This is a genomic window from Streptomyces bathyalis (genome assembly GCF_015910445.1).
GTDB lineage: Bacteria > Actinomycetota > Actinomycetes > Streptomycetales > Streptomycetaceae > Streptomyces > Streptomyces bathyalis.
Genome location: NZ_CP048882.1, coordinates 6,904,033 through 6,959,533, shown reverse-complemented (window position 1 = coordinate 6,959,533; position 55,501 = coordinate 6,904,033). Strand labels below are relative to the sequence as shown.

Here is a 55,501-nt window from a genome sequence, read left to right as displayed (position 1 = left end):
CGCCCTCAAGGCGCAGACGGGCGCCTCCCCCGGCGCGCTCGGGCTGGCGCTGCTGGGCGTCTCCGCCGGCGGCGTGATCACGATGATGCTCACCGGACGACTGTGCCACCGCTTCGGCAACCACGCCGTCACCGTCGTGTCGGGAGCGCTGTTCTCGCTCAGTGCCGCACTGCCGCCGCTGACCCACTCCGCCCTGTCCCTCGGTCTCGTCCTGCTGGTGTTCGGTGCAGCCTACGGCGGTCTGAACGTCGCGATGAACGCCGCGGCCGTCGATCTGATCGCCGCGCTGGAACGCCCCGTCATGCCCGGATTCCACGCCGCGTTCAGCCTCGGGGGCATGGCCGGTGCGGGCGTGGGCGGGCTGGTGGCGGGGCAGCTGACGCCGACCCTTCACCTGCTGATCCTCTCCGCGGTCGGGCTGCTGGTCACCTCCGTGGCAGGGCGGGTGCTGCTCACCCGCGGCGCCGCCCTCGGCACCGAGGAAGCACCGGCGTCCGCCGGCCCGGAGGACGGACACGGCAGGGACTCCCGCCGGATGACCGGCCGTACGCGGCGGCTCGTCGTCGTCCTCGGGCTGATCGCGCTGTGCACCGCCTACGGGGAAGGCGCGCTCGCAGACTGGAGCGCCCTGCACCTCACCGAGGACTTGGACGCGGGTCCGGGCACGGCCGCCGCCGGCTACTCGGTCTTCGCGCTCGCCATGACCGCGGGCCGCCTCACCGGGACGTGGATGCTCGAACGCCTCGGCCGGACCCGCCTGTTGACGGCCGGCGGGACCACCGCGGGCGCCGGCATGCTGCTGGGGGCGCTGGCGCCGGAGGTCTGGCTGGTACTCACCGGCTTCGTGATCACCGGGCTGGGACTGGCCAACCTCTTCCCCGTGGCGGTCGCCCGTGCGGGGGCTCTCGCAGGACCCGGTGGTGTGGCCGCGGCCTCCACCCTCGGCTACGGCGGCATGCTGATCGGACCCGTCGCCATCGGGTTCCTGGCCGAGTGGTTCTCGCTGACGGCAGCCCTCACCACCGTGGCGATGCTCGCTGTGGTCGCCGCCGTCGTGGCCCGGTACGCGGACACCGCGCCCGATGCCGGAGGGGAATGACGCGAGAGGCGGCTGCCCCTCCGGCGCGGTGACGGACACCCTCAGGTGAGCGTGAGCGTGGTGTTCAGCTCCGCCTCCGAACTGCCGCCCGCGTAGATCCCGAACTCGCCGGGTTCGACGAGGAGTTCACCCTTCGGGTCGTTGGTGTGGAACCCGAGGTCGTCGGCGCCGAGTTCGAAGGAGACCGTACGGCTCTCGCCGGCGTCGAGCGTGACTCTCTCGAAGCCGCGCAGCCTCCGCACGGGCTGGGCCAGGCTGGCGACCTTGTCGTGGATGTAGAGCTGCACGACCTCGTCCCCGGCGCGGCGGCCGGTGTTCTCGACCTTCACCGTCACGCGGACCTTTGCCCCGCCGTCCCGTACGGCCTGTGCACTGACGCTCTTCTCGCTCAGCCGCAGCTGTGAGCAGGCGAACGTGGTGTAGCTGAGTCCGTGCCCGAAGGGGAAGAGCGGACCGTGCTCCAGGTCGAGGTACTTGGAGGTGTACTTGTTGTCCGCGTCGTAGGGACGGCCGGTGTTCTCGTGCGCGCAGTACTCCGCGATCGCTCCCACGGCGCGGGGGAAGGTGGCCGGCAGCTTGCCGCCGGGGTTGACCTTGCCGAAGAGCACGTCCGCGACGGCGTTGCCGCCCTCCAGGCCGGGATGCCAGCCCTCGAGGATCGCCGGTGCGTGCTCTGCGACGCCGGACAGCACGAGCGGCCGCCCCGCGAGTACCACGACGGCGAACGGCTTGCCGGCGGCGGCCACCCGGCGGATCAGCTCCTCCTGGACGCCGGGGAGCGTGATGTCGCTGCGGGACGCGGCCTCTCCGCTGTGGCCGGCTTTCTCACCGACGACCACGACGGCGGCGTCCGCGGCCCGGGCCGCCGCCTCGGCCTCCTTGAAGCCACCGGTGTCCGAGCCGGTGATGTCGCAGCCGCGGGCGAAGGTGACCTTGGCGTCCGGTGCGGCCTTCTTCACGCCCTCCAGTACGGAGACCGCGGGGAACTTCCGGGCACCCGGCCCGGCCCAAGTGCCGTGCAGTTCCTGCGTGTCGTCGCCGAGGGGACCGATCACGGCGATCGACGAGGTGTCCTTGCTCAGGGGGAGCGTGCGGTCGTCGTTCTTCAGCAGCACAGCGCAGCGGGCCGCGGTCTCGCGGGCGTGCTTGCGCGTCGCCCTGGTCGGCTCGGCGATCTCCCCGTCCTCGTCGGTGTAGGGGTTCTCGAAGAGGCCGAGTCGCACCTTGATGCGGAGGATGCGTGTGACGGCGTCGTCCAGCCGCTGCTGCTCGATGCGCCCGGACTTCAGCAGTTCCTCGCCGTTGTCGGCGTAGGTCGTGCTGACCATCTCCATGTCGACTCCCGCGCCCAGGGCGAGAGCCGCGGCGTCCGCGTCGTCGGCGGCGACCCCGTGCGGGATCAGCTCCTGCACGCCGTTGTAGTCGCCGACCACGAAGCCGTCGAAGCCGAACTCCTCGTGGAGGATGCCGGTCAGGGTGTGCCGATTTGCGTGTGCCGGCACTCCGTTGACGGTGTTGAAGGAGGCCATCAGCGTGGCCACGCCCGCGTCGACGGCCGCCTTGAACGGCGGCAGAGCGATGTCGCGCAGCCGCCTCTCGGAGATGTCCACCGTGTTGTAGTCCCGGCCGCCCTCGGGGAAGCCGTAACCCACGAAGTGCTTGGCGCAGGCGGCGATCCGGCCCTCTTCCGAGTAGTCCTCGCCCTGGTAGCCGCGCACCTTCGCCGCGGTCAACTCGGCCGTGAGATAGGGGTCTTCACCGCTGCCCTCGGCGACGCGGCCCCAGCGCGGCTCACGGCTGACGTCCGCCATCGGCGCGAACGTCCAGTGCACGCCCCACGACGCGGCCTCGCGTGCGCTCACCTCGGCGTCGGTGGTGACCACGCCGGGGTCGAACGAGGCGCCCTGTGCCAGGGGGACGGGAAAGGTCGTCAGGAAGCCGTGGATGACGTCGAGTCCGAAGACCAGCGGAATGCCGAGCCGTGACTCCTCCACGGCGAAGCGCTGGAGTTCGTTGCACTCCTTGGCGCCGGTGATGTTGAGGACGGAGCCCAGCCGGCCCTCGGCGGCGGCCTCGCGGGCCTTCTCGTTCTGGCCCTCCCCCGGGCCGGTGTCCGGATTCCAGGTCAGCTGCTGCAGCTGCCCGAACTTCTCCTCGACCGTCATGCGTTCCAGCAGCTTCCGCACGCGCCGCTCGGTCTTGGCGTCGACGCGCTTGCGCTTGGCGGCAGTTGCGCGGCGCGCGGCTCGGGTCGCGGTGCCGTGTGCTGCTGACCGGGATGCCGGAGCGGCAGCGGCCGGGGTGGCCGACAGTGCCGGAAGGGACGACGCCGAGGCGAGGACCGCGGCCCCCGCTGAAGCCCTGAACACGCTGCGACGGCTGAAGATTCCGGCCACTCGGGTCTCCTTCGACGTGCCTGACGACTGCCCACATGGATCTTGACGGAGGGAAGTCAATCCGCCGGACCATGGGCGGTCAAGGGACGAAAAGGATGCAGGCCCGAATTGTTGGAAGCGCATACATCCCCGGTTCGCGCTCGTCCCGGAACCACCCGCGGACCGGGGTGCGTGTGCTTGTGCACGGACCGGGAAGGGAACCCCGTCAGGGGTGTCACACCCCGGGCCCGGCGGAAGACCGACCGCCGGGGAGCGAGACGGGCAACAGGGGGAAAGCGATGAGGGGTCCACGGACACAGGCCGAACGGGACGCCCAGACAGTGGAGATCGGCTTCGCGCTGCTGACGGCGCTCGTGATGGCCGCGCTGTGCCTGCTCGCGTTCATCGGGCTCATGGCGTTGGTCAATGGCGTCAGGCCGCTCTCCTCATCGGCAGGGCACACCTTGCTGATGCTCGCCGGGAGCACCTCCGCGACCGTCTTCGTCGGACGCGTGCTGTACGTACTGGTGCGCGCCCCGTCGGGTCAGCCGGCCACGGACACGGAGGAGGACGGCACCGAACTCCCCGAGCACGTGGACGAGTACGTGGAAGAGGCAGCCGGCCCGGACGGCCGGGAAGGAGCCGCTGCCGCCGGCCCTCAGCCGAGCCAGCCGGGGCGCACCAGCCCCGACTCATAGGCCAGCACGACCAGTTGGGCCCGGTCGCGAACGCCGAGTTTGACCATCGCGCGGCTCACATGCGTCTTGGCCGTCAGCGGTGAGACGACGAGGCGTCCGGCGATCTCCTCGTTGGACAGGCCGATGCCGACGAGCGCCATCACCTCCCGCTCGCGCTCGGTGAGTTCGGCGAGCGCTGCGGCCTCGGCCGGCTCCTTGGAACGCGCCGCGAATTCGGCGATCAGCCGCCGCGTGACTCCGGGTGAGAGCAGCGCGTCGCCGTCGACGACGGCGCGTGCGGCACGCACCAGTTCCTCGGGTTCCGTGTCCTTGACGAGGAAGCCGGAGGCCCCGGAGCGGATCGCCTCGAAGACGTACTCGTCCAGCTCGAAGGTGGTCAGCATGACGACCTTCACGTCGGTCAGTTCGGGATCCCCGGTGATGATCCGCGTGGCGGCGAGACCGTCGAGCACCGGCATCCGGATGTCCATCAGGACGAGATCCGGGCGGAGTTGGCGCACCAGGCGCAGAGCGTCCTCGCCGTCTGCCGCCTCTCCTGCCACCTCGATGCCGGGCTGGGCGTCCAGAAGGGCGCGGAAGCCCGCGCGCACCAGTGACTGGTCGTCGGCGAGCAGGACGCGGATCACGGTGACTCCTTCGCTGGTGGCGGCGTCACGTTACCGCCGGCTGTCAGTGGCAGTCGGGCGGTGACACGGAATCCGCCGTCATCGCGTGGGCCCGCCTCCGCGCTGCCACCGAGCGCCGCGGCCCGCTCGCGCATCCCGACCAGGCCGTTGCCGCCCGTGGTGGGCCCGGTGCCGCCCTCGGACGCGGGGCCGTCGTCATCGACGTCGACGCGGAGTTCGGCGGATCGGTAGCGCAGCCGCACCCGTGCGGTGCGGGATCCGGAGTGCCGTATGACGTTGGTGAGGGCCTCCTGGACGATGCGGAAGGCCGCGAGGTCGGCGCCCGGCGGCAGGGATCGCGCCTCGCCGTCCGTCTCGACGGTCACGCGGAGCCCGGCATCCGCGGCCTGTGCCGTCAGATCCGGGAGACGGGCGAGGCCGGGCGCGGGGGCGCGCGGTGCGTCGCCCGGGGCGCGCAGGGTGTCCAGCACCTGACGCACCTCTCCCAGAGCCTCCTTGCTCGCGGTCTTGATGGTGGTCAGGGCGGTGCGGGCCTGCGCGGGGTCGGAGTCGAGCAGCGCGAGGCCCATGCCCGCCTGGACGTTGATGACGGAGATGCTGTGCGCGAGCACGTCGTGCAGTTCCCGTGCGATGCGCAGCCGCTCCTCGTTCACGCGTCGGCGCTCGGCCTCCTCCTCCTCGGCGCGGCGGCGCGCCCACTCCTGCCGCCGCGTGCGGGCGAGTTCGGCCGCGGCGAGAACCGCCGCGATCCAGGCGGCGATGAGGAGTTCGGACTGCCAGCCCGGCGGCTGGTCGTTCGCGGGCGGCAGCCACTCCCGCAGGGCGTAGCCCGTGAGCAGATGCCCCGCCCACACCAGGCCCAGTGCGGCCGCGGCCGCGTACCGCTGCCCCGCGACGACCGCGGCGAAGGCGGCGACGGCCACGGAGACGAACACCGGCCCGTAGGGGTATCCGGCGCCCAGGTAGATGATCGTGGCCGCCGCGGTGCCGAACACGGCGGTGCGGGGGTGGCGGTGGCGCACGAGCAGCAGCAGCGGGCCCACCGTCAGCAGCAGCCGGGCGTAGACGTCGAGCGGGGTCCGCAGACCTTCCTGGTTGGCTGCGGCCCCCTGCGAACCGGCCTGCTGGATGACGAGCACTGCCAGCGACGTCAGCCATGGCAGGTGACGCGAGGCGGAACCCTGCCATGGGCCGCGCCACCATGGCGGGCCCCAGGGTGGTGGGGTGGCAGTGGCGGGGCGGTGCGGATACGGTGCCGTGCCGCCCGCGACGGCGTCGGACGTTCCGCCGATGCGCCGGCGCAGACGGCCCGGCAGCTCCCGAAACGGACCGGTGAGCGGCCGGCGGGATCCGGAGGTCCGGCGCTGCGGGTGCGGGCGGGGGTCCATGTCCGCAACGCTAGCCGCGCGGGGCGGGCCGCGGAGTCAGCCCGCGGCGGGCATCGCGGCTACTCCCCTGGGAGTAGCCGCATCTCTGGCCGCCCCGGACCGGTGCGGTCAGAGATCCTGGGCAAGGGGCCGGCGCGCCTGAGCCGAGGACCGGGCCGGAGCAGGCTCCGGGGTACGGCCTCAGGCGAGCCCCACGTTGCGGGCCAGGGAGACGACGGCGTGATCGAAGAACTTCTCCCGGGCCGCGACGACGTTTTCGAACTGCCCGAAGAGCTCGAAGCTCACCAGCCCGGCCAACTGCGCCCAGGCCGCCACGAGTTCGGCAAGGACCTGCGGCGGCAGGTCGACATCGAGGCGCTCCGCCAGCTCGCGGGCGTCCTCCAGGACGGGCTGTGGTGTGGCGGAGACACCGGGTGCGGCAGGGTCCGGACCCTGCCGCCCGGTCCCGGCGGTGCCGGGCACACGCAGTGCTCGGGCGGCGTACGCCTCGGCGGCGACGGTGACCAGGGGGCGGGCCACGCGTGTTGCGGCGACGGTCGTGGAGGCGGGGGCCGCGTAGCCCGGTACGGGCGACCCGTAGATGAGCGCGTACTCGTGCGGACGTGAGAGGGCCCATGCCCGGTGGGCGCGGCAGACGGCCTGCCAGCGCGCGAGGTGCGAGTCGGCCTGCGCGGCGGACTCCTTGAGCGCGGTTTCGGCGGCGTCGCCGAGTGAGTCGTAGGAATCGGTGATCAGAGCGGTGAGCAGGTCATCGCGCTTCGGGAAGTAGCGATAGAGGGCGGACGAGACCATGCCGAGGCTCCGCGCGACCGCGCGCAGGGAGAGCTTGGCCGCACCTTCTGCGGCGAGCTGCCGGCGTGCTTCGTCCTTGATGGCGGCGATGATCTCGCCGCGTGCCCGCTCCCGGACGCCCTCGATCCTGGTCATGGGGTGCAGTCTGCCAGCTTTCCGGAGCACTGACCAACATCGAGAGCAGTGCTCTGGATTTAGCGCGACGATCGTGTAACACTGCTCTTGTTAGAGAGCAGTGCTCTCACGAGAGAGAACCGCTCACTCCGCCGGGAAGGAACACAGGCCATGACTGCCACGCACGTCATCAGACCCGACTGGCTCACCCGCCGCGTCCTCAACCCCGCCGTCTCCTGGCTGGCCCGGCACGGCGTCACGATCGCCGGGGCGCGCGTCCTCGCCGTACGGGGCCGCAAGAGCGGCGAGTGGCGCCGCACTCCCGTCAACCCGCTCCCGTACGGGGGCGAGCGCTACCTCGTCGCTCCCCGCGGCCATGTCCAGTGGACGCACAACATGCGGGCCGCCGGCGGAGGCGAACTGCACAAGCGCAGCCACGTCGAGCACTTCCGCGCGACCGAACTGGCCGACGCGGACAAGCCGGAGATCCTGCGCGCCTATCTGAAGAAGTGGAGCTGGGAGGTCGGCGCGTTCTTCAAGGGACTCGACGCGAAGTCCAGCGACGCCGAACTGCTGGCCGCCGCGCACAAATACCCCGTCTTCCGGATCACCACCTCGGCTCCGCCGTCCACGGCGAGCGACAACGTCCAGGACTCGAAGGGTGGCGGAGACGCCTAGGGGGACAGGGCTGCCGCCGGCGGCAGTCGAAGGCCCTGAGGACCCCGGGCAGCGTTGGCAGACTGCCAGTACTGGACGGCACCGCCGGCGCTGAACGCCACCGCGGCAGCGGACGGCACCGGCGGACTGCCGCTCGCCGGCCCCGCCCGCGCGCCGAACGGGACGCCGGGCGGCGCGCTCACGTGCGGGCCAGGCCCGCCCGCGCTACCGCCGGTCGAGCGCGTTCAGGGCCCGCCGCGCCATCGGCCTCTGCACGACCAGGGCCAACGAGGTCGCTCCCCGCGTGAACTGTGCGAAGACGTTCCAAGCCGGACGGAAGCTGCTGAGGGCCGCATGCAGCAGGCCCGGACGGCGGGAGAAGACGTTGAGCATGCGCCGTCCGACGCCCATCTCCAGTCCCATGCCCGCCTTGACGGCGAAGGCGTAGTTGAGCGCCTGCTGCCGGGCGTCCACCGCGTCGTGGGCCTCGGCCACGCGCACTGCCCACTCCCCCGCCAGCCGGCCGGAGCGCAGTGCGAAGGAGATGCCCTCCCGCGTCCAGGGCTCCAGCAGCCCGGCCGCGTCGCCGCAGACCAGCACCCTGCCCCGGGAGAGCGGTGAGTCCTCGGCGCGGCAGCGGGTCAAGTGGCCCGAGGAGATGCTCGGTTCGAAGCCGGCCAGACCGAGCCGGCCGATGAAGTCCTCCAAGTAGCGCTTGGTGGCGGCTCCTTCGCCGCGTGCCGAGATGACGCCGACCGTGAGCGTGTCGCCCTTGGGGAAGACCCAGCCGTAACTGCCGGGCAGCGGGCCCCAGTCGACGAGCACGCGCCCCGACCAGTCCTCGGCGACGCTCCGCGGCACCGGGATCTCCACTTCCAGCCCGAGGTCGACCTGGTCCATCTTGACGCCGACATGGGCCCCTATGCGGCTCGCGCTGCCGTCGGCGCCGACGACCGCGCGGGCGAGCACGGGGCGTTCGTCCCCGGAGAGCACCACGGCGACGGAGCGACGGTCCGGCACGGAGGGACCGTGCTGTTCGACCCTGGTCACGGTCACGCCCGTGCGCACCCGGGCGCCGGCCTTGACCGCGTGCTCGACGAGCAACTCGTCCAGTTCGGAGCGGTTCACCAGCCCGAAGAGCATGTGCCGGGATCGCCTGGTACGCGAGAGCTTGCCGTTGAGCGAGAAGGTCACCGCGTGCACACGGTCGCGGAAGGGCAGGTCGAAGCCGGGCGGCAGAGCATCGCGCGACGGACCGATGATTCCGCCGCCGCAGGTCTTGTAGCGCGGCAGTTCGGCCTTTTCGAGCAGCAGCACCCGTCGTCCGGCGACGGCGGCCGCGTACGCCGCCGAGGCACCGGCCGGTCCCGCGCCGACGACCACCACGTCCCAGACCTCGTCGTCCTCGAACTCGTCACCGAGCAGGTCGTCCGCACCCGGGGCAGGCACGGGAGCTCCGCCAGCGGTGAAGTCCCCGGCGACGCCGTCATGTTCGGCTCCACGGCCTTCGCCGGCTCCACGACCTTGGTCGGCTCCAGGGCCTTGTTCGCGGCCGTGTTCGGCTCCGCCGACGTCCTCGGAGCCATCGGCACCGCTCGCATCAAGGGCGCCGTCGGCATCACGAGCGTCCTCGTCGCGGTGGGACGCGTGCGAACTGGCCCCGCTCGGGGGCCCCGTGAGTTCCCCTGTCCGGAGCTCCGCCGCGCTCCCGGCGTCGCTCCGGCCCTCTGCCCCGGTTGCGTCCTCGCTGCTCACGATGTGCTTCCGCTCCGCTCGCCCTCGGCTTGGTGTGGCCGCTGGCATCCTACGGCGCCCGTCCGCCGGTCCCCGCTGTGGGAGGATCACCGGCGACCCATACGGCACGTTCCCTGCACGTGTGCCCCACAGGGACCACGCATCGGGACGCCGCGACCACGCGACCACAAGGAGCGTTCCATGACCGTCGACCCGGCCCTCGGAGACACCAGCTCCGGCTCCGCCGCCATCGCTTCGGCCGTCTCGTCCCTCATGCCGCGGGCACGGACCGAGCTCGCGGAGCTCGTCGCCTTCCGCTCGGTTGCCGATGCCGAGCAGTTCCCGAGGAGCGAGTGCGAGGGTGCGGCGCGCTGGGTCGCGGACACGCTGCGCGCCGAAGGTTTCCAGGACGTCGAGGTGTTCGGCACTCCGGACGGCACCGAGTCCGTCTACGGTCTGCTGCCCGGCCCTGTGGGCGCACCGACGGTGCTGCTCTACGCCCACTACGACGTGCAGCCGCCGCTCGACGAAACTGCCTGGCGCACACCGCCGTTCACGCTGACGGAACGGGACGGGCGCTGGTACGGGCGGGGCGCCGCCGACTGCAAGGGCGGAATCCTCATGCACCTTCTGGCACTTCGCGCGCTGCGTGCCGAGGGCGAGCTGCCTGTGACGGTGAAGTTCATCGCGGAGGGATCGGAGGAGCAGGGCACCGGCGGGCTCCAGCAGTACGCCGAAATCAACCCGCGGCTGCTGGCCGCCGACGCGATCGTCATCGGCGACACCGGCAATTTCCGTGCCGGCCTCCCGACGGTGACGGCGACGCTGCGCGGCATGTGCGCGTTCCAGGTCACGGTGGAGACACTGGAAGGCAATCTGCACTCAGGACAGTTCGGCGGCGCCGCCCCTGACGCGCTGGCCGCACTCATCCGCCTGCTGGACTCGCTGCGCGACGCCGACGGCGGCACCGTCATCGACGGAGTGGAGCCGTGCGCGCCGTGGGACGGGCTGGAGTACCCGGAGCAGGACTTCCGTGCGGACGCGCGCGTGCTCGACGGTGTGCAGCTGAGCGGCACGGGCAGCGTCGCGGACCGCATCTGGGCGCAGCCCTCGGTGACCGTCCTGGGCATCGACTGCCCGCCCGTCGTCGGTGCGACGCCGTCGGTGCAGGCGAAGGCACGGGCGTCGGTCAGCCTTCGCGTCCCGCCGGGTGCGGACATGGATGAGATGGCCCAACTCCTCGTCCGTCACCTGGAGTCGCACACTCCGTGGGGTGCGCGGGCAACCGTCGAGAGGACCGGTCAGGGCCGGCCCTTCCGCGCCGACACCACGAGCCCCGCCTACAAGGCCATGGCCGACGCCCTCAGCGTGGCGTACGACGGGCAGGAGATGCAGATCGCCGGCCAGGGCGGCTCGATCCCGCTGTGCGACACCCTCGCCACGCTCTATCCGCAGGCGGAGATCCTTCTCATCGGGCTGAGCGAGCCGGCCGCGCAGATCCACGCGGTCGACGAGAGCGTCTCGCCCGAGGAACTGGAGCGGATGTCCGTGGCGGAGGCGCTCTTCCTCCGCGAGTACGCGCAGCGGGCCTGACCGCGTGCGGGCGGGTGCCCCGAGGGTCCCCGCCCGCACGGTGCCGGACGTCGCCGCGCCGCGTATCCGGTGCCTACGCGGCGTCCCGCCCGCCCTGGTCGCCGACCGGGACGCCGCCTTCGAGGTAGAGGGGGCGTCCCGTCTCGCGTGCGCGCAACGCGCCACGCAGCCTCTCCAGCCGTACGGGGGGCAGCAGTTCGGCGGCCTCCGTCTCGGTGACGAAGCGCCAGCCACGCAGTTCGGCCCCGGGCAGCAGCACACGGCCGGCCTCGGCCGCCGCGAGGCAGCCTCCGTCGAAGAGGAGGCGGATCCCGCCGTAGCCCGGGGGCCGCGGCGGCTCCCAGTCCGTGACCAGCAGCCGCGGGTCCGTCTTCAGCTCCAGGCCCAACTCCTCGGCGACTTCCCGGACTCCGGCACGTGCCGGCGCCTCGCCGGGTTCGACGACGCCGCCGGGGAACTCCCAGCCCGGCTTGTAGGTCGGGTCGACGAGCAGCACCCGGTCCTGCTCGTCGAAGAGCAGCACGCCCGCCGCGACGGTCTCCGCCGTTGGTTCGGGCGTCTGCACGATCTCGAGGCTCCCGGCCCCCTCGCGCAGTGCGCCTGCCACCTCTTCCGCGGTCTGCCGCGGGGTCAGACCGGACGTCTCCACGGTGTGCGCGTCGGCGGTGAGCCAGTCCAGCGCGGCGCGGTAGGCGGGCAGCTGTCCTCGGCACCAGCCGCGGTCGGGTCGGCCCTCGGCGTCCTCGGACTGGTCGATGCGCATCCGAAGGATCGTTTCATCCGCGTGCAGCAGGACGTGGCGTACGGGAATCCGGCGGGCGGCGAGCGCGCCGAATATCTCGTCCCTGTACTCCTGCCGCAGCAGCGTCATGGGGACGATCAGCGGTCCTGGCACCTCCGTGAGCAGCGCGGCGGCCGTGTCGGCCACCAGCCGCCGCCAGGAAGGGAGTTGCTGGTAGTCGTCGACCTGGGCGAGGCGTTCCTTGGGGAGCATGCATTTGAGCCCCGTGCCGATCAGTGCCGGATTCCACAGGGTGCTGCCCGGGATCAGTTCCAGAAGTTCGTTCGCCGCGGTGGTCTTGCCCGCGCCGAAGGCGCCGTTGAGCCACACGATCACGGTGGTTCCCCCTCTGCCGTCGCCCCCCGTTTCACGCTGCCCGCTCAACCCTGCCACGGAAACGCGCGGGGGCGGCGCCGTCGCAAAACCCTGGCGCGCGCGGCGGATTTCACCACTGTGCGACGGCGCGGTCCCTCCGGGCGGTCTCGCGGGAGCGTCCCGGGCGGACGGAGAGCGAGGGGTCAGGCCGCCACAGGAGGACGCCAGCCCGGGTCGCGACCGCTGAGCGCGACCAGTTCATCGAAGGGAGACGCACTCTCGGGGACGGGGAAGGGTTCGCCGAACACGTTCATCTTCCGCCCCATGGGCGCCAGTTCCCTCCAGCCCTCGAGCAGCACCGGGAGGCTCGGCTCGTACGGGCTGAAGTCCTGGCCCGTGGCGCGGGCGAGGTCCCAAGCGTGCACGGTCAGGTCGCCGAGCACCATTCCGCCGACGGTGCGCTGCGGCAGTCCCATCCCCTGCGAGGTGCCTTCGAGCGCGCCGGGGGCCGACCATGCCTCCACCAGGCGTGCGGTCTCCTCGTCGAAGCGCGTGCGCCAGTCGGCCTTCCCGCCGTCGAGGTAGTCGGGGGTGGTGGTGAAGTCAGCCGTACCCCTCGCGGCGAGGGCCTGGAAGCCGACGACCACGTGGATGAGGTGGTTGAGCAGGGCGCTCACGTCGTACTCGCTGCACGGTGTCGGGACGCCCAGCTGCTCGTCCCGCACGCCGTGCACGACCGGGCGGGCCTGTTGCACGGCCCCTTCGAGCAATGCGGAGAATTCGTTCGTCATGGCCGGAACGGTACGGCGGCCGGGCGGACCGCGGCTTGAAGAAACGCGACAGCAGGACAGGCATAGGATCGGCGGCATGGCAGGTGAGCACCGCGAGGACGGCCCCGCCTCCCCGGACGCGGCCGCCGGGTACGGAGGGAACACTCCGCGCAGCGACACCAGGGGCATCGTGGACGCGGGTGAGCTCTTCTCACGGGTGCGCTTCAGGCGGCGCATGGCCGCGGCGCCGCTGCGGCCCTACGTGGAGCACTACTGGCTGATCGACTGGCAGCTGGAGCAGCCCTACCTGTCGCAGGTCGTCCCGCACCCTTCCGTGAACATCGTCTTCCAGCGGCACGGTGAGATCTCCTCGGAGGCCGAGGTGGCGGGGGTGGGTCTGGGCCTGTTCTCGATCACGCTGGAGGGCACGGGCCGGGTGTGCGGTGTCCAGTTCCGTCCGGGCGGCTTCCGGCCCTTCCTCGCCCGCCGGGGCCGCGGGACCGTGGCGGGGCTGACGGGCCGGAGGGACCCGCTCAGCGAGGTCTTCCCCGACCTCCCGCGGACCCTCCCCGACGTGGTGCTCTCACCCGGCGAGGAGGACGCCAGGGTCGAGGCGCTGGACACCTTTCTGCTGGACCTGGGCCCCGAGGACGATCCGGCCGCCGAGCGCGCCATGGAGCTGGCGCATCTGGTGCGCACGGACCGCGGCATCACGCGGGTCGAGCAACTCGCCCGCCGGGAGGGCGTGTCGGTGCGGTCGCTGCAGCGGCTCTTCGCGGCCTGCGTGGGCGTGAGCCCCAAGTGGGTCATCCTGCGCTACCGCATCCACGAGGCGCTGGAGCAGGCGGCGGGGCACCGGGACATCGACTGGGCACGTCTGGCCGGTGAGCTCGGATACAGCGATCAGGCCCACCTCGTACGGGACTTCACGGGCACGGTCGGCCTTCCGCCGACGGAGTACGTACGCGCCGCCCTGCGCGCGCAACCCTCGCGTGCCTGACGTCCCCGCAGGCCGCCGCCGCTCCGATGAGACCGGCGTCGGTGCCCATCTGGGCGGGCACGACCTCCAGGCCCTGCACGAACGACAAGGTCGCGTACTCGCGCAACGATCGCCGGAGCGGCGCGAAGAGAACCTCGCCCGCCTTGGCCACTCCCCCGCCGAGCACCGCTATCTCTATCTCGACGAGCGTGGCCGTGGCGGCGATGCCGGCGGCGAGCGCCCGGGCCGCACGCTCGAACGACGCGATGGCCACGGAGTCGCCCGCCCTCGCCGAGGCCGCCACCGCGGCGGCCGACACGTCCTTGTCGGCGCCGGGCCGCCATCCCCGGTCCAGCGCCCGGCGGGCGATGTTGGGGCCGCTCGCGATCCGTTCGACGCAGCCGCGCCCGCCGCACGGACAGCTGTCGCCGTCCAGGTCGACGCTGATGTGACCGATGTGGCCGGCGTTGCCGCTGGGGCCCGGCTGGAGCTCGCCGCCGAGGACGAGGCCCCCGCCGACGCCCGTGGAGACCACCATGCACAGCGCGTTCGCACGGCCCCGTGCCGCGCCCTGCCAATGCTCGGCCGCAGCCATCGCGACGCCGTCCCCGACGAGCGTCACCGGCAGGCCGCCCGCATGCTCGCGGACCCCCTGGACCAGGGGGTACTCGCGCCAGCCGGGAATGTTGACGGGAGAGACGGTGCCGGCCTTGGCGTCCACCGGGCCCGCGCTGCCGATGCCCACGGCGCGGGCGGCCGCCCACAGCGGGGACGCGGCGAGCTCGACCAGCACCTCGCCCACGGCGGCCATGACCTGCTCGCCCGTACCGCCCGGCGGAGTGGGGCGCTGTGCCCGTACGAGCAGCTCCCCGCCGCCGTCCACCAGCGCCCCCGCGATCTTCGTACCGCCGATGTCGAGAGCCGCGACGAGGTCCTTGTGCATGGGGTGATGTTCTCCAGGGGGAGGGGGCCGTAGACCCGCCCCCTGCCGGGAACGGTCGAGAGATCAGTCTGGCGCTTTGTGACAACGTTGTCCAGACTGCTGTGCGGGGCAGCTATGCTGCTCGCTGCTGCTCCGCGCCTCACAAGGGGGATCCGAAAGCCGTGCCCGAGAGCGTACGTTCCGCCGCCGCCCGCCCGTCCGCCGGGCGATACGGCAACCGGCCGACCATGAAGGACGTCGCCGCCCGCGCCGGCGTCGGCCTCAAGACCGTTTCGAGAGTGGTCAACGGGGAGGCGGGCGTCTCGCCCGACACCGAGCGGCGCGTGCAGGAATCGATCACCGCCCTGGGCTTCCGCCGCAACGACAGCGCGCGGATCCTGCGCAAGGGCCGCACGGCCAGCATCGGGCTCGTGCTGGAGGATCTCGCCGACCCGTTCTACGCGCCGCTGAGCCGCGCCGTGGAGGAAGTCGCCCGCGCGCACGGTGCGCTGCTGATCAACGGCTCCAGCGCCGAGGATCCCGGGCGCGAGCAGGAGTTGGTCCTCGCCCTGTGCGCCCGGCGCGTGGACGGCCTCGTCATCGTCCCGGCCAGCGACGACCACCGCTATCTGGAACCGGAGATAGCCGCCGGCGTCGCCACCGTCTTCGTCGACCGTCCCCCGGGCATGATCGAGGCGGACCAGGTGCTGGTCGACAGCTTCGCCGGTGCGCGCGAGGGCGTGGCACATCTGATCGCGCACGGACACCGGCGCATCGGCTTCATCGGCGACCTGCCCCGCATCCACACGGCGCACGAACGCATACGGGGGTACGAGGCGGCGATGTCCGAAGCCGGCCTCCCCGTCCACCCGAGCTGGGTGGCTCCGGGTTCCACGGATCCCGCGCGGGTGCGTGCGGACGCCGAGCGCATGCTGGGCGGACCCGAACCGGTCACGGCCTTCTTCGCGGGCAACAACCGGGTGACGGTCACGCTGGTGCGGGTGCTGGCAGAGCTGGAGCGGCCCGTGGCACTCGTCGGCTTCGACGACTTCGAGCTCGCCGACATGCTCTCGCCCCCGGTCACCGTCGTCGCGCAGGACCCGGCCCAACTGGGGCGCACCGCGGCCGATCTGCTCTTCCGGCGGCTCGACGGTGCCCACGACCCGCCGTGTCTGAAGACGCATCCGACGACGCTCATCGCGCGCGGTTCGGGCGAACTGCCGCCCGCCTGAGGCCGTTCGGGGCCTTCCGCCCTTCCGGCTCCGCGGATGCGGACTGCAGCCCGGTGCATGGCAGTTGCTCGCCATGCACCCGGGGCCGCCGGCTCAGCCCGGCAGTACGGATTCGAAGAGAGCCTCCGCTTCGCGAAGGGCCGCGGCGAGGCCGTCCGGCCGGGTGCTCGCCGCGGCCAGCACCTCGTCGATGCCACGCAGCCCGGCCCGCTCCAGCAGAGTCTTCTCGTTCGTCACCCACACGCCCCGGTCGGCGAGCACGGCGTGGGCATGCTGCATCGCGGCGACCGAGATCGCTCCGGCGACCTCGGTGAGGCGCCCGCGCGGTGCGTAGTTGGTCCTGGCGTAGGAGAGCGTGGCCAGGGCCGTCTCACGCCACCGGGCGGACGCCGACGAGCGCAGAGCGGGCGGGTAGGACGGGCTGGGCAGCTCACCGCGGAGCGTCCTGTTGAGGGCGAGTTCACCGACCACGAGATAGCTGGGGATCCCGGCCAGGTGGAACATGAGCTGTTCCCGGTGGAATCTGCCCGCCTCCGCCTCGGCGATCTCGTGCTCCACGACGTCCAGGTCGCGGTAGTGGACGTCGGTGCGGCGGCCGTCGACGGTCAGCCAGGCGCCGCCGTTGAACACGCCTCCGCCCCACTCCCCGATCCCGCTGACCTCACCGGGCCAGCCCAGGGCGCGCAGCTGACCGGGGTCGAAGGCGCCCCGGTAGTAGAGGGCGAAGTCCCAGTCGCTGCCGGGCCGTTGCGTGCCCTGGGCGCGGGAGCCGCCGAGCGCCACGGCCCGCACCCCGGGCAGCGATGCGAGCCCGTCGGCGACGTGGTCGAGGAAGGCCTGATCGTCCATGTCAGCCGTTGTACACGGCTGCGGGAGACTCAGCAGACCGGAAGGCCGGGCACGGGCTGGTTGTTGTCCCCGCCCTTGATGTAGACATCGCTGACGAACACACCTGCGTTGCCGCTGTCGTCGTCGGTCTTGGCCCACCACACGTTCGTCCAGCGCCCCGACGTCTCGCGGTGGGGAAGCTTCTTCTGGCAGAAGAAGTAGTTCGTACCGGCGTTGAGCTGACCGACCGGCTTGTGCGCCCCGTTGTAGGACGTGGCCGTCTTCCACACCGTGCAGTCGAACTTCCCCCCGCCCCGCGGGTGGCAGGCCGGCGCCGGACCCGGTGCGCCTCCTCCGCCTCCGCCGCCGCTCCCGCCGCCGTCCCCCGTACCGGACGAGCCGCCCGCACCGCCGGGCTTCGAGCCGCCCGTCCTGTCATCGTTCGGCCCGCTGTTGCCGGCCTTGTCTCCCGTGCCCTTGCCGTCGCCGGGGCCGCCTGCCGACGCCCCCGCCTTGTCTCCCTGCTTCTTGCGGTCGCCCGATGAGGGCTCGTTCTTCTCGGGGACGCTGTCCGCTCCCTTGCCCGCTTCCTGCTTCCCGGCGCCCGCGGTCCGGCCCTCGCCGGACCCTCCGCCCGCGCGGTCGGCGCCGTCGCCGCCCGTTCCCGACATCACGGCGTAGGTGCCACCCGCGCCGGTCAGGACGACGGCGGCCACGGCGGCGGCGATCAGGGACCGCCGGCGCCCGCCGGGCCGTTCGGCGCGGGTGTGGACGGTGTGCCGGTCGGTGTCGCCTCCGTGGCCGTACGCCGGAGGCACCGCCCCCGCTGCCGCGGACTCCGTTGCGGAAGCCGCTCCGGACGCACTCTGCGGAGCATCGACCCGAGGGGGCCAGGCGCCGGCCGCGGCGGATCCCGCCGGCTGCCGCTGTCCCGACTGCCCCTGAGCGTCGGCGACTTCGGCCGCCGCCGCCCCAGGAACCTGTCCCGGCCCGTGTCCCTTGGGCCGCTCGGCCGCACCGAGCTGCATCGTCTCGGAAGGGCCCGCCGGAGGCTCCGTACCCTTCGCCACGGCCTCGAGCAGCGCCTTCGCGCGTTCCGCGTCGGCCCGCTTCGCCGGGTCCTTGTCCATCAGTTCGGCCAGTACGGGCCCGAGCGCTCCCGCGCGCTGCGGTTCGGGGAGCGGTTCCACGACGATGGCGTTGAGCGTGGACCAGGTCGAGGTGCGGCGGAAGGGGGCGGCGCCCTCGACGGCGGCGTACAGCGTCGCACCCAGGGCCCACACGTCGCAGGCCTCGCGCGGTGCCTCGCCGCGCGCACGCTCCGGGGCCAAGTAGTCGAGGGAGCCGACCAGTTCCCCGCTGCCGGTGAGCTGCGTGCCGGCGCCGTCGTCCGGGTCCTCCACGGAGGCGATGCCGAAGTCGGTGAGGACGACGCGCCCGGTGCCGTTCTCCAGGAGCACGTTGCCCGGCTTGACGTCCCGGTGGAGCACTCCCGCGCGGTGTGCCGCGGCCAGCGCGTCCATCACCTCGGCGCCGATGGCGGCGGCCTCCCGCGGCTCCAGGGGGCCGCGTTCGCGGAGCACGTCGTCGAGCGAGGGCCCCTCGATCAGTTCCATCACGATGACGGGACGGCCGTCGTGCTGTGCGACGTCGTGGACGGAGATCACTCCCGCGTGCCGCACGCGTGCCGCGGCCCGCGCCTCGCGCTGCATCCGCGTGCGCAGTCCCTCCAGTTCACCGGAGCCCGCGTCGGTGAAGGTCCGCAGTTCCTTGACCGCGACCTCCCGGCCGAGCACGTCGTCGACGGCGCGCCAGACCACGCCCATGCCGCCCCTCCCGAGGCGGCCCGTCACGCGGTAGCGCCCCGCGAGGACCCTGCCCGTCTCCGGCGGTCCCGTGCCCTCGTCCGCAGCGCCCGTGTTGCCGCTTCCGCCGTCCTCCGGCGACCGATCCCCCGGTGTCCGCACTGCCCGTCCCCTTTGCCCGCGTTATTGCCGCGTACCGAAGGGCCAGACTACGGGCCGGAATTGACTTGCGCCTCAGTGGCCCGCCCCGCGAGGGCGTCGAGGTCCGCCCGTGTCAGTCCGGAGTGCCTCGCGACCTCGCCGGACGAGAGTGCGCCGCAATCCAGGCCGCGCAGCAGGTAGTTGCTCAGCGCACGGGCCGTGGCGGGCTCGTCCATCACGGCGGCGTCTCCGCCGGCGTTTCCGGTGTAGGCGGCGAGGCGGGCCGCGGCGCGCTCCATGCCCTCGCGGTAGAAGGCGTAGACGGCGGCGTAGCGCGTGGGCAGGTGGCCCGGGTGCATGTCCCAGCCCTGGTAGTAGGCGCGGGCCAACGACCGCCGCACGAGGGCGTGATGGTGCCTCCAGGCGTCGTGCACCTGCTCCCTCCGGCCGCTGGGGACGATGTTCGTCGACCCGTCGGACAGGCGCACCCCCGTTCCGGCCGCGGCGGCCTGCATGACGGCCTTGGCGTGGTCGGCCACGGGATGGTCCATCGCCTGGTACTCGGCGCTCACCCCGCATGCGGCGCTGTAGTCGAAGGTGCCGTAGTGGAGGGAGGTCGCGCGCCCGCCGGCGGCGTCGATCATGAGGGCCACGGTGGCTCGTCCGTCGGGGCCGAGGATCGACTGCGTGGTCTCGATCTGGATCTCGAATCCGATGCGGCCCTCGGGCAGCCCGCGTGCCGTTTCGAACTCCCCGCACAGCCGCGCCATCGCCGCGACCTGCTCGGGGTGGCTGACCTTGGGGAGGGTGAGGACCAGTCCGCCGGGCAGGCCGCCCGCGTCCACCAGGCCCGTGAGGAAGATGTCGAGGGTGCGGATGCCGCGGTCGCGCACGTCGGCCTCCATGCACTTCATGCGGATGCCCATGCACGGGGGCGCGCTGCCGTCTTCGAAGGCGTCGGCGACGAGCCGGGCCGCACGGGCCGCCGCCGCGTCCTCCTCGCTGTCGGGACGCCGGCCGTAGCCGTCCTCGAAGTCGATGCGCAGGTCCTCCACGGGCTCGCGCTCCAACTTCGCCCGCACGCGGTCGTGGACAGGGCCCGCGAGGTGTGACGGCAGGCCCAGCACCGACGCGAAGGAGACGGCGTCCGGGGCGTGTTCGTCGAGCATTTCCCGCGCCTGCTCGCCCCAGGCGCTCACGGTCCCGGACGAGACGGCGTCGGCCGGCACGTAGACGGTGTGCACGGGCTGGCGCGTGGGCGGCTCGCCGGGGTACCGGCGGGCCAGTTCCGCGTCGACGGGGGCGAGGCGGTCCGCGATCTCTTCGCTCACGCTGTCCGCCAGGCTCGTGGCCACGTCCGCGTCCTCACCCACGCCAGGCTCCTCTGCCGGTCTGCTTCCGGCCTCCCGGCCAGCTGCTTCAACAATTCGTTTAAGACGCTAGCCGCGGTCTTCCGCACGGGTCAACCGTCACTCCGGCATCGCCAGAAGCCTGGCCTCGGTCTCCTCGTCCATGCCCTTCTTCGGACGGTCCGGTCTCTGCGGGGCTCTACCGCCGATCCGCCGGAGCCACGCCCAGGTGTCCGCCACCGTCTCCTCCACCGGACGGCAGCGCAGTCCCGCGGCCAGCGCCTTGGACACGTCGCTCCGGTGCATGTGCTCGTAGTCGGCACTGCCGGGCGGCAGCCAGACGGGGAGGCCGGTCCACGGCTCGGCCCCCGAAGCGAGCACGGACTCCGGTGTGCGCCAGCGCAGTTGGGCGTGGCCCCCGGTGACGTCCACGCAGGTGCGCAGCAGTTCGCCCATGGTTGTGTGCCCCGGAAGCGAGACGACGTTGTACACGCCGCCGAGCCCGCGGGCGGCGGCCACCACCCACCCGGCCAGATCCCGGACGTCGATGTACTGGAGCGCCAGCTCGGGCGGCCCGGGCGCCGGTACGTCGCCTCCGCGGGCGATGCGCGTCAGCCACCACGGCAGGCGGCCGACGTTCTCGCCGGGACCGACGATCAGGCCCGCCCGCACGAGCAGCGCCCGGTCGCCGAAGGCATCGGAGGCGGCGAGCTCTCCTCCGCGCTTTGCCCGCGCGTAGTCGGTCTCCGCGTCGTCCGGTGAGGCGTCCACGACCGGAAAGGTCTCGTCGGCACCCGCCGCGACCGGCTCGGCGTACACCGACCGGCTGGAGATGTAGACGTAGCGCCCGGCGCGGCCGGACAGCAGCCGCGCCGTGTCGCGTACGGCGCGGGGCGCGCCCGACCAGGTGTCCACGACGGCGTCCCACTCCCCCTGCGCCAGGGCCGCGAGACCGTCCTCGGACGAGCGGTCGCCCAGCAGGACCCGCACTCCCGGCGGCGGCGCGTGCCGCCCGCGGTGGAAAACGGTCACCTCCCAGCCGTGCGCCGCCGCCGCCTCGGCGATGGCTCTGCCCACGAACTCCGTACCGCCCAGCATCAGGAGTCGCATGCCGCGAGTCTCTCCGCGCCGGGGAGGACACAGACCTCGTCCCGCTCTCGGCTGAACAAGCGGAACGCACAACGCGCCGCCCCCGCATGCCGGTGGCGTGCGGGGGCGGCGGAGCGGACCGGGCGGACGGAGGCCCGGCGGGGAGGGTCAGCCCTTGCGGGTCTTGATCTCTTCCGTCAGCTTCGGCACGACCTCGAAGAGGTCGCCGACGATGCCGTAGTCGACGAGATCGAAGATCGGCGCCTCGCTGTCCTTGTTGATGGCCACGATGGTCTTGGACGTCTGCATGCCCGCCCGGTGCTGGATCGCGCCGGAGATGCCGGTGGCGATGTAGAGCTGGGGGGAGACGGTCTTGCCGGTCTGGCCGACCTGGTTGGAGTGCGGGTACCAGCCGGCGTCGACGGCGGCACGGGAGGCGCCGACGGCGGCCCCGAGCGAGTCGGCCAGCTCTTCGATGATGTGGAAGTTCTCGGCACCGTTCACACCGCGGCCGCCGGAGACGACGATCGCGGCCTCGGTCAGGTCCGGACGTCCGGTGGACTCACGCGGCGTGCGGGAGACGATCCTGGTTCCGGTCGCCTTCTCGCTGAAGGACACCGACAGCTGCTCGACCGTACCGGCGGCCGGCGCGGCCTCCGGGGCGGTGGAGTTGGGCTTGACGGTGATGACCGGAGTGCCCTTGCTGACGCGGGACTTGGTGGTGAACGCCGCGGCGAAGACGGACTGGGAGGCCACGGGCCCCTCGTCCCCGGCCTCCAGGTCGACGGCGTCCGTGATGATCCCGGAGCCGATGCGCACTGCGAGGCGGGCGGCGATCTCCTTGCCCTCCGAGGAGGACGGGACGAGGACAGCGGACGGGGAGACGGCGTCGTAGGCCGCCTGCAGCGCGTCGACCTTCGGCACGACGAGGTAGTCGGCGAACTCGCTGCTGTCGGCGGCCAGCACCTTCACGGCGCCGTACTCGCCCAGCGTCTTGGCGGCCTCGTCGGCGCCGGGGCCGAGGTGCACGGCGACGGGGTCGCCGATGCGGCGGGCCAGAGTGAGCAGTTCGAGTGTCGGCTTGCGGACGGCACCGTCCACGTGGTCGACGTAGACAAGGACTTCAGCCATGGGGTTGCTCCTGCGGAAGAGTGGGGCGGTTTGTGCGGGCGGGCTCTCGCGTCACCTTGGCGTCGCTCGGACGGGCCTCAGATGAACTTCTGGCCCGCGAGGTACTCGGCGAGCTGCTTGCCGCCCTCGCCCTCGTCGTTGACGACGGTGCCGGCGGTGCGCGGCGGGCGCGGCGTGGCGTCGTCGACCTTGGTCCAGGCGCCCTCGAGTCCGACCTCGTCCGCCTCGATGTCCAGATCGTCCAGGTCCAGGGACTCCACCGGCTTCTTCTTCGCCGCCATGATCCCCTTGAACGACGGGTAACGCGCCTCGCCGGACTGGTCGGTGACCGAGACGACGGCCGGCAGGGATGCCTCGAGGTGCTCCGTCGCGGTGTCACCGTCGCGCCGCCCGTTGACCTTGCCGTCGGTGACGGAGACCTCGGACAGCAGCGTCACCTGCGGCACGCCGAGACGCTCGGCGAGGACGGCCGGGAGCACGCCCATGGTGCCGTCGGTGGACGCCATGCCGCACATGACCAGGTCGTACCCGGTCTTCTCGATGGCCTTGGCCAGGACGGCCGAGGTGCCGAGCGCGTCGGTGCCGTGGAGGTCGTCGTCCTCGACGTGCACGGCCTTGTCGGCACCCATGGAAAGCGCCTTGCGCAGCGCGTCCTTGGCGTCCTCGGGACCGACGGTCAGCACGGTGATCTCCGCGTCGTCGGCCTCCTCGGAGATCTGCAGGGCCTGCTCGACCGCGTACTCGTCCAGCTCCGAGAGCAGGCCGTCCACGGACTCGCGGTCGGTGGTCAGGTCCTCGGCGAAGTGCCGGTCGCCGGTGGCGTCGGGCACGTACTTCACACAGACAACGATCCTCAGGCTCACGCCGGCTCTCCTACTGCTTGTCCTACGGTTCCGGTCCGTCGCTGAACCGGCACCCCGTTCTCGATATTACTCGCCAGTACACATAGCGCGTACCCGGTTCTCAAGGCCGGGAACTGTGACCTTGCCAACCCGGGCCCGCGGGAGCGCGAGCCCAACTCAATCACGACGGCCGCCCGGCGACGCCGCCGGTGACCGCGCTGTCACCGTGCCGAGGCTGCACCCGGGGGTCAAGCAAGGGACCGCCCGGTGCGACATCAATCACGGGTCCGCGCGGCCCGCCCGTTCACGTGGACTTCTCCCGCCGGGCGCTCTCCCCGGTGTCTCCCGCGGGGCGCTCCCCCGCCGCACCGCCCGTATCCGCAGAGCCCGTGTCCCCAGAGCCCGCCTCGACCGCCGGGGCCAGCGCCGCGATGACGTCGGCCTTGCGCGGCTGCCCGTAGGCGCGGCTCACCTCACGGCCGCCGGCGTCCAGCACGAGAACCGCCGGGGTGCGCACGATCCCCAACTCCCTTACGAGCGCGAGGCGTTCCTCCGCGTCGATCTCCGCGTGGGCCACGCCGGGCACCATGCCGCTGACCTCTCGCAGGATGCGCCTCGTCGCGCGGCACGGCTGGCAGAAGGCACTGGAGAATTGCACCAGCGTCGCCCGCCGCCCCAGGGCTCCGGCGCCGAGCGTCTCTTCGCCCAGCCGCGTGCCTCCGTCGCCGGTCTGCTGCCGCACCGCGCTCTCCTGCCGTCTCACTCGTGTCCTGCTCGCCGCCCCTACGTCCCGCAGTGTGCAGCACATGCGGCATGTACGGGCATTCCCACCAGGCCCCGGCCACAGGGCGGACCGCGGTGTAGCCATCGCCCGGGCCGATGGGGAACCATCGGCGGCGGACCGAAGTTACGCATCCGTAGGAATTTGGCTGCGCACCTGGCGGGAGCCGCTCCCTCCCAGGACGGACAGGAAGGGCTGCGCTCATGGCAGAACTCGTCTACCCACCCGTGATCGCCACGGCACGCGCCTGGTTCAAGGCCCTGGACCTGCGCTTCGACATCCAAGGCACCGAGCACGTGCCACGACGGGGCGGCGCTCTGCTGGTGAGCAATCACATCAGCTATCTGGACTTCATCTTCACCGGTCTCGCGGCGCTGCCGGCGAAGCGGCTGGTGCGCTTCATGGCGAAGGACTCGGTCTTCCGGCACAAGGTCTCCGGACCGCTGATGCGGGCGATGAAGCACATACCCGTGGACCGTTCACAGGGCGAGGACGCCTACAAGCACGCGCTGAAGGCGCTTGATTCGGGCGAGGTAGTGGGCGTCTTCCCCGAGGCGACCATCTCCCGCTCCTTCACGCTCAAGGACTTCAAGTCCGGTGCCGCCAGGCTGGCGCAGGAGGCGCGCGTACCGCTGGTGCCGGTCGCGCTGTGGGGAACGCAACGCCTGTGGACCAAGGGCCACAAGCGGGACTTCGGACGCAACCACTTCCCCGTCGGCATACGCGTCGGCGAGGCGCTGCACGCCGCCCCGGACGAATCGGCGGCGGGGCTGACCTCGCGGGTGCGCGAGCGCATCCAGGATCTGCTGGAGTCGGCGCAGCGCGCCTACCCGGGCACCCCGAACGGGCCGAACGACAAGTGGTGGCTGCCGGCTCACATGGGCGGAACCGCGCCGACACCCGCCGAGGCGAGGGCGATGTAGCGCCCGGCACGACGGCCGGGGACGGCGGCAGCCGACGGGAGGCCGGCGCCGCGGCGCCGGTCCGTCAGCGGCCCATTTCCTCGCGCAGCGCCGCGATGAACCCGTCGACGTCCTCCTCGCTGGTGTCGAAGGAGCACATCCAGCGCACGTCGCCCGCGGCCTCGTTCCAGAAGTAGAAGCGGTAGCGCTTCTGCAGGCGCTCGCTGACCTCGTTGGGGAGGCGCGCGAACACCGCGTTCGCATCGACGGGGTAGAGGATCTCGACCCCGTCGACGTCCTTGACGCCTTCCGCGAGGCGGCGCGCCATCGCGTTGGAATGGCGGGCGTTGCGCAGCCACAGGTCGCCCGAGAGCAGGGCGTCCCACTGCGCGGATATGAAGCGCATCTTGGAGGCGAGCTGCATGGACAGCTTGCGCAGGTGCTTCATCGCGCGGACGGCGTCCGGGTCGAGGACGACGACGGCCTCGCCGAAGAGCATCCCGTTCTTGGTGCCGCCGAGGGAGAGGACGTCGACGCCGGCGGCGTTGGTGAAGGCCCGCATGGGCCTGTCGAGCGCCGCTGCGGCGTTCGCGATGCGGGCACCGTCCAGGTGCACCTTCATGCCGCGCTCGTGGGCGTGGTCGCAGATCGCGCGGATCTCCTCCACGGAGTAGACGGTGCCGAGTTCGGTGCTCTGTGTGAGGGAGACGACCTGCGGCATCGCCCGGTGCTCGTCGTCCCAGCCGTGCGCCTCGCGGTCGATGAGCTCGGGCGTGAGCTTGCCGTCCTCGGTGGGCACCGTCAGCAGCTTCAGCCCGCCGACACGTTCCGGGGCGCCGCACTCGTCCACGTTGATGTGCGCGCTCTCGGCGCAGATCACCGCGCCCCAGCGGTCGGTGAGCGCCTGCAGCGAAATCACGTTGGCGCCGGTGCCGTTGAAGACCGGGTAGGCCTCGGCCCGTGGGCCGAAGTGGCTGCGGACCGTCCGCTGGAGGTGCGCGGTGTACTCGTCGTCGCCGTACGCGGACTGGTGCCCGCCGTTGGCCAGGGCGAGCGCCGCCAGGACCTCGGGGTGGGCGCCGGCGTAGTTGTCGCTGGCGAATCCGCGGATCCCGGGGTCGTGGCGGCGCTTCGCGTCGGTGTTCAGGGCTTCGGGGTCAGCCACAGGCGTTGTCCGTTCACTTCCTCGGTGGGCGTGCTCCACGTGCCGGCGATGGTGTCGGCCAGGTCCTTGACGTCGGTGAAGCCGGCGAACTTGGCCTTGGGACGTTCGGCCCGCATCTGGTCGCTCACCAGTGCCTTGACCACCAGGATGGCAGCAGCCGCGGACGGTCCGGCCTCGCCCCCTGCCTTGCGGAAGGAGTCCCCGAGCGCCAGTGTCCACGCCTCAGCCGCGGCCTTGGATGCGGAGTAGGCGGCGTTGCCCGCCGTGGGATTGCTCGCACCGGCGGCGCTGACCAGCAGGAAACGGCCGTTGCCGCTGCGCGCCAGCGGGGCCTCGAAGGCGAGCGAGGTGTGCTGCACGGTGCGGATCAGCAGATCGTGCAGCGTGTCCCAGTGCGCGAGGTCGGTCTCGGCGAACGACGCCGAGCCCCGCCAGCCGCCGACAAGGTGCACGAGCCCGTGCACCTTGCCGAACTCCTTCTCGGTCCGTGCGGCCCACTCGCGCGTCGCCGCGAGGTCCAGCAGGTCGACGGTCTCCCCGGTCACGCGCGCACCGCCGTGCGCGAAGCGGGCGGCGTCGACGGCCTGGGCGAGGCGCTCGACGTCGGAGTCGGCCCCGACGACCGTGGCCCCCTCCTCGGCGAGCCGCAGCAGCGCCGCCGCTCCGGCAGGCCCTGCCGCTCCCGCGACGGCGATGACGGACCCTTCGAGGCTCCCCTTGCCGTTGCCCTGGTATCCGCGTGCCGTCGTGTTGGTCATGCCTGTCGCCTCCTGGTCCCTCGACGCCCCTGTCCGTTCCGCCCGCCCGTGTGCTCAGGCGGCGGCCCGTACGGCGGCCTCCGCTGTGATGCCCTTCGTCGATGCGATCACGGAACGGAGCTTCTTCGCGAGGGCCTCATAGAACATGCTCAGCGGAAACTCATCCGGAAGCACGTCGTCCACGAGCTTTCGCGGCGGCAGGCTCAGGTCGAGCGCGTCGGGCCCCTTGGCCCAGGTGGAGCCCGGGTGCGGCGCGAGGTAGGCGGCGACCAGCTCGTACGCCTTGAACCAGTGGACGAGCTTGGGACGGTCGATGCCCGCGCGGTAGAGCATCTCGATCTCCTCGCGCAGCCGCACCGTCACCTCGCGCGCGAGGTTCCAGTCGATGGCCAGCTTGTTGTTCGTCCAGCGCAGCGCCCCGTGCTGGTGGAGGTAGGCGAAGAGGAGCTGGCCGCCCAGCCCGTCGTAGTTGCGGTTGCGCTCGCCCGTGACCGGGAAGCGGAAGAGCCGGTCGAGCAGCACGGTGAACTGCACGTCGCGACCCTGCGGATAGCCGTCGGCCTCCAGGCGCACGGCCTCGTGGAAGGCCGTCAGGTCGCAGCGCAGCTCCTCCAGCCCGTACATCCAGAACGGCTGCCTCTGCTTGATCATGAACGGGTCGAAGGGCAGGTCACCGTGGCTGTGGGTGCGGTCGTGCACCATGTCCCAGAGCACGAATGCCTGCTGGCAGCGCGCCTGGTCGGAGACCAGTTCCCGGGCGGTCTCGGGGAGTTCGAGGCTGGTGACGTCGCAGGCGGCGTCGACGACGCGGCGGAAGCGCGCCGCCTCGCGGTCGCAGAAGATGCCGCCCCAGGAGAAGCGGGGCGGCGCCTCACGCACGGCGACGGTCTCCGGGAAGAGCACCGCCGAGTTCGTGTCGTAGCCGGAGGTGAAGTCCTCGAAGGTGATGCCGCAGAAGAGCGGGTTGTCGTAGCGGGTGCGCTCCAGCTCGGCCAGCCAGTCCGGCCAGACCATGCGCACCACGACCGCCTCGAGGTTGCGGTCGGGGTTGCCGTTCTGGGTGTACATCGGGAAGACGACGAGGTGCTGGAGGCCGTCCTGGCGGTTCTGTGCGGGCTGGAAGGCGAGCAGGGAGTCGAGGAAGTCCGGGACGCCGAAGCCGCCCGCGGCCCAGCGGCGCAGGTCGGCGACGAGCGCCTCGTGGTAGGCGGCGTCGTGGGGCAGCAGCGACGAGAGGTCCCGCACGGCGACGCAGACCTGCTCCACCTCGGATTCCACGGCGTCACGCGACGGAGCGTCCTCCGCCTCGAAGTCGATCGAGCCGTCCTTCGACTGTGCGGGGCGGATGGCTTCGACGGCGTCCTTCAGCACTGCCCATGCCGGGTGTTCGACCACGCGCTCGTCGGACATTCCCCGGGTGTCCGCGACCTTGGACGAAAGCATTTCCGTCATGACTACCCCTCCACAGAAGAACCTGGCGTCATGAAAACGGTAGCCGGGTCCGGGGGCCCTCTCAAGTGGAGGGGTCAGGAAATTATCCTTCCGGACCCCCGTCTTCGCCGTGGATCTTCCTGTCCGACGCGGTCGACGCAATGACTTTGCCCAGTCCGGCCATGGCTTCGGAGGAGTCCGGGAGCAGGTCGCCCACCGCGAGGAAGCCGTGGAACATGCCCGGGAAGTGCGCCTCGCTCACGGGCACCCCGGCGTCGCGCAGCTTCGCCGCGTAGGCACGCCCCTCGTCGCACAGCGGGTCGCAGCCCGCGGTGACCACATGGGCGGGCGGCAGACCCGACAGATCGGCCCTCAGCGGCGCCGCGTAGTGGTGCGTCAGGTCGCTGCCGGGGGCGAAGTACTGGGCTCCGAACCAGTTCATCGCGGCCTCTGTGAGGAAGTAGCCCTCCGCGTTGAGGCGCCGGGACTCCGTCTCGGCGAGGGGATCGGTCGAGGGGTATATGAGCAGCTGGTGAGCGATCCGCGGACCGCCGCGCTCACGGACCATGAGGGTGCACACCGCGGCGAGGTTGCCGCCCGCGCTGTCGCCCGCGACCAGCAGCGCCTCCGGGTCGCCTCCCAGCTCCGCGATGTTCTCCGCGGCCCAGCGGACGGCCGCGTAGGCGTCCTCCGCCGGCTCGGGGAAGCGGGTCTCCGGCGCGAGCCGGTAGTCGACGGAGACGACCACGGCTCCGGACGCGCGGCACATGGCGCGCGCCGTCGCGTCGTGCGTCTCGAGACTTCCCAGGACCCAGCCGCCTCCGTGGAAGAAGACCACAGTGGGCGCGGCGCCGCCGGCCAGCTCCTCCTCGTACGGGCGGTAGATCCGCACCGGCAGCTCGGGCGCGCCCTCGGGCCCGCGGATCAGACGGTCGGACACCTCGCCGACAGGGGGCTCGCGCGGCGGTTCCGGCATCGACAGGGCGAAGATACGGCGGGCCTCGGCCGCGTCGTGGACGCTCACGCCGACGTCCGGGAAGACGGCCGCCATGGCCTCCATCATTTCGCGGGCTCCGGGGGCGAGGCGTTCGGGACCTCGGGGCGCGCTGCTGCCGCTCACGTTGCTGCTCCTTCGTCGCGTGTGTGTTCCGTGCGTTCCACCGGGCGTCTGTTCGCCTTCGGTGCGTCCCTCAGGCACCGGCCCGTCTCGCGGGGCACCGCTGGGCGTGCTGCGCTCTCCACCGGAGCCGGACGGGTCGGAACCGCTGCCGGCCTGACGGTTAGTCTGTCCGCCGCGCACGTCACGTTGTGCGCCGTCACGTGAGGAAAGAGAGAGGGAGCCGTGTCACTGCTCATCGTCGGCCACCGCGGAGTGATGGGCGTCGAGCCCGAGAACACTCTGCGCTCCTTCGTCCGCGCCGAGCACGAGGGTGTCGACGTCATCGAACTGGACCTGCACCTGAGCAAGGACGGCGAGCTGGTCGTGATGCACGACGCCGACGTCTCGCGGACCACGGACGGTTCTGGCGCCATCAGCGACTTCACCCTGGCGCAGCTGCGCGAGCTCGACGCCGGACAGGGCGAGCGCATCCCGACCTTCCATGAGGTCGTGGAGGCCGTCGGGTCCCCGTTGCAGGCCGAGATCAAGGACCGGGCGGCGGCCCGGGTGCTGACCGGAGTGATCGACGAACTCGGCCTGCACGAGCGCGTCACGGTCATCTCGTTCCACGACGAGGCGCTGCGCGAGGTACGGGAGCACCTGCCGGAGATGCCGCTGGTGCTGGTGACGGGCCGCTCGACTCCGACCGCGCCCGAACGCGCCCGCGAGCTGGGCGCGTTCATGGTCTCGTGCGAGCTGCAGTGGCTGGAGTCGGAGACCGTGGAGCGCTGCCACGCCGACGGGATCAAGGTCATCACCTGGACCGTGAACACCGGCGAGGAACTGGACCGGGTCCGCGAGTTGGGGCTCGACGGCCTGGTGACGGATATGCCGGAGATCAAGACGGCGGCACGTCGAGCGTCTTGACGAGCAGTTCGAAGGCCAGGTCACCGCGCTGTGGAATGCCGAACCGCTCGTCGCCGTAGGGGAACGGCGTGAGCTTGCCGGTGCGTGTGTAGCCGCGGCGCTCGTACCAGGCGATCAGGTCCTCGCGCTGCCGGATCACCGTCATCTGCATCTCACGCGAACCCCATTCGGCAACGACCGTGCGTTCGGCCTCCTGAAGCACCACCTTGCCCAGCCCCGCACCCTGCAGTTCGGGACGGACGGCGAACATCCCGAAGTAGGCGACGTCGCCGCGCCGCTCCAGCTGGCAGCAGCCCACCAGCTCCCCCGCCCGCTCGACGGCGAGCATGATGCTTCCGGCATCCGTGACGACAGCTCCGACACCCTCGGGGTCGGTGCGCTGGCCCTCCAGCAGGTCGGCCTCGGTGGTCCAGCCCGCGCGGCTGGAGTCGCCCCGGTAGGCCGACTCCAGGAGTGCGACGAGAGCGTGGATGTCGTCCGGTGCCGCGACGCGGAAGGTCGGTTCGCCGGTCTCCTTGACGTTCTCCATGGTGAGCGACCTTAATACCGCGCCGCCGGGAATAGAGTCGGTCGGTATGGTGCACGTACTCAGCAGCCGCGTACTGCTGCGGCCGACCGACCCCGAGCGCACGCGGACCTTCTACGGGCAGACGCTGGGGCTGGCGGTCCAGCGGGAGTTCGGGACGGGCCCGGAGCGCGGCACGGTCTACTTCCTGGGCGGCGGTTCCCTCGAGGTCTCCGGTCGCTCCGAGCACCCGCCCACGCCCGGCCTCCAGCTGTGGCTCCAGGTCGAGGACGCCGCGGCGGCGCACCGCGAGCTGCTCGATGCCGGGGCCGAGGTGCTGCGGGGGCCCGTGCAGGAGCCGTGGGGGCTCATCGAGATGTGGATCGCCGATCCGGACGGCGTGCGCATCTGCATCGTCGAGGTTCCCCACACCCACCCGATGCGCTACCGGCCGGGGATCTGACCCACGACCACCGGGCGCGGTTGCCCGCCGGCCGTCCGGCCCCGCGCTCTGCCCCGCCCTCCGGCTCCTGAGCGCTCCCCCGTTGCGCCTGTGCGCTCCCGTGTGAAGGCGCCCGACGGGAAGCCTCCCGAAGGGCGAGCGGGGAGGTCGGCGATGCACGGCTCAGCGACGGTCGGCTGGCTGCTGACGGCGCTGTGCGCGTTCGTCGCCTGTGTGTGCCTGCTGCGCGCACGGGGGGCCGGGGGGATGCGGCGGCGTACTGCCACGAGCGAGGCCCTGATGGGGCTGGGAATGGCGGCCATGGCGCTGCCCGGCAGCGCGTCCGCGGTACTGCCCCCGCTCGTCCTGCTGGTGCTCTTCGGCGTGGTCGCCGTGCGGGAACTTGCGCTGCTGCTGGAGGCACGGCGGGCACCCCTGTCGTCGGGACCGGGCCACGGGCGGGCGGAGCACGTCCACCATCTCCATCACCTCGTCGGTGCCCTGGCGATGATCTACATGGCGCTGGCGATGCCGGGGACGCACGGTGCCGCGCCCGGGAATCACACGGCCGCAGCCGCTTCGGGGCTGCCGCTGCTGACCGGTGCGCTGCTGATCTACTACGCGGTCTACGTACTGCGCACGGGCGCCCTTCTGCTTCCGGCACCGGCCGGTGGCGCCCTGGCGGCCGGAGCGCCCGGGGATGCCTGTGCGGCGCGGGAGCGCCCGGAACTGGCGACGGCGTGCCGAGTCGCCATGGGCACCGGCATGTTGGCGATGCTGCTCATGCTGTGAGGGATCGGTCACTTCTGTGCGGGTGGCCGTACCGCCCCGCGGCCGGCGGCTCATACTCTGACAATCATGATGGTCCCGCTGGCGCTGCTCGTCCTCGGCGCCTTGGCCGCCGCCGTCGCCCCTCGTGTGCTGGCCCGTTCTTCCTGGCCGGAACGGGAGCCGGTGCTCGGGCTGTGGATGTGGCAGTGCGTCGTCGCCGCCGTGCTGCTGTGCTGCCTGCTGGCCATGGCGTTCTCGGCAGCCGCCGCCTGGCAGGTCGTCCGGGGCCATGTGTTCGCACCGGCGCCCAGCGGCGTCGAGGAGGCCTACGGGCTCGGCCTTGGCTCGTACGGCCCCTGGGCCGGAGCCCTCGCGGTGCTGCTGGCCTGCGGCGGCGCGTGGACGGGCGCGATGCTGCTGCGGGAGGTGCACGAGGCAAGGATGCGGCGCCGCAGGAGCCGTGCGGAGCTTCGTGAGCGGGCGCCGCGGCTGCCCGGCGAGGAACGGTCCGACGGCGACCGTCTGGTGGTCCTGGAGGGGGACAAGCCGGAAGCCCGGTGGCTGCCCGGCAGCACGCCGCAGCTCGTCGTCACCACCGCCGCGCTGCGCCGCCTGAAGGGACGTCAGCTGGACGCGGTCCTGGAACACGAGCAGGGTCACGCGCGTGCCCGTCACGACTGGCTGATGCACTGCTCCTCCGCGCTCGCGGCCGGTTTTCCCCGGGTGCCCGTCTTCGCCGCGTTCCGCGATCAGGTGCACACCCTGGTCGAGATGGCCGCGGACGACACTGCCTCGAAGCGCTACGGCCGGCTCACCGTGGCCCTGGCCCTGGTCGAACTCAACGAGGACAGCGGGGTGTTCGGACCCGCACCGACTCCCCTCGCCCAAGTCCCCCACCGCGTGCACCGCCTGCTGTCCGCCGCTCCCCGGCTGCCGGTCTCGCGCCGGGTACGGATGACGGCGGCCGCGGTGCTCGTCCCGGCCGTGCCCCTCGTCGTGGCATTCGTACCGGGACTCTCCGCGCTTCGATAGCCGCAGAAGTGACTGCCGGGTGAAGATCGAACCATGCACGGACCGACGCATGCCCCGACCACGGACCCGCCCTCTCCCGTGAGCCTCTCCGTACCCGCGGCGCGATGGCTGTGGGCCGCACTAGCCCTGGGCGCCCTCGCCTGCGCCGTCATCGGGCTCATCGCGGTCGGCTGGCCGCCCCTGCTGAGCGCGGACAAGGACGTCGCGGACTGGTTCCACGCCCGCGCGCTGCAACATCCGGCCTGGACCCACGCCAACCGCGTGTTCAGCGACTGGGTTTGGGACCCGGTGACCATGAGACTCCTCGTCGCTGCGGCAGCGCTGTGGGTGTGGCTGCGAGGGGAAGCGGTGCTCGCACTGTGGTGCCTGGCAACCGCCGCCGCCGGCGCGGGTGTTCAGCAAGGACTCAAGGCGCTCCTGGACCGCAACCGCCCGAAGTGGCAGCAGCCTGTGGACTCCGCCCACTTCTCCGCCATGCCGTCGGGCCACGCCATGACGGCCGCGATCGCCTGCGTGCTGGTGGTGTGGCTGGTTCACCGTTCCGGAGCGGGACGTCAGCAGCGCGCACTCGTACTCGCCCTGGCCTGCCTGTCGGTCGCCGGTGTGTGCCTGACCCGGATCGTGCTGGGGGTGCACTGGCTCACGGACACCGTGGTCGGTGCGGCGCTGGGCTGCGCACTGGCTGCGGCGTCCATCGGACTGTGGTACTTGCTGGTCGACCGGGGCGTGTTCGGGGCTGCCAGGAACGGCGCCTGACGTTCCCCGCCCACGCGGCGCCCGGGGTCAGGGCGTCATCACGTCCGTGTTGATGGAGAGCTTGAACTGGGCGTGCACCAGGGGCACGGCGATCTTCTTGTCGTCCTTGCCCCGGGCGGAGACCTTCAGCCCGAGCGGCACGTCAGGGTGCACGAACATCTGCCACATGTACGACTTGTACTGGCCGCCGCCCGTCTCCGCGGCGTCCGTGGTCGCCGTCGAGTCGTAGTCGTCCCCGAGCGGGTCGCGCACGAAGCGCGCGCGGTACTCGTGCGGATCGCCGTCCTTCTTCCAGTGGACCATCGCCGAGACGATGCCCCAGCCTTCGTGACTGGGGTGGATCAGACCCGATGCTGCGTCGGGGAACTGCGAGGTGTCACCGCCGCGACGGGCGGCGTGCATGTTCCAGGGGTCGTACGACTCCTGCCTCCCGTAAGGGAAGCGGACCAGGTAGTAGCCGTCGTCGTCGTACTTCACGGACTGCGAACCGGACGAGTGCTCTGCATCCCAGATGAGCGAGACCACCGCTAACGGCATGGACTCTCCTAGTAAGCCGCGAAAACCGGAAAGCCGCAGATCAGGCAGAAGAGGAACGTGGCGCAAGTGCCCGTCTCAGCGCGTACGTTGATTCATTCTATTGCTCGTCCGGCATTCAACAACGGTCTGCGCAAGGGTAATTGTGCGCTTGTGCGGCCGCGCCTGGGGTGCACGCGTGGGGCACCTGCGACCGGGAAGGCGGACGACGGCCGCCCGGATGTCACGACCAGCCCACCTCCGTGTAGCGGCGCCCCACTCCGATGCCGGCGACGGCTGCCCGGGCGTAGGGCACGGTCCTGGACGGGAGCGCGTCGGGCTCCCACCACTGCCAGGCAGTGCACTTGTCGGGCTCGAGGATCTCGGGCTCGCCGCGCCACTTCCGCGCACGGAAGACCATCTGCATGCGCGGCTGTCCGCCATGCGTGTCGACGAGGTGGACGGTGTGCACGAGGTCCACGTCCTCAGGCCGGATCAGCAGGCCGGCTTCCTCTTTCGCCTCCCGAATCAGGCAGGCCACGGCGCTCTCCTGCTCGCAGTGCCCGGCGAGGAAGTGCCAAGTGCTCCCCGCATAGGCGGAGTCGGGGTGCCGCAGACCCAGCAGGATCCTGCCGTCATCGCGCTCCAGGTAGAGGTGCACACCGACGACGTTGAGCACGGCTCCCCCGCCCGGGGATGACGCCGGCAGCAGCGGGGCGGCCGGAGGCCGGCTCTCGGGTGCGGACGTCCGGCCGGAGAGCGTCCCGGAGTCTTCCGGCCGGTTCGCGTCGGCTGCGCACGTTTCGGCGTGGCGGAGGACGACGTCGAGGGTCGACGGGCTCATTCGCAGGCACGGCATGATCCCGGGACGGAACCAGTGCAGCATCACGCCTTCTGTCAGCTCCAGGCCGGCGGGGTCACCGCTCCAGTGGCCTGCGAAGATCTGGATCGGGACAGTGGCACCGTCGCTGCTCTTGGCGTACTCCACGCCGAAGGGCATGAGGACGGGGATGTGGAGCCCCGCCTCTTCCAGCAGTTCGCGCCTGACCGTCTCCTCCAGGGACCGGTCGGCCGGTTCACGTCCGCCGCCGAGGAGCGACCACATACCCGGCTCCCAGATGCCGGGTATGTGGTCACGAAGATGCAGAAGGTACTCGCCCGCATCGTTGCGGATCAGCGCCGAACCATTCGCCGGCTCGCGCCCCTGCGGAGCGGACGGTCCAAGCGCGTGCGATCCCCCTCCTCACGGGAATCGATCGCCGGCCGGTCGTCGATCATCGGGCGCCTCCGCTGCTCGAGGTTCGGACCCTTACTTGCTGCCCAGGATCCGGGCGTTGGCGAGCAGGGCACGGACGCCGTTGATGTCGTAGCCGACGAGCTTTCCGCGGTTGGCCGTCGTCCGGTAGCCGCCGTTGGGCGAGCACATCAGGGGCTTGTTGCCGAAGCTGGTCGCCACGCACTCGTACGCCTCGACGGTCCCGTCCCGGTCCTTGTCGTGGTTCGGGTGGTCCAGGCCCAACGCGTGAAGCAACTCGTGCGGCGGGAGGTTGTGGCTCAGGGCCGCGCCCAGCTTCCACGTGCCCGAGCGGTACTCGGAGTTCATCCACACGATGCCGCTGTACTGGACTCCCTGGGAGTCGACGCAGCTTCCGGCCCTGGAATAGCCGGGCTTGCCGCTCAGAGGCCGGTACGCCTCGGTGAAATAGATCGTGCCGCGAGGCGGGCACATCGCCGTGGACATCGCCTTCACGCCGCCGACGGCCATCTTGAGACCCTCGGCACGGAGTTGGGTCAGCGCACGAGACAGGTACGGCGCGTACCAGCTCTTGATGGCGGTCGACGAGAAGACGATCGTGTTGGCCTGGCTCGGCGAGAGAGCCTTGACCTTCTCACCGGTGTTGATCTTCCAGCCGGTGCCGGAGGTAGTGATCTCCGCAGCCTGGGCCTGGGTCACGGTGAGCGCGAGTGCCGCGGCAATGGCCGCTGCTGCCGTGAGGGTCCTCTTCAGCATGGATGTACTCCTTATGAAGTTGTGGGGGCTCTGCCGCGACGACGGCGCCTTCACATGTTGTTCACCTTTCAGACGCGACAGACACACATGTCGTTGCGCCCTCAACTACACGGGCGTGTAACAGATTTGGGGTCGGCAGCGACCTGGCCTGCCTGTCGCCCGGATCGGCTCGCCGGGGGTACACCGGGGAGATCGACGTCGCGCTCGTGGCGGACGAGAGTCACGCCGCCTCAGCAGCAGGGGGCTACTACGTGGCTGATGACCTCGGCGTCCTACAGCCGTCTGCTGACGATGCCGCACTGACCTGCCGCGCACATGGCCAAGGCCCCGCGCGTCACAGGGGTCCTTGGTCATGTGGTCCATTTCCTGACGGCGATGCCGTCCCTCCGGGCAAGGTCGGCGGTGTGGTGGGCGCCGTGGGACTCGTGAGGCTTGGGTCGACGGCACAGTGCGGACGCGCAGTTGTCGATGAAGACGAGGCACAGGTCTGCCCCGAGTCCGACCATGTGCTGGTTGCGGACGGATCCGGCGTTGGGGCCGTGGGTGCCGTAGTCGGCGGGGTTCGGCTCCTGGGCGACGTCGTTGTGTTCGGCCCAGTCGGCTGCGATCTTGTCGACCCCGGTGGGGCACGCGCCGTGAACGACGACGATCCCTTCGGCGCCGTCTTGGATGGCCGCGCGCCTGGCCTCCAGCAGGGCCTCAGCGATGGTCTGCTGGTCGGCCCACGTACTGGAGCCGGTCACCAGGACCCGCCGGACATCGGCCACCTGGTCTCCCGTCCCTCTCGTGCACGTTGCGCGAGAGCCGGCGGCACCGGCATTCGCACGTGCTCTTCCTCGACGCGGGCGTGACATTTGCCCCGAGCAGCCTATCGACGCGGGCCTCGCCACCCATCAGGAATCAGGAATGGCGCTGACGAGCACCTACGCGGCCTGCGCAACGGTCAGTTGGCCCGGGCTGAGGCGCGAGCACTCGCACTGCGATGAGAGCCGGCTGCATTCGAGGCACCTGCCTGCACACACACGATGCCGATGACGCTGGACATCGCCACGTATCAACAGCGCCTGCGGGAAGAGTCGAATCGCGTGGCGGATCACCAGCGGGAGCGGGAGAAGCAGCGAGCCCACCACGGTACTTCGTGGATCGTCTCCCGCCTGTCTCCCAAGAACAGCCTGGAGTGGCCGATGCGGCAGTCGGGCAGGGTTGCAGTGAACGTGCGTTCAGCGGCGGCAGTATGGAACTACCGCCGCTCCTGTGCAGGTGTGAGCGGCGAGTCCGGGCACAGAACAGCCGGTATTGGGCGATCCCCCGCGTCGCCCAATACCGGCGGTCGCGCCGGAAGCAGCCTGGTCGGGGGCGTGCGTCCGAAGTCGCCACGAGTATATTGGCTCGGAGCCAGTCAACATAGGAGTTAACAGAATGTCCCCTCGGAGCGCCTCGGTCAACGAAGAGTTGCGCCGACGCTCGCGCGAGCGGTTGCTGCAGGCGACGGTCGATCTCGTCGGCGAGCGCGGCTTCGAGGCGACGACCCTGGGCGACATCGCGGACCGGGCCGGCTCCGCGCGGGGACTCATCTCCTACTACTTCCCGGGGAAGCGGCAGCTGTTCCAGTCCGCCGTTCACCGCCTGATGCACCTCACGCTCCAAGAAGCCCTGGAGCGTGAGCCTCTGCCGGAGGGTCCGGACGCGGGGAACGAGTCCCTGGCGCGGGCGATCGACGCCATCCTCGGGCTGGCGCAGGACCGCCCCGTCCTGATGCGTGCCCACATGGCCGGAATCCTCCAGCAGGAAGGATTCGTCCAGTGTCCCGAGCAGCAGCGGCTGGCGGCTCTGCTGAGAGGGGCCGTGGAACGGTACGGATCGCCCGACCCGGACGCCGACTATCCGCTGCTGCGCGCCCTGTTGATGGGCGCCGTGGTCGCCGTGCTGATTCCCGGTGTGCCGATGCCCGTGGCGCGCCTGCGGGCCGAACTCTTCGCACGCTACGAGCTGGACTGGGAGCTGGGCCTGCCTCCCGCGGAGAGCGCGGCAGGCAGCGAGTACAGGGCGCAGGCGAGGCGGCTGCCCGCCGCACGGCCTCCGGCCGCCCCGGAACCCCTGGCTGAGCCGGAGCCGCCACCGTACGAGTTGCTGCGCCAGCCGAAGCCCACCGTGGCCCCGCCGCCTCACCGGCCCTCGGCGAACTGAGGTCCGGGCGGCCGGGACAGCCAGGACGGCCGGAGACCTGCCGCACGCGCCGCTCTCACCTGCGGTGACATCCGCAGCGGCGCCATTGTCAGTGGACGGGTGCAGACTGTGCCCACCTCAAAAAGCCCTGACAAAGACGTCATGGAGGCAGGATCAGACATGTCAGACGTACTTCTCGCAGTGGGCACCAGGAAAGGGCTCTTCCTCGCGCGACGGCCTGTGGACGGGCGGCAAGGGTCGGGCTGGGAGTTCGACGGTCCGCACTTCAACGCGCAGGCGGTCTACTCGGTCGGCTTCGACACGCGCCGCGCTTCCGGCCCCAGGATCCTCGTCGGCGGCGACAGTGCCCACTGGGGGCCGTCGGTGTTCCACTCCGACGACCTGGGTTCGACGTGGACGGAGCCCTCGGCGCCGGCAGTGAAGTTCCCCCAGGACACGGGGGTTTCGCTGGAGCGCGTCTGGCAGATCCAGCCCGGCGGGGCGGACGAGCCGGACGTGATCTGGGCGGGCACCGAACCGGGCGCCCTGTTCCGCTCGGAGGACGGCGGCAGCAGCTTCGAGCTGGTGCGCGGCCTGTGGGAGCACCCCACACGCAAGGACTGGGTTCCGGGAGGTGGCGGCCTCGGCCTGCACACCATCCTCGTCGACCCCAGGGACCCGCGCAGGGTGACCATCGCCGTCTCGACGGGCGGCGCCTACCGCACGGCTGACGCCGGCAAGAGCTGGGAGCCGTGCAACCGCGGCGTGGAGGCGGTGTTCCTCCCGGAGAACATGCGCTTCCCGGAGTACGGGCAGTGCGTGCACAAGGTCGCGCGGGATGCCGAGGACCCGGACAGGCTGTATCTCCAGAACCACTGGGGCGTCTACCGCAGCGACGACGACGGGACGAACTGGACCTCCATCGGCGGGAGTCTGCCGTCCGACTTCGGCTTCCCCGTGGTGAGCCACCCGAGGCGCGGCGGCGTCGCGTACGTCTTCCCGCTCAACGCCGACTCCGACCGGGTCCCCGCGGGGCGCCACTGCCGCGTCCACCGCACCGAGGACGCGGGAGCCACGTGGCAGGAACTCGGCGCCGGGCTGCCGGATGCGGCGCACTACGGTCCGGTGCTGCGCGACGCGATGTGCACGGACGGGGCGGATCCCGCCGGGATCTACTTCGGCAACCGCAACGGCGAGGTCTTCGCCAGCGCCGACGAAGGGGAGAACTGGCAGCAGCTCACGGAACATCTGCCGGACGTGCTGTGCGTGCGGGCGGCGGTGATCGACTGATGTGACCGAGAGGTCGGGAGCGGCCGTCCGGAGCCAGTAGAGTAACCGGCCGTGGCTGCACGACCGTTGAACGAGATCGTCGAACCGGGCTGGGCGAAGGCGCTCGAACCCGTCGCTGAACGGATCGCCTCCATGGGCGAGTTCCTCCGCGCGGAGATCGCGGCGGGGAGAACCTATCTCCCGGCGGGAGAGAACGTCCTGCGCGCCTTTCAGCAGCCCTTCGACGACGTACGGGTCCTCATCGTCGGCCAGGACCCGTATCCGACCCCCGGTCACGCCGTGGGGCTGTCGTTCTCGGTCGCGCCGGATGTGAGCCCCCTGCCGGGCAGCCTCGAGAACATCTACCGCGAGCTGGGCAGCGACCTCGGCCTTCCACGGCCGTCGAACGGTGACCTGACGCCCTGGACACGGCAAGGCGTGCTGCTGCTCAACAGGGCGCTGACGACCGCACCGCGGCGTCCCGGCGCCCACCGCGGCAAGGGCTGGGAAGAGGTGACGGAGCAGGCGATCAAGGCACTCGTCGCGCGTGAGCGGCCGATGGTCTCGGTGCTGTGGGGCCGCGATGCGCGCAACCTCCGTCCGCTACTGGAGAGCCGTCCCGTCGTGGAGTCCTCGCACCCCTCGCCCATGTCGGCGGACCGGGGCTTCTTCGGCTCACGTCCCTTCAGCCGCGTCAACGACCTGCTCGCACAGCAGGGATCCGGCCCGGTGGACTGGCAGCTGCCGTGACCGGTCGGGGGCCTGGCCCGGGCCTGTCTCCCGTGCCGGCGGACGGCGCGGCACGGGAGTCGGTGTGGGTGCTCGGCGCGGACTCGGGCGGCTCGGGGCTGCGCGTCGCGCTGGCGGACGCCTCCCGGCCGGGCGCGGCCCCGCGGACGGTGGGTACGGCCACCTCCTCCGAGCCGGTCCGTACCGGCCCGGAAGGCATCGACGCCGAACACATGCTGGCCCAGCTCCTGCCGGCCGCACGGAGCCTGCTCGCCGAAGCGGGCGAGGAGGGTGGCGGCCTCGACGCCGTGTGTGTGGGTGCGGCGGGAATGGCCACCCTGGGCGCGGGCCTGCGCGCGCAGCTGCCCGGCGCCCTCACCCGGGAGTTCGGCACCCGGCACGTCGCGCTGGCCGCCGACGCGGTGACCGCCTACGCGGGCGCACTGGGTGAACAGCCCGGCGCGGTGGTCGCCGGCGGCACCGGGCTGATCGCCATGGGCACCGATCTGCGGGGCTGGCAGCGCGCCGACGGCTGGGGGCATCTGCTGGGGGACTGCGGTGGCGGGGCGTGGATCGGGCAGGCCGGTCTGCAGGCCGCGATGCGCGCGTTCGACGGCCGGGAAGGCGGCTCCCGAGCGCTCAAGGAGCTCGCCGAAGCACGCTTCGGCTCGCCCCTGAGCGGACTGCCCTCGCAGCTGTACCCGCGCAGCGACAGGCCCGCCGTGCTGGCCTCCTTCGCCCCCGACGTCGCCGGCTGCGCCACGGACGGCGACCTGGTCGCCGGTGCCGTGATGGACGCGGCGGCGCGCGAGATCGCCGCTGCCGCGACGGCCGTGTGCCCCTCGGCGAAGGGTGCCGCCGTGGCGCTCACCGGCGGCCTGTTCCGCCTCGGCGCCCCGCTCTCCGGGCCTCTCCGGCGGGAACTGGACCGGCGGTTGCCGGGTGCGCGGGTCCTGACGCCCGAGGGCGGACCTCTCGACGGCGCGCTGCTGATCGCCGCCCGGCTCACCGATCGTGCGCTGCGACTTCCACCCGATCCGGTCTTGCTGGCCTTGAGCTGAGAAATCCGGCAAAGCAGAACAACCTCCGCAGGATCAAAAGGGCATTTCCAGCCACTCTCCCCCGCCTGAACTGCGGGCTCCCACAAGGCGTTAACATGCGGGCGCATGAGCTCCCCCACTGACCCGGACAACGGCCTGCCAGTACGAATGCCGCGTCCACGCAGGCCCGGAAGGCACCGCAAGCCGGAGCCTGTTGTTGCACCAGAGAACGCACCTGCACTGGTCCTCGCCGTACCCGGCACCCCCTCCGGCGCCGTCCGCAGCATCGCCGAGGAGATCCTCAGCATCGCCCGCTCGGAGTTGCCGGGGATGGACGCACGGATCGGTTACGTGGAGGGCGACGGCGAGGAGTACCCCACTCTCGGGGGTGTCCTGACGCAGACCGCCGCCGACCAGCAGGCCGCCGAGGACCGCGCCGCAGAGCTGGCCGCGGTCGAGGCCGCTGCCATCGACGACAGCGCCGAGGCCGGCCAGGCCGACGCCGAGGCGGCTGCCGCCCGCCAGGCTCCGAAGACGGGAGCGGAGGAGCGCCTCGTCGCTCTCGTCATCCCGCTTCTCGCCGGCCCCGACGCGGCCGGCATGCGGCAGATACGGCAGGCGGTGCTCTCCAGCGGCACGGGCGCGGAACTCACCGATGTGCTGGGCCCGCACCCGCTGCTCGCCGAGGGCGTCCACGTGAAGCTCTCGGAGGCCGGTCTCGCCCGCGCCGACCGCGCACGGCTCTTCACCGTCGCGACCGCCGCCGACGGCATCATCCTCGCCTCCGTGGGCGGTGAGGAGGCGGTGCAGGCGGCCGGCATCACCGGCATGCTGCTCGCCGCGCGGCTCGCCGTTCCGGTGCTCGCCGCCGGCCTCGACGAGGCGGGCGCGGTGGCACGCGTCGCCGAGCAGCTGCGCGAGGCGGGCTCCCAGCAGCTCGCCGTTGCTCCGTGCCTCATCGGCCCCGAGGTCCCGGAAGGGCTGCTCGACGCGGCGGCCGCGGAAGCGGGCTGCGCCGTGGCGGAGCCGCTGGGTGCCTACCCGGCCGTCGGCAAGCTCGTCGCGTCCACCTACGCGGCCAAACTGGGCATCCCGCAGCAGCAGTCGCCACAGGGACTGGCGGCACGCTGACGCGGCGCCCAGACGCGGCGCCCAGGGGAAGGCTCTTCGGTGCGGGTTCCGCTCGCGCCGGTGCGGAACGGAGGCGGTGTGCCCGTCGGGGAGGACGGGGCGCGCCGCCTCTCCGCGTGTCCGGGTCTTCGCGCCCGATGTGCTTCACGGAGTCAGGGACGGGCCGACGCCCTGTGCCGGCTCCCTGGGCTGCCGCCGCGGCCATCCCGGCCGGGGTCTGCTCGTGAGGTGTCTCAGCCGAAGACGACGCAGCTCGCGGCCGTGACGGGGATGGTTCCCTCGCGGTGGGGTGTGCCGGTGACCTGGTCGATGCCGAACCAGGTGACGTCGCCGGAGCGTTCGTTGGCGGCGTAGAGCCAGCGCCCGGACGGATGCAGGGCGAGATCGCGGGGCCAGTGCCCGCCGCACGGCACGGTCCCGGTCAGCTCGATGGAGTCCCCCGAGGCGGCGACCGCGAAGAGGGAGATGCTGTCGTGGCCGCGGTTCGCGGACCACGCGAAGCGCCCGTCCCGCGAAACGACGAGCGCCGAGGGGTAGTTGCGTTCGGGGGCCGCGCTGTCGGGCACGGTCGCCTTCTCGCTGACCGCTTCCAGGGCACCGGTCGCGGCGTCCCAGCTGCACACGGTCACGGACGAGGCCAGCTCGTTGATGACGTAGGCGTGGTCGCCGTCGGGATGGAAGACCAGGTGCCGCGGCCCGCTCCCGGGCCGCAGTTCCACCTCCGCGTACGGCAGCGGTTCGCCTTCGGGGCAGGCGTCGCGCAGGTCGTAGATCCACACCGAATCGGTGCCGAGGTCGACCGAGAGCAGCCAGCGCCCGGACGGGTCGGGCACGACCGCGTGCGCGTGCGGCCCCTCCTGACGCTGCGTCTCGGGCCCGTCGCCGGTGTGCTGGTGCACCGAGACATGGCTGCCGAGCGTGCCGTCGGCCCGCACGGGCAGCGCGCTGATGCTTCCGGAGCCGTAGTTGGCGGTGATGAGATGCCCCGCGGCGATGGTGAGATGTGTCGGCCCTCCCCCTCTCACGGGTGTCAATTCGCCCAGGGGCTCGGGTCTGTCCCGGTCGGTGAGCGAGAAGGCGGCCGCGCCGCCCATCTCGCGCTCACTGACGGCGTAGAGGTGACCGCCGGGGCTGCCCGGCCCGCCGGGGCCCTCGGTCACCGTGAGGTACGAAGGGTCGGGGAGGAGCGTCTCGGTGTGGTGCAGCTCCGTCAGCGCACCGCTCTCCAGGTCGATGGACGCGGTGGTGATGCCCCGGCCTCCCGCCGAGGTGAACGATCCGATGTACGCCCTGTCGGCCCACTGTCCGCTCACTTCACTCAACGCGCCGCGCCCTTCATCCGGAGACAGTTCCGCGATCTTGGCCGACGGTAGCAGCGCCCACGGTGGGGCGGGGCGCACTCGATCACAACGGCGCCGGGCCAGGCCCTGTCACTCCCCCACGATCGTGTTGGCACCCTGGTGGACATGGACAGCTCCGCCACCGCCGTGATCTTCGATCTCGACGGCACGCTCGTGGACAGCGAACCCCACTACTTCGAGGCGGGGCGGCGTGTGCTCGCCGCGCACGGGGTCACCGGCTTCACCTGGGAGGACCACACCCGGTTCATCGGCATCGGGACCCGGGAGACGATGGAGACGCTGCGCGCCGAGCACGGGATCGCCGCTCCCGTCGAGCAGTTGCTGGAGGAGAAGAACCGCAGCTATCTCCAGCTCGCGGGGCACTCCACCCCGGTCTTCCCGGGGATGCGCTCTCTCGTGGAGCAACTGCACGGCGCCGCATATCCGTTGGCAGTGGCCTCCGGATCCTCGCGTGCGGCCATCGACGCCGTGCTCGAGGGCTCGGGACTGGCAACGCTGCTGCCCGTACGGGTCTCGGCGGAGGAGGTCGCGCACGGCAAGCCGGAGCCGGACGTCTTCCTCGAGGCGGCACGGCGGCTCGGCGTTCCGGCCGGGCGGTGCGTGGCGCTCGAGGACGCTCCGCCCGGCGCGGAGGCCGCACACCGCGCGGGCATGCGCTGTGTGGCGGTCCCCTACGTACGTGGGACCGAGAAGCACCCGGCGTTCGCCTCGGCCGGGCTGCTCTTCGCGGGCGGCCACGCCGAGTTCGACGCCGGGCGTGCCTTCGGCTGGATCACCGGCGCGGGCTGACGCGCCGTGGGACGCCGTCAGTTCGCGGTGAGGGCGCCGCGGAGCAGTGGCACGGCGGACTCCCAGGTCACTCCCATCACCGCCGCAGCACGCTCGTCACTGACGCAGTCGGCGACCTTGGCGGCGCGTTCGGCGTCGCTCGCGGGCCGCTGGGGGTGGCCGCGCGGCAACTCCATTGCCGCCTCGGTCCGTTCACCCCCGGAGCGTTCCACCACTATGCGCGTCTCGCCTCCCATGAGGCCGCCCTCACCGCTGCCCGGGAGAACCCGCACCTCGGTGCGCTCCAGCAGCGTCCGCACCTCCGGTCGGACCGCCGCGGCGTCAGTGAAGTCGGCCATGCCCGGGAAGCCGTCGAGCAGGGTCGTCGCCACCGCGTACTCCATGCTGAACTTGGCCTCCAGCCCGGTTCGGGGCCGGTGGTGGATCAGCGGCTGCATGCCCGCCTCGGGCGTGACGACGGTGATCCGCTCGATGTCCTCGAACCCTCGCCCGTCGCACGGCAGTTCACGGGCCGCGCTGATGGGCCGCTGCATCGCGTAGCAGCAGGGATGCAGCTTGACGGCCAGACCGTCCGGGACGGCGGGCCCGGTGAGCACGGGTTCCGTGGCGCCGCCGACCAGGGTGAACCAGTCGTCCAGCGCTGCCGGTTCGGCCGACGCACCTGCCGCCGCCAGCCGTGCCGCGCGTACACCGGCGTCGGTCGCGAAGCCCACCTGGAGCGACTTCCCGGAGGTACCGAAGGCCCGCTGGAGCCCTCCCGCCGCGGGCACGGCGAGTGCCATGGCCCGCCCGAGCCCCTCGGCATCGAGGCCGAGTGCGACCCCGGCAGCCACGGCGGCGGCCGGCGCTCCCGCGGTGCACGTGGTGTGCCAGCCGCTTCGGTAGTGGCTCCAGCCCAGCGCCGTGCCGAGCCTGGCCATCACTCCCGCTCCCGCGAGGTAGGCCCGTGTTCCACCCCCGCACGCGAGCGCGGCGCTCACGCATACGACGCTGACGTGCGAGGTGGAGGGCAGATGGACGTCGTCGAAGTCCAGGACGTGCCCCGTCGCGGCCCAGCGCAGCGGCTCCGGCAGCCCCGCCGTCAGCCTGGCGACCGGATCACCGGCCGCGGCGAGGGTGACGGCGAGAGTGTCCACGAGCGCCCTGTGGGCGAGTTCCTCGTCGGCTTCCTCCACTTCGAGAGCGGCGGCCCAGTCGGCGAGCTCTGCGATCACGCGATCAACCCCGGTAGCCAGGTGGCGAGTTCGGGCACGGCAGTGATCAGCACCAGCATCCCTGTCTCGATGGCGAGATACGGGAGGATGCCGCGGAAGATGTCGGCGAGATCCAGTTCGGGCACGACGGATTTCATCGTGTACAGGTTCAGCCCGACCGGTGGCGTGATCACCGCCATCTCGAGGTTGACCACCAGCAGCACTCCGAACCACAGGGGGTCGAAGCCCAGCCCCTCGATCGCCGGCACGAGGATCGGCGTCACGACGAGCAGCAGCGAGGCGGCGTCGACGAGGCAGCCGAGCAGCACGAGCACGAGCATCATGACCGCGATCACCAGGTACGGCGAAGTCTCCAGACCCACGACGAAGTTGGAGACGGCATCGGGGACCCGTGCCACCACGAGCATCTGCGTGAAGACGAACGCGGCACCGACGATGGCCAGGATGGACGCGGTGACGTGCGCGGTCGAGACGAAGATCGTACGGAGGTTCTCCCAGCCCAGTTTCCGGTAGACCCACCCCGTCACGGCGAATGCCGCCAGGGCGCCGACGGCAGCCGCCTCGGTGGGCGTGGCGAGGCCGGTGTAGATCGAGCCGAGGACCAGGACGATGAGCACCAGCGCGGGCGAGATCTTCGCCAGGGCGGTGAGGCGTTCCTTCCAGGTGAAGCGCTCTTCCGCGACGGGCGCCGTCTCCGGTGACTTCTTGGCCTTCACCACCACGTAGAGAATCATGAGCGCGGCGAGGAGCAGTCCCGGAATGATGCCGCCCGCGAAGAGTTCAGCGATGCTCACGCCCGTCACGGACGAGTAGAGGATGAACATCAGGCTCGGCGGGATCAGCATCGCCAGCGCGCCCGAGGCAGCGACGCTGCCGCTGGCGAAGGAGGGGCGGTAGCCCCTGGCAAGCATCTCCGGCACGGCCATGCGCCCGATCACCGCGACCGAGGAGATGCTCACGCCGGACATGGCGCCGAAGACGGTGGAGGATCCGATGGCGGACGCTCCGAGCCCGCCGGGAACGCGGTTGAACCAGCGGTAGGCCGCGCCGAACAGGTCGCGGCCCAGGCCGCTGACCGCGAGCACCTCGCCGAGCAGGATGTAGAGCGGTGCGGCGACGAGCGCGTAGTTCTGGAGCTGCGCGACGAGTGAGAGCGGCACCAGTTCGACGCCGGAGAGGCCGTCCAGGCCGATGAGCCCGACGATGCCGGAGACGGCGAGCGCGACGAAGATCGGTGTGCGCAGCGTGATGAGGACCAGGAGGAGTACGACCGCGAGGCCCGCTATGGCGGCGTCGGAGATCATGAGCGGGCCTTCCCTTCTGCGGTGCCGGAGGCGGCGTCCCCGTCATCGGGGACCGGTGTGCCTTCCGTGGACGGTGCGGCCGTGGACGGAGGTTGGTCTTCCGCCACGGCATCGGGGGGCGGCGGCGGGAAGAGCACCGCCACGACCGCCAGAAGCACACCGCTGACGAACAGCACGGCGTCCGGGACCCACAGGGGGATGCTGAAGGTGCCGGAGCCGGTCAGTCCGCCTTCGATCGCCACGGCCATCGAGCGGTACGCGGTCAGGGCGAGCACCACGCCGAGGAACGCGGTGGCGGCGGAGGTCACCAGGTCCGCGGTCCGGCGCAGCCCTGGCGGCAGCGCCCGGTGGACCAGGTCCATCGAGATGTGCTGCCCCTTGGCGTAGAAGTACGGGATCGCCAGCGAGGTCCCGGCGAGCACGCCCGCGGAGTTCAGCGGGTAGGCCCAGTCCGTCGGCGCAGAGAAGACGGCACGGACGATCACGTCGTAGGTGATGGTCAGCATCATCAGTCCGACGACGGCCATGGCGACGACGGCGAGCGCGAGGGCGCAGGCCAGTACGTATTTGCGTATCGAGTTCAGCGCGGTCATGCCGGGCCCCTCATGCTTTCCGGATGGATTCGACGGCCCGGTCGGCCGTGCGGGCACCGAGGCGCTGCCTCCAGGCCGACCTCACCGGGGCGATCGCCTTGCGGAAGGCATCCATCTCGGCGCCCTCCGGCTTGACCAGCTCCACACCGGCGCCCTCGACCTTGGGCAGGTACTCCTTCGTGTGGGTCTTGACCATGTGCGCGGTGCCGTCTTCGTAGAGCTTCTTGCCGGCCGCGTCCAGGGCCGAGCGGACGGCAGGAGGCTGTTGCTGGTACCAGTCGCTGCGGCAGTAGGCGTCGACGGTGTAGGCGCCGAAGTGCCCGGCCGTCCCGTACCTGACGATCTTCTGCAGGTCCCGGGAGACGACGGTGCCGATGTAGCTGACGAGCCCGTCGATGGTCTTCTTCTCCAGCGCCTGGTAGACCTCGGCGGACCCCATGGTGACGGGTGCTCCGCCGAGGGCCTTGACCGTCTCGCCCTCGATCTCGCCGGCGACGCGCAGGCGCAGGCCGCGTACGTCCTCGGGCCTGCGGATCGGCTTGTCCACCGTCCACACGTATTCGAACGTCGTGGGCATGCCGCCGAGGATGCGCACGCCCTTCGGCTCCAGGTGCTCGTTGATCAGTTCGTACTGCGGCTTCCCCGGTTCGATGGCGCGGCGGAGCTTGCCGTAGTCCTCCGTGACGAAGGGCAGTTCCATGGCGCCGAGCACGGGATACGTCGAGGAGACGTAGGAGCTGGTCTGGAAGATCACGTCGGCCACGCCGGAGAGCAGCCCCGGGAGGAGCTGTTCCGCACCGAGGAGGGCTCCCGAGTCGTACATGTCCAACTCCAGCCGCCCGCCGCTGCGTTCGGCGGCGGCTTCGTTGAACATCTCGATGCCCGGGTACAGATCGCCGTAGGAGGACGGCAGATACGTCGCCACCCTCGTCTTCCGGCCCGTCTCGGCGCTCGCCGGGGCGCACGCGGAGGCTCCTGCCGCGGCCAGGCCCAGCCCCGCCGCGGACAGGAAGCTCCGCCTTCCCATATCTCTTGTGTTCATTGGAGTACCTCGTCCGTAAGGCGTTTCAGGCTGGCCATGACCTTCTCCTGCGGCATCCCGGGCCATTGCGGGCGGAGCAGGATGTTCTCCGGTGCCACGTGTGTGATGAGGTCGGCGAGCTGCGCACGGCACGCGGCGGGGCCGCCGAGGATGAAGCGGCCCTTGCGCAGCTTGTCGAATTCCGCGTCGAAGCTCTGCGACTGCGGCAGCACCTGGTCCTGGCCCCAGGCGCGGTAGGCGGCGTACTTCACGGTCATCGCGGCACGCACGTCCTCGACGGCCGCCTCGTCGCTCTCGCCGACGTAGATCTCCTGCAGCACCTGTACGGGGGCCTCTTCGCGGCCGTACTCGGCGCAGGCGGCCCGGTAGAGGGCGACCTGACGCTGCAGATAGTCCCGGTCGACGTGCGCCGCGGCCGCGATCCAGGGCAGCCCCATCCGCGCGGTGCGGCGCAGCGCTCCGTCGGTGTGCCCGGCGAGCCAGATGGGTGGGTGGGGGCGCTGCACCGGTCGCAGGACGGGGCGTACGCGGTCGAGTTCGACGTGGTCGCCGGTGAAGCTCACCTCGTCCTCGGTCCAAAGTCGGCGCACCAGGCCGAGGTTGTCCAGGAAGCGGCGCAGCCGCGCGTGACGGGGCACGCCGAAGGCGTCGAACTCCGTGTCGCGGTAGCCGAGTCCGGCTCCGACGGTGAGGCGGCCACCGCTGATGATGTCGAGCGTGGCCAGCTCCTCGGCGATGTCGACGGGGTTCTGGAGTGCCATGAGGGTGATCGCCGTGCCGATGCGCATGTCGCCGGACTCGGGGACGATGCGCGAGAGCACGGCGAGCGGGTGCAGATACTGGAAGGGGTCGGCAAGGTAGTGCTGCGTCGCCCAGACGGAGGAGAAGCCGGCGTCGCGGGCGAAGCGCACCTGCTCCACCTGTTCGGCGAAGCGCGCCACCACGTCGTCATCGGAGGTGAACTGGCTGCACAGCACCAGCCCGTAGCCGGGAGCCGAAGTCATGTGCGCTGAAGCCTCCTTCGTGGTGTGCGTCTGCGTGGTGGTGGTGTTCAGAACGACCGCGGCATCTTCAGTACGTGCTGGCCGATGTGGGCGAGGATGAGGTTCGTGGAGATCGGGGCGACCTGGTAGAGCCGCGTCTCGCGGAACTTGCGCTCGATGTCGTACTCGGCGGCGAAGCCGTAGCCGCCGTGGGTCTGGAGCGCGGCGTTGCCCGCCTCCCAAGAGGCGTCGGCCGCGAGCAGTTTGGCCATGTTGGCCTCGGCACCGCAGGGTTCGCCCGCGTCGAAGAGGTCGCAGGCACGCCACCGCATCAGGTCGGCGGCCTCGACGTTGACGTGCGCTCTGGCGATGGGGAACTGGACGCCCTGGTTCTGCCCGATGGGACGTCCGAAGACCTCGCGTTGGCGGGCGTAGTTCGAGGCACGCTCCACGAACCAGCGGCCGTCGCCGATGCATTCGGAGGCGATGAGGATGCGCTCGGCGTTCATGCCGTCGAGGACGTAGCGGAATCCCCGGCCCTCCTCGCCGATGAGGCTGTCGGCGGGCACCCGGACGTTGTCGAAGAAGACCTCGTTCGTCTCGTGGTTGACCATCGTGCGGATGGGGCGCAGACCGACGCCCTCCGCCTCGCGCAGGTCGATCAGGAACAGCGACATCCCCTCGGACTTCTTCGCCGCCTGCTCCCGGGGCGTGGTACGGGCCAGCAGCAGCATCAGGTCGGAGTGCTGCACGCGGGAGATGAAGACCTTCTGGCCGTTGATGACGTAGCCGTCGGCGGTGCGTTCCGCGGTGGTGCGGATGCTGGTGGTGTCGGTGCCGGCGGTCGGTTCGGTGACGCCGAAAGCCTGAAGGCGCAGCTCGCCCGAGGCGATCGAGGGCAGATAACGCCTCTTCTGCTCCTCGGTGCCGTGCCGCAGCAGCGAGCCCATCGTGTAGAGCTGGGCGTGCACAGGACCGGCGTTGCCGCCGTTGGCGTTGATGCCCTCGAGGATGACGGAGGCGTCGCCCAGGCCCAGCCCGAGCCCGCCGAACTCCTCCGGCACGAGCGCCCCGAGGCAGCCGGTGCCCGTGAGGGCGTCGACGAACTCCTCGGGGTAGCGGCGCGCGGCGTCGACCTCCTGCCAGTAGGCGTCCGGGTAGTCCGCACAGATGCGGTCGGTCAACTGCCTCAGATCGCGGCGGAGTTCGCTGGTCACCGTCACCGTCCCTCCCCCTCGTGGCCCATGGGCTGTTCGGGGCCGTCGTGCCGTGGGCCGTGACCCCGCTTGTAGACCAGCAGCGTCCTGGTGAACTCGATGACGGCTTCACCGGTCTGCTTGAACCCGGTGGTCCGCACCGTGACGACGCCGAGGCCCGGGCGTGAGGCGGACTCCCTCGCCCGCAGCACGCTGGACCGCGAGTGGATGGTGTCGCCCTCGAACACCGGGTGGGGCAGAGTGATTTCGTCCCAGCCGAGGTTGGCGAAGACGTTCTGGGAGACGTCGGTGACGCTCTGCCCCGCGACGAGCGCCAGCGTAAAGGCCGAGTTGACGAGCGGTTTTCCGAACTCGGTGCGCCGTGCGTACTCGTGGTCGAAGTGGAGCGGGGCGGTGTTCTGCGTGAGCAGGGTGAACCAGATGTTGTCGGTCGTCGTCACGGTGCGGCCCAGCGGGTGCTCGAAGACGTCGCCGACGACGAAGTCCTCGTAGTAGCGGCCCTGCCAGCCGGTGTGCGTCGTCATGACTCCCCCTCGGCAGCGTGCAGTTCGGCGAGTACGGAAGCGGTGTGGGCGCCGAGCGCGGGCAGTGCGCGGCCCTCGGCGGTGCGTCCGCCGGGCATGCCGGGCGGACGCAGGGTGCGAACGGTGCCGCCCGGGGTGGGGGTCTCCATCCAGCGTCCTTCGCGGGCGAGTTCGGGATGGGACGGCAGGTCGGTGAGAGTGGTCATCCGCGCCCAGGCGATTGCGGCGGCGTCCAGCCGCGCGGTCACCGTCTGCGTGGTCTGTTCGGCGAAGCGTGCGGCCAACTCGGCGTCGAGCGCCGTGCGTTCGGCGACACGCGCGGTGTTGGAACGGAAGCGGACATCCTCGGCGAGCGCGGGAGCATCCAGAACGTCCACGCAGAGCCGCACCCACTCGCGCTCGTTCTGCACGGCGATCAGCAGCGAGGTGCCGTCCGCCGCCGTGAAGGCGCCGTACGGGGCGATCGCGGGGTGCGAAGTCCCCATCGGAACGGGCGCGTTGCCCGAGTGGAGGGTGTAGTACAGCGGGTGCGCCATCCATTCGGTGAGCGCGTCGAAGAGCGAGACCTGGACGGGCAGCGCCTCGCCGGTCATGTCGCGGTGGCGGACGGCGGCCAGCACGCCGCTGAACGCGTGGCTCCCCGCGGCGATGTCCGCGATGGAGACGCCGACCTTCGCGGGCGCTCCGGGTGTGCCCGTCAGCGACATTACGCCCGTCTCCGCCTGGATCAGCGCGTCGTAGGCCTTCTTCTCGGCGAGTGGCCCGCCGGGCGCGTAGCCGGAGATGAGGCAGACGATGAGGCCGGGGTGGCGCTGCCTCAGTGACGCGGCGTCGAGGCCGAGACGGTCGAGGGCGGCCGGGGCCAGGTTGGCGACGACGACGTCGGCGCGATCGAGCAGCAGATGCAGGTCGCCCACCGCTGCGGGGTCCTTGAGGTCGAGCTGTACGGACTCCTTGCCCCGGTTGAGCCAGAGGAACGCGCTGGACTCGCCGTTCACCACCTGGTCGTAGCCGCGCGCGAAGTCGCCGCCGTCCGGGCGCTCCACCTTGATCACGCGGGCGCCGAGGTCCGCGAGCTGGCGAGTGGCGAACGGGGCGGCGACGGCCTGCTCGACCGCGACGACGGTGATGCCCTCCAGCGGGAGCCTGCCGCGCGGCGCGGCGTGCGGCGTCATGGGCGGGCCTCCCCGTCGTCCTGTCCGGCCTCGCGCAGCAGCGCCTTGGCGCGGGCGACCACCGGCCGGTCGACGAAGGACCCGTCGCTCAGCCGCACCGCCCCGACCCCGCGCTCCGACGCGTCGTGGTAGGCGGCCAGAACCTCGCGGGCGTGGGCGAGTTCGGTCTCCGTGGGGGCGAACGCCTTGCGGACGGGAGCGACTTGACGGGGATGGAGCACCACGCGCCCGGTGAAGCCGAGTTCGCGGCCGGCGAGCGTGGACCGCACGAGGCCGTCCTCGTCATCCAGGGCCGCATACGGTCCGTCCAGGATCCAGGACAGCCCCGCGGCACGGGCCGCGAGCACCAACTGCGAGCGGGCGTGGAGCAGTTCGCGTCCTTCGACGCTGGGACGCACGCCCAGTTCGGCCGCCAGGTCGAGCGTGCCGAACAGCACACCCCGCACGCGAGGCCCGGCGGCGGCGACACCGGCGGAGGCGAGCACCCCCGCGGCGCTCTCCACGACGGGCAGCAGCGACAGCTGCCCGTGCTCCGTGCCCGCCGCCTCCTCGGCGGAGGTGAGCCTTCCGTCGAGTGCGGCGAGCCGACCGACGGAGTCGGCCTTGGGCACGATCAGGCCGTCCAGGCGCACCGTGCCGAGCAGGGAGGAGACCGCCGCGAGGTCCGCTTCCGCCTCGGGGGTCTCCAGGGCGTTGATACGGACATGGACGGCGGGACCGGAGCGTGGGGACCCGATCGGCACGAGGCGGGCGAGCGCTTCCGTCGTGAGAGCGCGCGCGGAGTCCTTCGCCGCCTCCCCGACTGCGTCCTCGAAGTCGACGGCCACGGCATCGGCCTCGCTCGCCAGGGCCTTCGCGATCCGGTCGGGGCGGTCGCCGGGAACGAACAGCAACGTCCGTCCGACGTCCATGAACCACTCCTGTTCCGTGAGATGGAACACGTACCATGTGGCGGTACGATCGCCCTTACCTTGGTGAGGGCGCTCACGTACTGTCAAGGGGTGTGAAGGCGCCATCCGGAACGACACCCGGGCAAGGGGGACGACTGTTGATGCCACCGTCCGGCAGCGGGATGCGTGCCGTCCTCACAACTCTGCGCGTCCTGGAGACAGTTGCTGAGCTGCAGCCCGTGGGTGTCTCGGCGATCGCGAGGGCGTCGGGGATTCCGAAGAGTTCCGTGCACCGCTGTCTGGTCACGTTGCGCGAAGCGGAATGGCTGACCACGTCCCGCGGCGACCGGACGCTGTGGGTGCTGACCGGCCGGGCACTGTCCGTCGGCATCCACGCCCCCGCCGAACTCGGCCTGCGGGAGGCCGCGTTGCCGGTGATGCGGGATCTGCGGGACGAGACGCACGAGACCATCCACCTCTCCGGCTACGGCGGCGAGCAGGAACTGATCGTCATCGACCGGATGGACAGCGAGGAGCCGGTGCGCACCTGGGTGCGTCTGGGAACGCGGGTACCGCTGCACGCGAGCTGCAGCGGCCGGGCGATCCTCGGCCACCTACGTGACGCGGAGGTGGAGCGACTGCTGGCGGGGAAACTGGAACGCTTCTCGGAAGCGACTCCCCCCGACCTGGCGGCGGTGCTCGAAGACCTGCGCCGGGTGCGCGAGTTGGGTTACGCGACGAACGACGGCGCGTGGCGCCCCGGCGTCGGGGCCGTCGGCGCGGCGCTCGTGGATCCACGGGGCCGGCCGGTCGGCGCGCTCGCGGTCTCCGTGCCCGTTCAGCGGTACCACGCGGAACGGGGCCGCAAGCTCGGGCCGCTGGCGGCAGCGGCGGCGCGGCGCATCAGCGCGAGCCTGCCGCCGGGCTGAGCCGCGCCGCCGGGTGCAAACCGCCCGCGTTCATCTGCCCCACTCCCCGGTCGCGAATGGTCACCTGCGGCCGGCCGCGGAACGAGAAGGCTTTCCGCAGGTTCCAGGACACCAGGCTTCCGGGGCCGGGTCTCCCCGTTTGCTGTCACCACGCTTCGACCAGCGTGGACAGCTGCCGCCACCGAGGGCGGCACCGGACGCACCGGCATGCCGAAACGGCCATTTCTCTTCACCCGGCACAACGCCCTTCGATCCCGTACGGCCACGGGTCACGAGTGAAATCAGGCCATTTCTGAAAGCGCCTCGAAGTCCACATCGCCCGGCGCGGAAATCAACTGCCCGCGGATCCCGACGACTTGGTGGCCCAGGTGACCGGCGCCGAACGTGCGGCGGCAGAGGACGACGGCCGTGGAACGGGCGACGGCTCCTGAAGCCGGGTCGGCATGCAGGGGCCGTCACCTCGTCGTAGGCGACCCTGCCCGGGCGGAACGGGCCATGGGAGGCGAGGCTCACGCTCACCCCAGGAAGCTGAGCCTGACCCGGCGGTGCGGGTTGTCCCCGTTGGTGTCGACGAGGCACACCGACTGCCAGGTGCCCAGCTCCAGCCTCCCGCCGATGACCGGCAGCGTGGCGTGCGGGGGAACGATCGCGGGCAGCACATGGTCCCGGCCGTGGCCCGGACTGCCGTGCCGGTGCCGCCAGCGGTCGTCGGCCGGCAGCAGGTCGCGGAGGGCGGCGAGCAGGTCGTCGTCGCTGCCGGCGCCCGTCTCCAGAATGGCGATGCCCGCTGTG

General features: G+C 71.5%; 54 protein-coding genes (2 of these 54 running past the window's edge). 19 read left to right on the top strand and 35 right to left on the bottom strand.

Features of this window, described 5'->3' with window-relative positions; translation table 11 throughout:
* Window positions 1–1,099: the 3' portion of an MFS transporter gene (locus G4Z16_RS30310; protein WP_197353759.1), read on the top strand. 167 nt of this gene lie to the left of the window's left edge; 1,099 of the gene's 1,266 nt are visible here — the last part of the coding sequence; its start codon lies off the left edge, out of view; it ends in the stop codon at window positions 1,097–1,099.
* A 41-nt stretch (window positions 1,100–1,140) separates the two neighbouring features.
* Here the strand turns inward: G4Z16_RS30310 and bglX are convergent, their stop codons facing one another.
* The gene (gene bglX / locus G4Z16_RS30305; RefSeq protein WP_246531402.1) at window positions 1,141–3,264 is read right to left on the bottom strand and encodes a beta-glucosidase BglX; all 2,124 of its coding nucleotides are present in this window, start codon (window positions 3,262–3,264) and stop codon (window positions 1,141–1,143) included.
* A 509-nt stretch (window positions 3,265–3,773) separates the two neighbouring features.
* Here bglX and G4Z16_RS30300 point away from each other — a divergent pair.
* Complete coding sequence (locus tag G4Z16_RS30300) at window positions 3,774–4,172, top strand: DUF6332 family protein (RefSeq protein ID WP_197353757.1); 399 nt, start codon at window positions 3,774–3,776, stop codon at window positions 4,170–4,172.
* Here the strand turns inward: G4Z16_RS30300 and G4Z16_RS30295 are convergent.
* From G4Z16_RS30295 to G4Z16_RS30285, 3 genes are all read right to left on the bottom strand, one after another.
* Window positions 4,133–4,798, bottom strand: a complete 666-nt coding sequence (locus G4Z16_RS30295; RefSeq protein ID WP_197353756.1) for a response regulator transcription factor — start codon at window positions 4,796–4,798, stop codon at window positions 4,133–4,135. The genes G4Z16_RS30300 and G4Z16_RS30295 overlap by 40 nt on opposite strands.
* Window positions 4,795–6,186: a sensor histidine kinase gene (locus G4Z16_RS30290; protein ID WP_197353755.1), complete on the bottom strand. Its 1,392-nt coding sequence runs from the start codon at window positions 6,184–6,186 to the stop codon at window positions 4,795–4,797. Before G4Z16_RS30290 ends, G4Z16_RS30295 begins: the two co-directional genes overlap by 4 nt.
* A gap of 180 nt (window positions 6,187–6,366) precedes the next feature.
* Window positions 6,367–7,113 (bottom strand): TetR/AcrR family transcriptional regulator, encoded by a 747-nt coding sequence (locus tag G4Z16_RS30285; RefSeq protein ID WP_197353754.1) that lies wholly within the window; start codon window positions 7,111–7,113, stop codon window positions 6,367–6,369.
* Window positions 7,114–7,263: 150 nt separating this feature from the next.
* On the opposite strand from G4Z16_RS30285, the gene G4Z16_RS30280 reads away from it, so the two are divergent.
* The gene (locus G4Z16_RS30280) at window positions 7,264–7,770 is read left to right on the top strand and encodes a nitroreductase family deazaflavin-dependent oxidoreductase (RefSeq protein ID WP_197353753.1); all 507 of its coding nucleotides are present in this window, start codon (window positions 7,264–7,266) and stop codon (window positions 7,768–7,770) included.
* A 204-nt stretch (window positions 7,771–7,974) separates the two neighbouring features.
* Here G4Z16_RS30280 and G4Z16_RS30275 read toward each other — a convergent pair whose 3' ends face one another.
* The gene (locus G4Z16_RS30275; protein ID WP_197353752.1) at window positions 7,975–9,198 is read right to left on the bottom strand and encodes a geranylgeranyl reductase family protein; all 1,224 of its coding nucleotides are present in this window, start codon (window positions 9,196–9,198) and stop codon (window positions 7,975–7,977) included.
* Between the two features lie 486 nt (window positions 9,199–9,684).
* Here G4Z16_RS30275 and G4Z16_RS30270 point away from each other — a divergent pair, with 486 nt between their 5' ends.
* Entirely contained in the window at window positions 9,685–11,076 is a 1,392-nt protein-coding gene (locus tag G4Z16_RS30270; RefSeq protein ID WP_197353751.1) for a dipeptidase, read from the top strand.
* A gap of 73 nt (window positions 11,077–11,149) precedes the next feature.
* On the opposite strand, the gene G4Z16_RS30265 is transcribed toward G4Z16_RS30270, so the two are convergent.
* Both G4Z16_RS30265 and G4Z16_RS30260 read right to left on the bottom strand, forming a co-directional pair.
* Window positions 11,150–12,193, bottom strand: coding sequence for an NUDIX hydrolase (locus tag G4Z16_RS30265; protein ID WP_197353750.1), 1,044 nt, complete (start codon window positions 12,191–12,193; stop codon window positions 11,150–11,152).
* Window positions 12,194–12,375: 182 nt separating this feature from the next.
* Window positions 12,376–12,963, bottom strand: coding sequence for a TIGR03086 family metal-binding protein (locus G4Z16_RS30260; protein WP_197353749.1), 588 nt, complete (start codon window positions 12,961–12,963; stop codon window positions 12,376–12,378).
* A 76-nt stretch (window positions 12,964–13,039) separates the two neighbouring features.
* Between G4Z16_RS30260 and G4Z16_RS30255 the strand changes: the two genes are divergently transcribed.
* A complete protein-coding gene (locus G4Z16_RS30255) occupies window positions 13,040–13,942 on the top strand; it encodes a helix-turn-helix domain-containing protein (protein WP_197353748.1) in 903 nt (300 codons plus the stop codon).
* On the opposite strand, the gene G4Z16_RS30250 is transcribed toward G4Z16_RS30255, so the two are convergent.
* Window positions 13,869–14,864, bottom strand: coding sequence for an ROK family protein (locus tag G4Z16_RS30250; protein ID WP_197353747.1), 996 nt, complete (start codon window positions 14,862–14,864; stop codon window positions 13,869–13,871). The genes G4Z16_RS30255 and G4Z16_RS30250 overlap by 74 nt on opposite strands.
* Window positions 14,865–15,091: 227 nt before the next feature.
* Here G4Z16_RS30250 and G4Z16_RS30245 point away from each other — a divergent pair, with 227 nt between their 5' ends.
* On the top strand, window positions 15,092–16,075 hold the full coding sequence (locus G4Z16_RS30245) for a LacI family DNA-binding transcriptional regulator (RefSeq protein ID WP_106965348.1): 984 nt from the start codon (window positions 15,092–15,094) through the stop codon (window positions 16,073–16,075).
* Window positions 16,076–16,168: 93 nt separating this feature from the next.
* Here G4Z16_RS30245 and G4Z16_RS30240 read toward each other — a convergent pair whose 3' ends face one another.
* From G4Z16_RS30240 to G4Z16_RS30210, 7 genes are all read right to left on the bottom strand, one after another.
* Window positions 16,169–16,924, bottom strand: a complete 756-nt coding sequence (locus G4Z16_RS30240; RefSeq protein ID WP_197353746.1) for a nucleotidyltransferase domain-containing protein — start codon at window positions 16,922–16,924, stop codon at window positions 16,169–16,171.
* Between the two features lie 29 nt (window positions 16,925–16,953).
* Complete coding sequence (locus G4Z16_RS30235; RefSeq protein WP_197353745.1) at window positions 16,954–18,870, bottom strand: serine/threonine-protein kinase; 1,917 nt, start codon at window positions 18,868–18,870, stop codon at window positions 16,954–16,956.
* Between the two features lie 47 nt (window positions 18,871–18,917).
* Entirely contained in the window at window positions 18,918–20,222 is a 1,305-nt protein-coding gene (locus G4Z16_RS30230) for a DUF6986 family protein (RefSeq protein ID WP_197353744.1), read from the bottom strand.
* Between the two features lie 96 nt (window positions 20,223–20,318).
* Window positions 20,319–21,308 (bottom strand): NAD-dependent epimerase/dehydratase family protein, encoded by a 990-nt coding sequence (locus G4Z16_RS30225; RefSeq protein WP_197353743.1) that lies wholly within the window; start codon window positions 21,306–21,308, stop codon window positions 20,319–20,321.
* A gap of 147 nt (window positions 21,309–21,455) precedes the next feature.
* Complete coding sequence (locus G4Z16_RS30220) at window positions 21,456–22,418, bottom strand: electron transfer flavoprotein subunit alpha/FixB family protein (protein WP_197353742.1); 963 nt, start codon at window positions 22,416–22,418, stop codon at window positions 21,456–21,458.
* 77 nt (window positions 22,419–22,495) lie between these two features.
* Window positions 22,496–23,281, bottom strand: a complete 786-nt coding sequence (locus G4Z16_RS30215) for an electron transfer flavoprotein subunit beta/FixA family protein (protein WP_197353741.1) — start codon at window positions 23,279–23,281, stop codon at window positions 22,496–22,498.
* 283 nt (window positions 23,282–23,564) lie between these two features.
* On the bottom strand, window positions 23,565–24,068 hold the full coding sequence (locus G4Z16_RS30210; RefSeq protein WP_197353740.1) for a thioredoxin family protein: 504 nt from the start codon (window positions 24,066–24,068) through the stop codon (window positions 23,565–23,567).
* A 176-nt stretch (window positions 24,069–24,244) separates the two neighbouring features.
* Here G4Z16_RS30210 and G4Z16_RS30205 point away from each other — a divergent pair, with 176 nt between their 5' ends.
* Entirely contained in the window at window positions 24,245–24,964 is a 720-nt protein-coding gene (locus tag G4Z16_RS30205) for a lysophospholipid acyltransferase family protein (RefSeq protein WP_197353739.1), read from the top strand.
* Between the two features lie 64 nt (window positions 24,965–25,028).
* On the opposite strand, the gene G4Z16_RS30200 is transcribed toward G4Z16_RS30205, so the two are convergent.
* The 4 genes from G4Z16_RS30200 to G4Z16_RS30185 all read right to left on the bottom strand — a co-directional run bounded on the left by G4Z16_RS30200 (window position 25,029) and on the right by G4Z16_RS30185 (window position 29,417).
* A complete protein-coding gene (locus G4Z16_RS30200) occupies window positions 25,029–26,108 on the bottom strand; it encodes a threonine aldolase family protein (RefSeq protein ID WP_197353738.1) in 1,080 nt (359 codons plus the stop codon).
* A complete protein-coding gene (locus G4Z16_RS30195) occupies window positions 26,087–26,866 on the bottom strand; it encodes an SDR family NAD(P)-dependent oxidoreductase (protein ID WP_197353737.1) in 780 nt (259 codons plus the stop codon). The genes G4Z16_RS30200 and G4Z16_RS30195 overlap by 22 nt, the downstream gene beginning before the upstream one ends.
* A gap of 54 nt (window positions 26,867–26,920) precedes the next feature.
* On the bottom strand, window positions 26,921–28,318 hold the full coding sequence (locus tag G4Z16_RS30190; protein ID WP_197353736.1) for a DUF6421 family protein: 1,398 nt from the start codon (window positions 28,316–28,318) through the stop codon (window positions 26,921–26,923).
* A gap of 82 nt (window positions 28,319–28,400) precedes the next feature.
* The gene (locus G4Z16_RS30185; RefSeq protein ID WP_246531145.1) at window positions 28,401–29,417 is read right to left on the bottom strand and encodes an alpha/beta hydrolase; all 1,017 of its coding nucleotides are present in this window, start codon (window positions 29,415–29,417) and stop codon (window positions 28,401–28,403) included.
* A 222-nt stretch (window positions 29,418–29,639) separates the two neighbouring features.
* Here G4Z16_RS30185 and G4Z16_RS30180 point away from each other — a divergent pair, with 222 nt between their 5' ends.
* Window positions 29,640–30,323, top strand: a complete 684-nt coding sequence (locus tag G4Z16_RS30180) for a glycerophosphodiester phosphodiesterase (RefSeq protein ID WP_197353735.1) — start codon at window positions 29,640–29,642, stop codon at window positions 30,321–30,323.
* Here G4Z16_RS30180 and G4Z16_RS30175 read toward each other — a convergent pair.
* On the bottom strand, window positions 30,295–30,852 hold the full coding sequence (locus G4Z16_RS30175; protein ID WP_197353734.1) for a GNAT family N-acetyltransferase: 558 nt from the start codon (window positions 30,850–30,852) through the stop codon (window positions 30,295–30,297). The genes G4Z16_RS30180 and G4Z16_RS30175 overlap by 29 nt on opposite strands.
* A 46-nt stretch (window positions 30,853–30,898) precedes the next feature.
* Between G4Z16_RS30175 and G4Z16_RS30170 the strand changes: the two genes are divergently transcribed.
* From G4Z16_RS30170 to G4Z16_RS30155, 4 genes are all read left to right on the top strand, one after another.
* Window positions 30,899–31,291: a VOC family protein gene (locus G4Z16_RS30170; RefSeq protein WP_197353733.1), complete on the top strand. Its 393-nt coding sequence runs from the start codon at window positions 30,899–30,901 to the stop codon at window positions 31,289–31,291.
* A gap of 153 nt (window positions 31,292–31,444) precedes the next feature.
* Window positions 31,445–32,062 (top strand): DUF5134 domain-containing protein, encoded by a 618-nt coding sequence (locus G4Z16_RS30165; RefSeq protein WP_197353732.1) that lies wholly within the window; start codon window positions 31,445–31,447, stop codon window positions 32,060–32,062.
* 66 nt (window positions 32,063–32,128) lie between these two features.
* Complete coding sequence (locus G4Z16_RS30160; protein WP_197353731.1) at window positions 32,129–33,073, top strand: M56 family metallopeptidase; 945 nt, start codon at window positions 32,129–32,131, stop codon at window positions 33,071–33,073.
* A 33-nt stretch (window positions 33,074–33,106) separates the two neighbouring features.
* Window positions 33,107–33,829, top strand: coding sequence for a phosphatase PAP2 family protein (locus tag G4Z16_RS30155; protein WP_197353730.1), 723 nt, complete (start codon window positions 33,107–33,109; stop codon window positions 33,827–33,829).
* A 27-nt stretch (window positions 33,830–33,856) separates the two neighbouring features.
* Here G4Z16_RS30155 and G4Z16_RS30150 read toward each other — a convergent pair whose 3' ends face one another.
* The 4 genes from G4Z16_RS30150 to G4Z16_RS30135 all read right to left on the bottom strand — a co-directional run bounded on the left by G4Z16_RS30150 (window position 33,857) and on the right by G4Z16_RS30135 (window position 37,120).
* A complete protein-coding gene (locus tag G4Z16_RS30150) occupies window positions 33,857–34,366 on the bottom strand; it encodes a hypothetical protein (protein ID WP_197353729.1) in 510 nt (169 codons plus the stop codon).
* A gap of 220 nt (window positions 34,367–34,586) precedes the next feature.
* Window positions 34,587–35,516: an NUDIX hydrolase gene (locus G4Z16_RS30145; RefSeq protein WP_246531400.1), complete on the bottom strand. Its 930-nt coding sequence runs from the start codon at window positions 35,514–35,516 to the stop codon at window positions 34,587–34,589.
* A gap of 135 nt (window positions 35,517–35,651) precedes the next feature.
* Complete coding sequence (locus G4Z16_RS30140) at window positions 35,652–36,353, bottom strand: zinc metalloprotease (protein ID WP_197353728.1); 702 nt, start codon at window positions 36,351–36,353, stop codon at window positions 35,652–35,654.
* Window positions 36,354–36,703: 350 nt separating this feature from the next.
* The gene (locus G4Z16_RS30135; RefSeq protein ID WP_197353727.1) at window positions 36,704–37,120 is read right to left on the bottom strand and encodes an SLOG family protein; all 417 of its coding nucleotides are present in this window, start codon (window positions 37,118–37,120) and stop codon (window positions 36,704–36,706) included.
* A gap of 652 nt (window positions 37,121–37,772) precedes the next feature.
* Between G4Z16_RS30135 and G4Z16_RS30130 the strand changes: the two genes are divergently transcribed.
* From G4Z16_RS30130 to G4Z16_RS30110, 5 genes are all read left to right on the top strand, one after another.
* A complete protein-coding gene (locus G4Z16_RS30130) occupies window positions 37,773–38,540 on the top strand; it encodes a TetR/AcrR family transcriptional regulator (RefSeq protein ID WP_197353726.1) in 768 nt (255 codons plus the stop codon).
* Window positions 38,541–38,699: 159 nt separating this feature from the next.
* Window positions 38,700–39,809 carry a WD40/YVTN/BNR-like repeat-containing protein gene (locus G4Z16_RS30125; protein ID WP_197353725.1) on the top strand — a complete coding sequence of 370 codons (1,110 nt, stop codon included), beginning with the start codon at window positions 38,700–38,702 and terminating at the stop codon, window positions 39,807–39,809.
* 51 nt (window positions 39,810–39,860) lie between these two features.
* Window positions 39,861–40,538 (top strand): uracil-DNA glycosylase, encoded by a 678-nt coding sequence (locus G4Z16_RS30120; RefSeq protein ID WP_197353724.1) that lies wholly within the window; start codon window positions 39,861–39,863, stop codon window positions 40,536–40,538.
* 32 nt (window positions 40,539–40,570) lie between these two features.
* Entirely contained in the window at window positions 40,571–41,578 is a 1,008-nt protein-coding gene (locus tag G4Z16_RS30115; protein WP_197353723.1) for an N-acetylglucosamine kinase, read from the top strand.
* Window positions 41,579–41,683: 105 nt separating this feature from the next.
* A complete protein-coding gene (locus G4Z16_RS30110; protein WP_197353722.1) occupies window positions 41,684–42,688 on the top strand; it encodes a sirohydrochlorin chelatase family protein in 1,005 nt (334 codons plus the stop codon).
* 233 nt (window positions 42,689–42,921) lie between these two features.
* Here the strand turns inward: G4Z16_RS30110 and G4Z16_RS30105 are convergent, their stop codons facing one another.
* On the bottom strand, window positions 42,922–44,001 hold the full coding sequence (locus tag G4Z16_RS30105) for a lactonase family protein (RefSeq protein ID WP_246531144.1): 1,080 nt from the start codon (window positions 43,999–44,001) through the stop codon (window positions 42,922–42,924).
* A 153-nt stretch (window positions 44,002–44,154) separates the two neighbouring features.
* Here G4Z16_RS30105 and G4Z16_RS30100 point away from each other — a divergent pair, with 153 nt between their 5' ends.
* On the top strand, window positions 44,155–44,838 hold the full coding sequence (locus G4Z16_RS30100) for an HAD family hydrolase (protein ID WP_197353720.1): 684 nt from the start codon (window positions 44,155–44,157) through the stop codon (window positions 44,836–44,838).
* Between the two features lie 17 nt (window positions 44,839–44,855).
* Here the strand turns inward: G4Z16_RS30100 and G4Z16_RS30095 are convergent, their stop codons facing one another.
* From G4Z16_RS30095 to G4Z16_RS30055, 9 genes are read right to left on the bottom strand one after another with little or no spacing between them, the layout of a single operon-like run.
* Entirely contained in the window at window positions 44,856–46,052 is a 1,197-nt protein-coding gene (locus G4Z16_RS30095; protein WP_197353719.1) for an MmgE/PrpD family protein, read from the bottom strand.
* Window positions 46,049–47,356 (bottom strand): TRAP transporter large permease, encoded by a 1,308-nt coding sequence (locus tag G4Z16_RS30090; RefSeq protein WP_197353718.1) that lies wholly within the window; start codon window positions 47,354–47,356, stop codon window positions 46,049–46,051. The genes G4Z16_RS30095 and G4Z16_RS30090 overlap by 4 nt, the downstream gene beginning before the upstream one ends.
* Window positions 47,353–47,949, bottom strand: a complete 597-nt coding sequence (locus G4Z16_RS30085; RefSeq protein WP_197353717.1) for a TRAP transporter small permease — start codon at window positions 47,947–47,949, stop codon at window positions 47,353–47,355. Before G4Z16_RS30085 ends, G4Z16_RS30090 begins: the two co-directional genes overlap by 4 nt.
* 10 nt (window positions 47,950–47,959) lie before the next feature.
* Complete coding sequence (locus G4Z16_RS30080; RefSeq protein WP_197353716.1) at window positions 47,960–48,991, bottom strand: TRAP transporter substrate-binding protein; 1,032 nt, start codon at window positions 48,989–48,991, stop codon at window positions 47,960–47,962.
* Entirely contained in the window at window positions 48,988–49,995 is a 1,008-nt protein-coding gene (locus tag G4Z16_RS30075) for an LLM class flavin-dependent oxidoreductase (RefSeq protein ID WP_197353715.1), read from the bottom strand. The genes G4Z16_RS30080 and G4Z16_RS30075 overlap by 4 nt, the downstream gene beginning before the upstream one ends.
* A gap of 47 nt (window positions 49,996–50,042) precedes the next feature.
* A complete protein-coding gene (locus G4Z16_RS30070; protein WP_246531143.1) occupies window positions 50,043–51,191 on the bottom strand; it encodes an acyl-CoA dehydrogenase family protein in 1,149 nt (382 codons plus the stop codon).
* A gap of 2 nt (window positions 51,192–51,193) precedes the next feature.
* Entirely contained in the window at window positions 51,194–51,715 is a 522-nt protein-coding gene (locus tag G4Z16_RS30065; RefSeq protein WP_197353713.1) for a MaoC family dehydratase, read from the bottom strand.
* A complete protein-coding gene (locus G4Z16_RS30060; RefSeq protein ID WP_197353712.1) occupies window positions 51,712–52,890 on the bottom strand; it encodes a CaiB/BaiF CoA transferase family protein in 1,179 nt (392 codons plus the stop codon). The genes G4Z16_RS30065 and G4Z16_RS30060 overlap by 4 nt, the downstream gene beginning before the upstream one ends.
* On the bottom strand, window positions 52,887–53,801 hold the full coding sequence (locus tag G4Z16_RS30055; RefSeq protein ID WP_197353711.1) for an HpcH/HpaI aldolase/citrate lyase family protein: 915 nt from the start codon (window positions 53,799–53,801) through the stop codon (window positions 52,887–52,889). The genes G4Z16_RS30060 and G4Z16_RS30055 overlap by 4 nt, the downstream gene beginning before the upstream one ends.
* Window positions 53,802–53,941: 140 nt before the next feature.
* Between G4Z16_RS30055 and G4Z16_RS30050 the strand changes: the two genes are divergently transcribed.
* The gene (locus G4Z16_RS30050) at window positions 53,942–54,709 is read left to right on the top strand and encodes an IclR family transcriptional regulator (RefSeq protein ID WP_197353710.1); all 768 of its coding nucleotides are present in this window, start codon (window positions 53,942–53,944) and stop codon (window positions 54,707–54,709) included.
* Between the two features lie 515 nt (window positions 54,710–55,224).
* On the opposite strand, the gene G4Z16_RS30045 is transcribed toward G4Z16_RS30050, so the two are convergent.
* Window positions 55,225–55,501: the 3' portion of a secondary thiamine-phosphate synthase enzyme YjbQ gene (locus G4Z16_RS30045; protein WP_197353709.1), read on the bottom strand. Its footprint extends 146 nt past the window's final position; 277 of the gene's 423 nt are visible here — the last part of the coding sequence; its start codon lies off the right edge, out of view; the stop codon is at window positions 55,225–55,227.

Coding starts and splice junctions, on each gene's coding strand:
- G4Z16_RS30050 (WP_197353710.1), top strand. CDS start 53,942: ATGCCACCGTCCGGCAGCGGGATGCGTGCCGTCCTCACAACTCTGCGC.
- G4Z16_RS30060 (WP_197353712.1), bottom strand. CDS start 52,890: ATGACGCCGCACGCCGCGCCGCGCGGCAGGCTCCCGCTGGAGGGCATC.
- G4Z16_RS30255 (WP_197353748.1), top strand. CDS start 13,040: ATGGCAGGTGAGCACCGCGAGGACGGCCCCGCCTCCCCGGACGCGGCC.
- G4Z16_RS30140 (WP_197353728.1), bottom strand. CDS start 36,353: ATGCTGAAGAGGACCCTCACGGCAGCAGCGGCCATTGCCGCGGCACTC.
- G4Z16_RS30170 (WP_197353733.1), top strand. CDS start 30,899: ATGGTGCACGTACTCAGCAGCCGCGTACTGCTGCGGCCGACCGACCCC.
- G4Z16_RS30250 (WP_197353747.1), bottom strand. CDS start 14,864: ATGCACAAGGACCTCGTCGCGGCTCTCGACATCGGCGGTACGAAGATC.
- G4Z16_RS30285 (WP_197353754.1), bottom strand. CDS start 7,113: ATGACCAGGATCGAGGGCGTCCGGGAGCGGGCACGCGGCGAGATCATC.
- G4Z16_RS30090 (WP_197353718.1), bottom strand. CDS start 47,356: ATGATCTCCGACGCCGCCATAGCGGGCCTCGCGGTCGTACTCCTCCTG.
- G4Z16_RS30055 (WP_197353711.1), bottom strand. CDS start 53,801: ATGGACGTCGGACGGACGTTGCTGTTCGTTCCCGGCGACCGCCCCGAC.
- G4Z16_RS30150 (WP_197353729.1), bottom strand. CDS start 34,366: ATGCCGTTAGCGGTGGTCTCGCTCATCTGGGATGCAGAGCACTCGTCC.
- G4Z16_RS30075 (WP_197353715.1), bottom strand. CDS start 49,995: ATGACTTCGGCTCCCGGCTACGGGCTGGTGCTGTGCAGCCAGTTCACC.
- G4Z16_RS30160 (WP_197353731.1), top strand. CDS start 32,129: ATGATGGTCCCGCTGGCGCTGCTCGTCCTCGGCGCCTTGGCCGCCGCC.
- bglX (WP_246531402.1), bottom strand. CDS start 3,264: ATGACGGTCGAGGAGAAGTTCGGGCAGCTGCAGCAGCTGACCTGGAAT.
- G4Z16_RS30205 (WP_197353739.1), top strand. CDS start 24,245: ATGGCAGAACTCGTCTACCCACCCGTGATCGCCACGGCACGCGCCTGG.
- G4Z16_RS30065 (WP_197353713.1), bottom strand. CDS start 51,715: ATGACGACGCACACCGGCTGGCAGGGCCGCTACTACGAGGACTTCGTC.
- G4Z16_RS30280 (WP_197353753.1), top strand. CDS start 7,264: ATGACTGCCACGCACGTCATCAGACCCGACTGGCTCACCCGCCGCGTC.
- G4Z16_RS30245 (WP_106965348.1), top strand. CDS start 15,092: ATGAAGGACGTCGCCGCCCGCGCCGGCGTCGGCCTCAAGACCGTTTCG.
- G4Z16_RS30110 (WP_197353722.1), top strand. CDS start 41,684: ATGAGCTCCCCCACTGACCCGGACAACGGCCTGCCAGTACGAATGCCG.
- G4Z16_RS30220 (WP_197353742.1), bottom strand. CDS start 22,418: ATGGCTGAAGTCCTTGTCTACGTCGACCACGTGGACGGTGCCGTCCGC.
- G4Z16_RS30100 (WP_197353720.1), top strand. CDS start 44,155: ATGGACAGCTCCGCCACCGCCGTGATCTTCGATCTCGACGGCACGCTC.
- G4Z16_RS30165 (WP_197353732.1), top strand. CDS start 31,445: ATGCACGGCTCAGCGACGGTCGGCTGGCTGCTGACGGCGCTGTGCGCG.
- G4Z16_RS30085 (WP_197353717.1), bottom strand. CDS start 47,949: ATGACCGCGCTGAACTCGATACGCAAATACGTACTGGCCTGCGCCCTC.
- G4Z16_RS30155 (WP_197353730.1), top strand. CDS start 33,107: ATGCACGGACCGACGCATGCCCCGACCACGGACCCGCCCTCTCCCGTG.
- G4Z16_RS30260 (WP_197353749.1), bottom strand. CDS start 12,963: ATGACGAACGAATTCTCCGCATTGCTCGAAGGGGCCGTGCAACAGGCC.
- G4Z16_RS30080 (WP_197353716.1), bottom strand. CDS start 48,991: ATGAACACAAGAGATATGGGAAGGCGGAGCTTCCTGTCCGCGGCGGGG.
- G4Z16_RS30270 (WP_197353751.1), top strand. CDS start 9,685: ATGACCGTCGACCCGGCCCTCGGAGACACCAGCTCCGGCTCCGCCGCC.
- G4Z16_RS30300 (WP_197353757.1), top strand. CDS start 3,774: ATGAGGGGTCCACGGACACAGGCCGAACGGGACGCCCAGACAGTGGAG.
- G4Z16_RS30240 (WP_197353746.1), bottom strand. CDS start 16,924: ATGGACGATCAGGCCTTCCTCGACCACGTCGCCGACGGGCTCGCATCG.
- G4Z16_RS30175 (WP_197353734.1), bottom strand. CDS start 30,852: ATGGAGAACGTCAAGGAGACCGGCGAACCGACCTTCCGCGTCGCGGCA.
- G4Z16_RS30210 (WP_197353740.1), bottom strand. CDS start 24,068: ATGTGCTGCACACTGCGGGACGTAGGGGCGGCGAGCAGGACACGAGTG.
- G4Z16_RS30195 (WP_197353737.1), bottom strand. CDS start 26,866: ATGACCAACACGACGGCACGCGGATACCAGGGCAACGGCAAGGGGAGC.
- G4Z16_RS30190 (WP_197353736.1), bottom strand. CDS start 28,318: ATGACGGAAATGCTTTCGTCCAAGGTCGCGGACACCCGGGGAATGTCC.
- G4Z16_RS30290 (WP_197353755.1), bottom strand. CDS start 6,186: ATGGACCCCCGCCCGCACCCGCAGCGCCGGACCTCCGGATCCCGCCGG.
- G4Z16_RS30225 (WP_197353743.1), bottom strand. CDS start 21,308: ATGCGACTCCTGATGCTGGGCGGTACGGAGTTCGTGGGCAGAGCCATC.
- G4Z16_RS30125 (WP_197353725.1), top strand. CDS start 38,700: ATGTCAGACGTACTTCTCGCAGTGGGCACCAGGAAAGGGCTCTTCCTC.
- G4Z16_RS30130 (WP_197353726.1), top strand. CDS start 37,773: ATGTCCCCTCGGAGCGCCTCGGTCAACGAAGAGTTGCGCCGACGCTCG.